The 51,103-nt window shown below is 48.3% G+C and carries 43 protein-coding genes and 1 tRNA gene; 23 read left to right on the forward strand and 21 right to left on the reverse strand.

Annotated elements, in window-relative coordinates:
* The coding region (locus BLP55_RS17180) for a hypothetical protein (protein ID WP_211516833.1) at window positions 1–257 on the forward strand (257 nt) is incomplete at its 5' end.
* A 21-nt stretch (window positions 258–278) separates the two neighbouring features.
* Here the strand turns inward: BLP55_RS17180 and BLP55_RS14065 are convergent.
* The gene (locus tag BLP55_RS14065) at window positions 279–959 is read right to left on the reverse strand and encodes a DUF4294 domain-containing protein (RefSeq protein ID WP_091145811.1); all 681 of its coding nucleotides are present in this window, start codon (window positions 957–959) and stop codon (window positions 279–281) included.
* 84 nt (window positions 960–1,043) lie between these two features.
* Between BLP55_RS14065 and BLP55_RS14070 the strand changes: the two genes are divergently transcribed.
* The gene (locus BLP55_RS14070; RefSeq protein WP_091145815.1) at window positions 1,044–2,132 is read left to right on the forward strand and encodes a M42 family metallopeptidase; all 1,089 of its coding nucleotides are present in this window, start codon (window positions 1,044–1,046) and stop codon (window positions 2,130–2,132) included.
* Between the two features lie 65 nt (window positions 2,133–2,197).
* Here BLP55_RS14070 and BLP55_RS14075 read toward each other — a convergent pair whose 3' ends face one another.
* The 5 genes from BLP55_RS14075 to BLP55_RS14095 form a co-directional block, all read right to left on the reverse strand.
* Window positions 2,198–2,683: a hypothetical protein gene (locus tag BLP55_RS14075; protein WP_091145818.1), complete on the reverse strand. Its 486-nt coding sequence runs from the start codon at window positions 2,681–2,683 to the stop codon at window positions 2,198–2,200.
* Window positions 2,684–2,791: 108 nt separating this feature from the next.
* Window positions 2,792–3,205: an ankyrin repeat domain-containing protein gene (locus tag BLP55_RS14080; RefSeq protein ID WP_091145956.1), complete on the reverse strand. Its 414-nt coding sequence runs from the start codon at window positions 3,203–3,205 to the stop codon at window positions 2,792–2,794.
* A 142-nt stretch (window positions 3,206–3,347) separates the two neighbouring features.
* Window positions 3,348–4,298: a phosphoribosylaminoimidazolesuccinocarboxamide synthase gene (locus tag BLP55_RS14085; RefSeq protein ID WP_091145822.1), complete on the reverse strand. Its 951-nt coding sequence runs from the start codon at window positions 4,296–4,298 to the stop codon at window positions 3,348–3,350.
* A 113-nt stretch (window positions 4,299–4,411) separates the two neighbouring features.
* The gene (locus BLP55_RS14090; RefSeq protein WP_091145826.1) at window positions 4,412–6,070 is read right to left on the reverse strand and encodes a S8 family serine peptidase; all 1,659 of its coding nucleotides are present in this window, start codon (window positions 6,068–6,070) and stop codon (window positions 4,412–4,414) included.
* Between the two features lie 182 nt (window positions 6,071–6,252).
* On the reverse strand, window positions 6,253–7,203 hold the full coding sequence (locus BLP55_RS14095) for a PhoH family protein (protein WP_091145830.1): 951 nt from the start codon (window positions 7,201–7,203) through the stop codon (window positions 6,253–6,255).
* A gap of 104 nt (window positions 7,204–7,307) precedes the next feature.
* Here BLP55_RS14095 and BLP55_RS14100 point away from each other — a divergent pair, with 104 nt between their 5' ends.
* The 5 genes from BLP55_RS14100 (at window position 7,308) to dnaN (ending at window position 12,292) form a co-directional block, all read left to right on the forward strand.
* Window positions 7,308–8,159: an SAM hydrolase/SAM-dependent halogenase family protein gene (locus BLP55_RS14100; RefSeq protein ID WP_091145833.1), complete on the forward strand. Its 852-nt coding sequence runs from the start codon at window positions 7,308–7,310 to the stop codon at window positions 8,157–8,159.
* Window positions 8,160–8,209: 50 nt separating this feature from the next.
* Entirely contained in the window at window positions 8,210–8,506 is a 297-nt protein-coding gene (locus tag BLP55_RS14105; RefSeq protein WP_091145837.1) for a putative quinol monooxygenase, read from the forward strand.
* A 79-nt stretch (window positions 8,507–8,585) separates the two neighbouring features.
* A complete protein-coding gene (gene gldF / locus BLP55_RS14110) occupies window positions 8,586–9,311 on the forward strand; it encodes a gliding motility-associated ABC transporter permease subunit GldF (RefSeq protein ID WP_091145841.1) in 726 nt (241 codons plus the stop codon).
* A complete protein-coding gene (gene gldG / locus BLP55_RS14115) occupies window positions 9,311–11,107 on the forward strand; it encodes a gliding motility-associated ABC transporter substrate-binding protein GldG (RefSeq protein ID WP_091145845.1) in 1,797 nt (598 codons plus the stop codon). The genes gldF and gldG overlap by 1 nt, the downstream gene beginning before the upstream one ends.
* Before the next feature lie 66 nt (window positions 11,108–11,173).
* Window positions 11,174–12,292, forward strand: coding sequence for a DNA polymerase III subunit beta (dnaN, locus tag BLP55_RS14120; protein ID WP_091145849.1), 1,119 nt, complete (start codon window positions 11,174–11,176; stop codon window positions 12,290–12,292).
* Between the two features lie 103 nt (window positions 12,293–12,395).
* Here dnaN and BLP55_RS14125 read toward each other — a convergent pair whose 3' ends face one another.
* Together BLP55_RS14125 and BLP55_RS14130 are read right to left on the reverse strand one after the other, a co-directional pair.
* Complete coding sequence (locus BLP55_RS14125) at window positions 12,396–12,890, reverse strand: SRPBCC family protein (protein WP_091145851.1); 495 nt, start codon at window positions 12,888–12,890, stop codon at window positions 12,396–12,398.
* Window positions 12,891–12,896: 6 nt separating this feature from the next.
* Window positions 12,897–13,205 (reverse strand): ArsR/SmtB family transcription factor, encoded by a 309-nt coding sequence (locus tag BLP55_RS14130; RefSeq protein WP_091145855.1) that lies wholly within the window; start codon window positions 13,203–13,205, stop codon window positions 12,897–12,899.
* 231 nt (window positions 13,206–13,436) lie between these two features.
* Here BLP55_RS14130 and BLP55_RS14135 point away from each other — a divergent pair, with 231 nt between their 5' ends.
* Window positions 13,437–14,135, forward strand: coding sequence for a LipL32 family surface lipoprotein (locus tag BLP55_RS14135; RefSeq protein ID WP_091145859.1), 699 nt, complete (start codon window positions 13,437–13,439; stop codon window positions 14,133–14,135).
* Between the two features lie 346 nt (window positions 14,136–14,481).
* Here BLP55_RS14135 and BLP55_RS14140 read toward each other — a convergent pair whose 3' ends face one another.
* Window positions 14,482–15,858 (reverse strand): NAD-dependent succinate-semialdehyde dehydrogenase, encoded by a 1,377-nt coding sequence (locus BLP55_RS14140; RefSeq protein WP_091145862.1) that lies wholly within the window; start codon window positions 15,856–15,858, stop codon window positions 14,482–14,484.
* A gap of 1 nt (window position 15,859) precedes the next feature.
* On the reverse strand, window positions 15,860–16,693 hold the full coding sequence (locus BLP55_RS14145) for a universal stress protein (protein WP_091145866.1): 834 nt from the start codon (window positions 16,691–16,693) through the stop codon (window positions 15,860–15,862).
* A 142-nt stretch (window positions 16,694–16,835) separates the two neighbouring features.
* Here BLP55_RS14145 and mnmE point away from each other — a divergent pair, with 142 nt between their 5' ends.
* The 6 genes from mnmE (at window position 16,836) to BLP55_RS14175 (ending at window position 22,522) form a co-directional block, all read left to right on the forward strand.
* Window positions 16,836–18,227, forward strand: coding sequence for a tRNA uridine-5-carboxymethylaminomethyl(34) synthesis GTPase MnmE (gene mnmE / locus BLP55_RS14150; protein WP_091145869.1), 1,392 nt, complete (start codon window positions 16,836–16,838; stop codon window positions 18,225–18,227).
* A 671-nt stretch (window positions 18,228–18,898) separates the two neighbouring features.
* On the forward strand, window positions 18,899–19,198 hold the full coding sequence (locus tag BLP55_RS14155) for a helix-turn-helix domain-containing protein (RefSeq protein ID WP_091145873.1): 300 nt from the start codon (window positions 18,899–18,901) through the stop codon (window positions 19,196–19,198).
* 1 nt (window position 19,199) lies between these two features.
* Entirely contained in the window at window positions 19,200–20,147 is a 948-nt protein-coding gene (locus BLP55_RS14160; protein WP_091145876.1) for a BT4734/BF3469 family protein, read from the forward strand.
* Window positions 20,148–21,419, forward strand: a complete 1,272-nt coding sequence (locus BLP55_RS14165; protein ID WP_091145879.1) for a DUF3987 domain-containing protein — start codon at window positions 20,148–20,150, stop codon at window positions 21,417–21,419.
* A 274-nt stretch (window positions 21,420–21,693) separates the two neighbouring features.
* Complete coding sequence (locus BLP55_RS14170) at window positions 21,694–22,167, forward strand: lipocalin-like domain-containing protein (RefSeq protein ID WP_091145885.1); 474 nt, start codon at window positions 21,694–21,696, stop codon at window positions 22,165–22,167.
* A 1-nt stretch (window position 22,168) separates the two neighbouring features.
* Window positions 22,169–22,522 (forward strand): hypothetical protein, encoded by a 354-nt coding sequence (locus tag BLP55_RS14175; RefSeq protein ID WP_091145888.1) that lies wholly within the window; start codon window positions 22,169–22,171, stop codon window positions 22,520–22,522.
* A 407-nt stretch (window positions 22,523–22,929) separates the two neighbouring features.
* Here the strand turns inward: BLP55_RS14175 and BLP55_RS14180 are convergent, their stop codons facing one another.
* The 6 genes from BLP55_RS14180 to BLP55_RS14205 all read right to left on the reverse strand — a co-directional run bounded on the left by BLP55_RS14180 (window position 22,930) and on the right by BLP55_RS14205 (window position 34,905).
* Window positions 22,930–25,071: a glycoside hydrolase family 97 protein gene (locus tag BLP55_RS14180; protein WP_091145891.1), complete on the reverse strand. Its 2,142-nt coding sequence runs from the start codon at window positions 25,069–25,071 to the stop codon at window positions 22,930–22,932.
* 72 nt (window positions 25,072–25,143) lie between these two features.
* The gene (locus tag BLP55_RS14185; RefSeq protein ID WP_091145895.1) at window positions 25,144–26,904 is read right to left on the reverse strand and encodes an endo-dextranase; all 1,761 of its coding nucleotides are present in this window, start codon (window positions 26,902–26,904) and stop codon (window positions 25,144–25,146) included.
* A gap of 1 nt (window position 26,905) precedes the next feature.
* A complete protein-coding gene (locus BLP55_RS14190; protein WP_091145898.1) occupies window positions 26,906–28,378 on the reverse strand; it encodes a SusE domain-containing protein in 1,473 nt (490 codons plus the stop codon).
* Window positions 28,379–28,381: 3 nt separating this feature from the next.
* Window positions 28,382–29,860, reverse strand: a complete 1,479-nt coding sequence (locus tag BLP55_RS14195; protein ID WP_244503470.1) for a RagB/SusD family nutrient uptake outer membrane protein — start codon at window positions 29,858–29,860, stop codon at window positions 28,382–28,384.
* A gap of 12 nt (window positions 29,861–29,872) precedes the next feature.
* Entirely contained in the window at window positions 29,873–32,902 is a 3,030-nt protein-coding gene (locus BLP55_RS14200) for a SusC/RagA family TonB-linked outer membrane protein (protein ID WP_091145904.1), read from the reverse strand.
* A gap of 314 nt (window positions 32,903–33,216) precedes the next feature.
* A complete protein-coding gene (locus tag BLP55_RS14205) occupies window positions 33,217–34,905 on the reverse strand; it encodes a DUF6377 domain-containing protein (RefSeq protein ID WP_091145908.1) in 1,689 nt (562 codons plus the stop codon).
* Between the two features lie 360 nt (window positions 34,906–35,265).
* Here BLP55_RS14205 and BLP55_RS14210 point away from each other — a divergent pair, with 360 nt between their 5' ends.
* A complete protein-coding gene (locus BLP55_RS14210; RefSeq protein ID WP_091145911.1) occupies window positions 35,266–35,763 on the forward strand; it encodes a hypothetical protein in 498 nt (165 codons plus the stop codon).
* 105 nt (window positions 35,764–35,868) lie between these two features.
* On the opposite strand, the gene BLP55_RS14215 is transcribed toward BLP55_RS14210, so the two are convergent.
* Entirely contained in the window at window positions 35,869–36,198 is a 330-nt protein-coding gene (locus BLP55_RS14215; RefSeq protein WP_091145915.1) for a YegP family protein, read from the reverse strand.
* 268 nt (window positions 36,199–36,466) lie between these two features.
* Between BLP55_RS14215 and BLP55_RS14220 the strand changes: the two genes are divergently transcribed.
* Both BLP55_RS14220 and BLP55_RS14225 read left to right on the forward strand, forming a co-directional pair.
* On the forward strand, window positions 36,467–38,923 hold the full coding sequence (locus BLP55_RS14220) for a DUF4982 domain-containing protein (RefSeq protein WP_091145919.1): 2,457 nt from the start codon (window positions 36,467–36,469) through the stop codon (window positions 38,921–38,923).
* 91 nt (window positions 38,924–39,014) lie between these two features.
* Window positions 39,015–39,458, forward strand: a complete 444-nt coding sequence (locus BLP55_RS14225; protein WP_139149681.1) for a hypothetical protein — start codon at window positions 39,015–39,017, stop codon at window positions 39,456–39,458.
* Window positions 39,459–39,464: 6 nt separating this feature from the next.
* Here BLP55_RS14225 and BLP55_RS14230 read toward each other — a convergent pair whose 3' ends face one another.
* From BLP55_RS14230 to BLP55_RS14245, 4 genes are all read right to left on the reverse strand, one after another.
* The gene (locus BLP55_RS14230) at window positions 39,465–40,130 is read right to left on the reverse strand and encodes a hypothetical protein (protein ID WP_091145925.1); all 666 of its coding nucleotides are present in this window, start codon (window positions 40,128–40,130) and stop codon (window positions 39,465–39,467) included.
* Window positions 40,131–40,189: 59 nt separating this feature from the next.
* On the reverse strand, window positions 40,190–40,684 hold the full coding sequence (locus tag BLP55_RS14235; RefSeq protein ID WP_091145928.1) for a TrmH family RNA methyltransferase: 495 nt from the start codon (window positions 40,682–40,684) through the stop codon (window positions 40,190–40,192).
* A gap of 58 nt (window positions 40,685–40,742) precedes the next feature.
* On the reverse strand, window positions 40,743–43,565 hold the full coding sequence (gene galA, locus BLP55_RS14240) for a beta-galactosidase GalA (protein WP_091145932.1): 2,823 nt from the start codon (window positions 43,563–43,565) through the stop codon (window positions 40,743–40,745).
* 166 nt (window positions 43,566–43,731) lie between these two features.
* Window positions 43,732–45,696 (reverse strand): endonuclease, encoded by a 1,965-nt coding sequence (locus BLP55_RS14245; protein ID WP_091145935.1) that lies wholly within the window; start codon window positions 45,694–45,696, stop codon window positions 43,732–43,734.
* 128 nt (window positions 45,697–45,824) lie between these two features.
* Between BLP55_RS14245 and BLP55_RS14250 the strand changes: the two genes are divergently transcribed.
* The 6 genes from BLP55_RS14250 (at window position 45,825) to BLP55_RS14275 (ending at window position 50,410) form a co-directional block, all read left to right on the forward strand.
* Entirely contained in the window at window positions 45,825–46,265 is a 441-nt protein-coding gene (locus BLP55_RS14250; RefSeq protein ID WP_091145939.1) for a KTSC domain-containing protein, read from the forward strand.
* A 132-nt stretch (window positions 46,266–46,397) separates the two neighbouring features.
* Entirely contained in the window at window positions 46,398–46,649 is a 252-nt protein-coding gene (locus BLP55_RS14255; protein WP_139149683.1) for a hypothetical protein, read from the forward strand.
* Window positions 46,650–46,691: 42 nt separating this feature from the next.
* Complete coding sequence (locus tag BLP55_RS14260) at window positions 46,692–47,480, forward strand: sulfite exporter TauE/SafE family protein (protein WP_091145947.1); 789 nt, start codon at window positions 46,692–46,694, stop codon at window positions 47,478–47,480.
* 53 nt (window positions 47,481–47,533) lie between these two features.
* Window positions 47,534–48,946, forward strand: a complete 1,413-nt coding sequence (locus tag BLP55_RS14265) for an MBL fold metallo-hydrolase (protein ID WP_091145950.1) — start codon at window positions 47,534–47,536, stop codon at window positions 48,944–48,946.
* Between the two features lie 81 nt (window positions 48,947–49,027).
* Window positions 49,028–50,188: a TlpA disulfide reductase family protein gene (locus BLP55_RS14270; protein ID WP_091145953.1), complete on the forward strand. Its 1,161-nt coding sequence runs from the start codon at window positions 49,028–49,030 to the stop codon at window positions 50,186–50,188.
* A gap of 141 nt (window positions 50,189–50,329) precedes the next feature.
* Window positions 50,330–50,410, forward strand: a tRNA-Tyr gene (locus tag BLP55_RS14275).
* Window positions 50,411–51,103: the final 693 nt, after the last annotated feature.

Consider the following 51,103-nt stretch of genomic DNA (forward strand, 5'->3'; position numbering starts at 1 on the left):
AAAAAACCTGTGAACGTGCCTTTGTTGCGGGTGCAAAAGTACCACCATTTTTCACCCGTGCAAATTTTTACGGCAAGTTTTTTCGGTTTTTTTTCGAACACCCGCCTAACACGCTGGAAAGCCATGGGTTGCGGGACGAACTTTTTTTCGCAGGGGCGCGTGAGGGATTGGAGCAAGGTGCCGCGCACCGCGGAAAGCCCGACGGCGACCAAATCTTGGAACCGTGCAGGGGGCCGATCGCCGGCACGCCAAAATAAAAAAAACCGCTTGCGCGGCTTTTACTTCTTGGCGGCCAATTCTGCCGCTTTCTTTTCCCAGTATTCGGTGAGTTCATCCAGATCGACCGGATTGGCGGGCGCTTGCCGAACGAGACGTCCGCGGACAAAAGCGCGCTCGAGTATGGTTTCGATCAGGAAATCCTCGTTGTCCTGAAAGGGCTGGTATTTGCGCCTGATGTCGATGTCGAACACTTTACCCGTGTTGTTGTACCAGAACGCCGTCCAACCGCTTTTGAGGTCTTTGATCAAATCGTAGGTGGTTTGGCCGGTTTGACGATGCACGAGCTTGACGAGAATTTGCCCCTGTTTTCGCGAAAGCTTCTTGAGTTGCGCCTCGAACTCGGTCTCCATATAGTTCTCGACGATCTTGAAGTATTTTTTCTTTTCCCGGTTGGTCTTGAGCGCGGCCATGTTTTTGTTGAGCAACACCAACCTTTCGGCAGCGATCTTGGCGTAAGGGTACACGCGATACACGCGGTTTTGCAACAACTGGAACGCCTTTTTTTCTTCGGGCGTCAGGTTCGCTTGCTGGATGATGACCTCGGGGAGCTCTATGGGTTCGGTATCTGAAATCGTGTCGGAGTCCTTGAGGATGTAGCCCATTTCGGTTTCCTCGTCGACCTGCGCATGGGCAGCAAACGACAGGAACAACACGACCAACAACGATAAGATACGTTTCATAGCGCAAATTTTATGATGCCAAAATTATGTATTAAAATCACAACTGTAATGCCAAATTCTTTAATTTGCCAAAAAATACAAATAATGAGTACAAAATCGATATTGAAAAAATCCTCCATTGACTTTTTAACGCGTTATCTGAACAATGCCTCGCCTACGGGATACGAAGCCGACGGGCAAAAGCTTTGGATGGATTACCTCAAGCCTTATGTAGATACTTTTATCACCGATACCTACGGATCGGCGGTTGCCGTGATTAATCCCGAGGCCAAATACAAAGTGGTCATCGAAGGCCATGCCGATGAAATTTCGTGGTATGTGAACTATATTACCGACAACGGGCTGATTTATGTGATTCGCAACGGTGGATCAGACCACCAGATCGCGCCGTCCAAACGCGTCAACATCCACACCAAGAACGGCATCGTCAAAGGGGTGTTTGGCTGGCCTGCGATCCACACCAGAAGCCGAGGCAAGGAAGAAGCGGCAAGAATCGACAACATCTTTATCGACATCGGCTGCAACAACAAAGAAGAAGTCGAGAAATTGGGCGTGCACGTGGGTTGCGTGATTACCTATCCCGACGAGTTCATGATCCTGAACGAAAACAAATTCGTATGCCGCGCGATCGACAACCGCATGGGCGGATTCATGATCGCCGAGGTCGCGCGTTTGTTGCACGAGAACAAGAAGAAGTTGCCGTTTGGCTTGTACATCACCAATTCGGTGCAGGAAGAAGTAGGATTGCGCGGCGCCGAAATGATCACCAAAACAATCCGTCCCAACGTAGCGATCGTCACCGACGTATGCCACGACACCACCACACCCATGATCGACAAAAAAATCGAAGGCGATTTGCAGATGGGCAAAGGCCCGGTTATCGCCTACGCTCCTGCCGTTCAAAACAAGCTGCGCGATTTGATTGTGGATACGGCACAGGAAAAAAAGATCCCTTTCCAGCGGCATGCGTCTTCCCGCGTGACCGGAACCGATACCGATGCGTTCGCCTACAGCAACGGCGGCGTGGCATCGGCCTTGATTTCGTTACCGCTGCGCTACATGCACACCACGGTAGAAATGGTACACAAAGACGATGTAGAAAACGTAATCCGGTTGATTTATGAATCGTTGCTCAAGATCAAAAACGAAGAAACCTTTTCGTATTTCAAATAAAAAAAGCGCCGTGAAGGCGCTTTTTCGTTGTAAATAACTCTAATAAAATTAAATATGAAAAATCTTTAGAATTTGACCTGCGGACAGTTCCACACATCCGGCATGACCGCCTCGATAACGGCGTTGTCTTCCTGGATCATGTCTTCGACGGTACGTTCGAGGTAAAGCGGCCTGATTTCTTCGGACAAGTTGCTCTCGATGATTTGGTTGTCCTTTACGATGGTTTCTTCGGGCGTGATTTCCTGAAAAAACAAGTAGCCTTCGTCCTTGATTTCGCTTTCGGTGATTCGTTTGTCCTCGGCGATTACCTCTTCGACGGTCTTGTTGTAGAGCGCCACCAAAGATTCGGGCATCGCTACGGCCGTGTCGGCAATGGGCGCTAACTTTCCGGGTTCGTTGACCGCAACGGCGATCAGGGCATTTTCGAATTGCTGCGCCCTGTGGGCAGCTACTTCGAGTTCGGTAGAAACAATGCCTTTGACGAGGTTTGTTTCTGCGTTGGCTTGTCCAAAAAAGGACAACGCCAAACTGAGGGTGATTAAGGTTTTCATGATGATTGATTTTTGATGATTGATGATGATTGTAATACTATGCAAATATATATCTTTTGTTAGGTATCTTGTTTTACATAGTACTGAATTTTAACTTTAATTTAACTTTTAAAGATTTCTCAAATACGCCGCGGCATCATCGGCTTTGGACAACTCCGCATGTTTCAAGGCGTTAAAGCCTTTCTCGTCCTTGGTTTTGGCATTGGCGCCGTTGGCCAACAGATACTTAATGATCTCGACATGGTTGTAACGCGCGGCCAACATAAGGGGCGTCATGCCGTTCGACTTCTCATTTACATCGGCACCGTATTCGACGAATTTCTTGACCAGGTCGGTCTCGCCTTTACTGATGGCCACACAAAGCGGTGTGGGTTTTACATCGGTAATCGTGATACTTTCTGTGGCACTTTCTGTCGACGCAAAAGAATACGTCGAAAAGGCAATCAGGCAAGCGCCCAAGAAGATGAGGGTTTTGGCACCTACGAGTGCCGGTTTTTCCAATAAAAATTGATTTGTTTTCATGATTTTTTTGATTTGATGATTTTTGGGAATAGACGTAATCTGAAACGAAAACGTTACGCGAATTTCAAATTTTAACAATTCTTTAATTCCAAGAACAAAAAAACCGCCTCAAATGGGCGGTTCAATACGATATACTTGACGGTTATTTGGCCAGGAAAGCCAGGACGTTTTGCTCGATGCGTTGTGCGATTCCCGAAACCTCGGCCTTGACAAAAGATTCGCCGATGATGTTCTCGTACAATTCAATGTACCGATCAGACACAGTCTTAATGTACTCGTCTGTCATCTCTGGGATGCTTTGGCCTTCCTTTCCCTGGAAACCGTTGGCAATCAACCACTGTCTGACAAACTCCTTCGAAAGTTGTTTTTGCGCTTCGCCCCTGTCCTGACGCTCCTGGTATCCGTCGGCGTAAAAATAGCGCGACGAATCGGGCGTATGGATTTCGTCGATCAACACGATTTGACCGTCCTTGGTTTTCCCGAATTCATATTTGGTGTCTACCAAAATCAACCCGCGGTCGGCCGCAATACTTGTCCCGCGTTGGAACAAGGCATGCGTATAATTTTCGAGCACGCGGTAGTCTTCTTCCGAAACGATGCCCTTGGCGATGATGTCCTCGCGCGAAATATCCTCGTCGTGCGCTCCATTGTCGGCCTTGGTCGAAGGCGTAATAATGGGTGTCGGAAATTTGTCGTTTTCTTTTAGTCCGTCGGGCAACGCCACGCCGCAAAGCACCCTCTTGCCTGCCGCATATTCACGCGCCGCATGGCCCGAAAGGTAGCCGCGGATGACCATCTCGACCTTGAAAGGCTCGCACAAATGCCCTACGGCCACGTTCGGATCGGGTGTCGCGATGAGCCAATTGGGCACGATGTCGTTGGTCAATTCCATGAAACGCGTCGCGATTTGGTTCAGGATTTGCCCTTTATAGGGAATTCCTTTCGGCAAGACCACATCAAAAGCCGAAAGCCTGTCGGTGGCCACCATGACCAGCAATTCGTCGTTGATGTTGTACACTTCGCGTACCTTGCCGCGGTAAACCGATTTTTGTCCAGGAAAATTAAATTGGGTAGATGTGATGGTGTTGTTCATGGGTGTGTTGTTGTGTTGCGCCCGAATTGGCGCTACAAAAATAGCTTCTTTTTGACGAATACAAACAAAAAAACCGCTGCTTTTGGGCAACGGTTTACCAATCCAAAATAATCTTACTGCTTGACTATTTTAAAAACCTTGGTGTAGGCGCCGCTCTTGAGCGCCATCATGTAGCTGCCGCTCGCGAAAGGAAACGGAACAGCGTTTGCCCCGGCGGTAATTTCCTTCTTTTGCGAATGGATCAGTTTGCCGTCCATGGTGTGCAACGTCAAATCGTACACGCCTGTAAACGACCCATTGCAGAATATTTCGAGTTGATCCTGTGTCACTGGGTTGATGATTTTGAAGACTTGCTCCCGATGACCGAAATCGGCCTTGGTCAACTGTTGCGCCGCAAGCACCGCCTGATGCGCATTGGCGCGCCCGTAACCCATATAGGTATCGAATCCTGCCGTGTCTTCGGACGGATTGCCTACCTGGTCCTGCGCCGTATCTTGAATAAGATCCCTTACCTGCGCAGGCGTCAAATCGGGCGCTTCGGCCCAAACCAACGAAGCGACCGACGCCACGTGCGGCGTGGCCATCGAGGTTCCGCTCCAGGAAACGGTAAAAACTGTATCGCTGTAGAAAGCCAAGCTGTAAATGTATATGCCCGGCGCGACCACATTGATATGGTTCCCGAAATTGCTGCCGCTGGTAGGGCTCCAATCAAAAGGAACGGTACGGTAATCGTTGGGCGAAGACGATCCGCAGGCGATCACGTTGTCGTGCGTGAGCGAATAGCCTGCCGGATAGTAGGTCGTGTTGTTGTTAAAGTTCATCATCGCGGCCGTGATCAACACATTGTGCTCTTTGGCATACACGACAAAATCTTCCAAAACCTGCGATGCCGGCGCAAATCCGAGCGACATGTTCAAAATTTTCGCGCCCTTATCGACCGCGTAATACACCGAATTGGCGACCGAGGCGTACGTCGCGTTCAAATCATAATCGATACACTTGAGTTGCATCAGCTTGCTGTTCCAATTCGCGCCCGCATACAAGTTGCCGTTGTTGGCCACCGCGCCGATAATCCCGCTCACGTTGGTGCCGTGCCCGCGTTCGTCGGTCGGGTCGTTGTCGTTGAAAAAATAGTCCCATCCATAAATATCGTCTATCAAACCGTTTCCGTCATCATCGACGCCGTTGGCCGTTTCTGCGCTGTTGGTCCAAAGCCTCGAAGCCAAGTCGGGATGCGTAAGGCGCGCGCCGCCGTCGATAACGGCAATAACCATCTCTGGATCACCGGTTTGGACATCCCAGGCCAATTCCATATCGAGATCGGCGTCGGCAACGGGCGTCAAGGGCCCTACCCCAGCCTGTCCCGGACCAATGTTGTACAAAGCCCACTGCCTGTTGAACCGGGTGTCGTTCGGAAAAACTTCGGATGGTTGCGCGGCCGCACTGCCGATGCGATTCGGAACCGCATAATCCAACACCCCCAAACGCTCGTACCGAACCGCCAGTGTCTCGGCATCTATGGCCTGGGCAAACTCCAGCAAAAAGGTACGGGTCTTGGCGGGTTGCCCTATGGCGCTGACCTCTGCCAGCCCGATTTCGGCGTTGAGCGCATCGAGCGTCGTCAAACCGAATGTCTTGGTGGCTATATCGACACCCGATTGGGCATAGGCACTTTCATTCAATTTAACAATCAAATGGTTGTCGATATGCCGTAGCGTTTGCGCGTTTACAGCAACGCCGATCAATAAAAAGAGCGTAAAAATATTTCTCATATTCAAATAAATTTGGTTACAAACGAATCGAGATTTAGGGAAGATGCCGAGCGGGCTGCCCGATGTCTAAAATTAAGACATCTTGGAAATCTGACGCAATCCATCGGATGAAAATCGTTCGGATAATTGCGCAAAAACGTTCGGATAATTGTTTTAGCCACAAAAAAAGCGCCCTTGGGCGCTTAATCTTGGTTTTCGATTTGTTTGTAAGCGTCGATGACCTTCTTGACCAGTCGGTGACGCACGATGTCTTTGTCGTCGAGATAGATGATGCCGATGCCGTCGATGTCCTTGAGCACCAGCAAGGCTTCTTTCAAACCAGAGATGGTGCGACGCGGCAAATCGACCTGCCCCGGGTCGCCGGTAATCATGAACTTGGCGTTGCGGCCCATACGTGTGAGGAACATCTTCATTTGCGAATGGGTCGTGTTTTGCGCCTCGTCGAGGATGACAAAGGCGTTGTCGAGCGTACGCCCGCGCATGAATGCCAGCGGCGCGATCTGGATGATGCCTTTGAGGATGTAATCTTCGAGTGATTGCGGCGGGATCATGTCGCGCAAAGCATCGTACAACGGTTGCATGTACGGATCGAGTTTTTCCTTCATGTCGCCGGGCAAGAAACCGAGGTTCTCCCCTGCCTCTACCGCGGGCCGCGTCAAGATGATCCTTTTGACTTGCTTTTCTTTCAACGCCTTGACCGCCATGGCCACGCCCGTATAGGTTTTCCCGGTTCCGGCCGGACCAACGGCAAACAACATGTCGTTTTTCTCCATCTTGTCGACGAGCAGTTGCTGGTTGGGCGTCATGGCCTTGATGATCTTACCGCCCACACCGTGCACGAGGATTTTGTCTGAATCGGGCATGCGCTGTTCGTCCTGCGAATTGCTCTGGATGACGCGCTCGATCACGTTGTCGTCTATGCGCTGGTAGCGGTTAAAATGCTGCATCAAACGGTTGAAGCGGTTTTCAAACTCGTCCAGCACCTCTTTTTCCCCGAACGCCTTGATGGTCGTGCCGCGCGCTACGATCTTGAGCTTGGGATAGTACTTTTTAATCGTTTCAAGATGAGCATCTTGCGCGCCCCAAAAATCTTTTGGCGCGATGTCTTCGAGTTCTATGATTCTTTCGTTCAAAAGCAGTTGTTTTTAATTAGAAAATTTAGCTCGTAAATCACTAGCTTTGCAATCAAATGTAAGGATTTTTAAAGACGGCGGTCTTTTTATTTATAAACAATTTTATGTCAATAATTACCCTGACGACCGACTACGGATTGAAGGACCATTTTGTGGGTGCCTTGAAGGGTAAAATCTTATCGGAATACCGCGAGGCCACTATTATAGACATCTCACACGGCATAGGTGCGTTCAACGCCGCCGAAGCCAGCTACATTTTGGGCGCCGCCTACAACAGTTTCCCGAAAGGCACCATACACTTGATTGGCGTAGATGCCGAACGCAACAAAGAAAACCAGCATTTGGCCGTGCAATGGAACGACCATTATTTCATTTGCGCCGACAACGGGATCCTTGGCATGCTGATGCAAAAGATCGTCCCGCAAAAAATGGTCGCGGTCAACATCCACGACCGATTGCACGAAGACGCGACCGATTTGGACGTTTTTGTAACCGTAGCCTGCCACATCGCACGTGGTGGTTTGCTCAACGTGATCGGCAAGGAAATCGAAACGATCAAACAGGTGACCGAATTACAACCAAACGTGCTCGCCGGAAAGTCGGGGATCAAAGGCTATGTAGTTTACATCGATCATTTGGGCAACGTGGTCACGAACATTTCGAAAAAAATGTTCCTCGAGGTCGCCAAAGGCCGTCCTTACGAAATCGTCATCAACCAAAAGACAAAGCAACGCGTAGACCGTTCGACGATCAAGACCATTTGGCCACGGTATTCGGATGTAGTGCCCGATAAATTCTCGATCAAGGAATACGAAGGGCAAAAACTTGCGATTTTCAACGAGGCCGGTTTTCTCGAGATCGCCATCTTCAGACCGAACCCCGCCTACGGAAGCGCATCGTCTTTGCTCGGGCTGCAATACCGCGACCCTGTCACCATCAACTTCCTAACCGAGTAACCAAATCAACGAAAAACGAATAACCAAATAACCAAATCAACAAATCCACCATGTTCGTCCGCATCGTCAAAATGAGTTTCCATGAAGAAAATATTCCAGCATTTCTGGAAAATTTCGAATTGATGAAGCAAAAAATACGAAACAGCCCAGGCAACCGTTTACTGGAATTGTACCAGGACAAATCGATCCCGGGCATCTTTTTCACCTACAGTTATTGGGAAACCGAGCAGGATTTGGAAAACTACCGCCAATCGGAATTGTTTTACGACGTGTGGCAGTTCACCAAAAAATTGTTCAACGACAAACCCGAAGCGTGGAGCGTCGATAAATTAGTCAGTTTAAAATAGTTTGAAGTTTAAGGTTTAAAGTTGCCTAACTTTGGGCGCCAACTTTAAACTTTAAACTTTAAACCTGAAACAAAATAAAATGAAAGCAATCCTCCTACGGGAAATCAAATCGTTCTTCGGCTCGCCCGTAGGCTACTTGGTTGTCGCGATTTTCCTGTTGCTCAACGGCTTGTTCCTTTGGGTTTTTGAAGGCGAATACAACCTGCTCAACAGCGGTTTCGCCGATCTGACGCCGTTTTTCACCATAGCGCCCTGGATCTTGATTTTCCTGATCCCGGCCGTGACCATGCGCAGTTTCTCGGACGAAAAAAAACAAGGAACACTTGAATTGTTGCTCACCAAGCCTTTGACCGTGTGGCAAATAACCTCGGGTAAATTTTTCGGCGCGATGCTGTTGATTGTGATTGCGCTCGTCCCGACACTGGTGTATGTCTTTGTCCTCTCGTCGCTGGGCATGCCCGAAGGCAACATCGATATGGGCAGTACGATGGGATCGTATTTCGGGCTGTTGTTCCTGATCGCGGCCTATACCGCCATCGGCATTTTTACCTCTTCGTTATCGGACAACCAGATCGTCGCGTTCATTTTGAGCGTGTTCGGCTGTTTCTTTTTTTACTTTGCTTTCGAAGCCGTTGCCGGGCTCATCCCGAGCGCATCCAACCTGATTTCGGCATTGGGCATGGACAGCCATTTCCAGAGCATGGCGCGCGGCGTGATCGACACGCGCGATGTTTTGTATTTTGTCAGCGTGACGGTTTTGTCCCTGTCGTTTACCGTGTACAAACTTAAATCGCACCAATCGTAATGAAAAGAAAATCAGATATAAAATCGCTGGTCATTACAATTGTCGCTTTAATTGCAGTCAACCTCATCGGCAATTACTTGTTCAAGCGTTTCGACCTCACGCACGACAAGCGTTACACCCTTTCGCAAACCTCGCTTGGTATCCTCAAGAACACCAACGACGTGTTGTATGTCGATGTTTATCTCGACGGACAATTCCCGGGCGAATTCAAAAAACTACAAACCGAGACGCGCCAGTTGCTCGAGGAGTTCAAAGCCTACAATTCGGATGTGCAGTTCCGGTTCATCAACCCGCTCGACGATTCCGAAGGCAGCAGCGAAGCCAAACGCGAGCTGATCTACAAATTGTACCGATTGGGCAATTTAGTCCCGTCGCCTAAGGAAGAAGCCGAAATCAAGGCCAGCATCAAGAACGTCCCTAACCTGGACGAAGCCATCGTCAACTCGTTCCAAGGCAACGGCATGACGCCCGCGAGCATTACCGTCGAAGACAAAGGCAAGCAGTCGCAGGCGGTCATTTTCCCGTGGGCCATCGCCAGTTACGGGCCGCGCAGCGCCAAGGTGCCGTTGTTGAAGAATTTCATGGGCGCCTCGACGGCCGAAAAGGTCAACGGTTCGGTACAACACCTCGAATATGCGTTCTCGAATGCGTTCAACACCGTCATCAACGCCAAGCAAAAGAAAATCGCGGTCATCAAAGGCAACGGCGAATTGCACGACCAGCTCATGGCCGACTTCATCAAAAGCATCCGCGAAAATTACTACATCGGGACGTTTACGCTCGATTCGGTGGCCCGTAAGCCCAACGAGAGCCTCGACTATCTCAAAAAATACGACCTGGCCGTCATCGCCAAGCCTACCGAGCGGTTTTCGGACGAGGAAAAACAAGTACTCGACCAGTTCATCGTTTCGGGCGGCAAGACGCTCTGGCTGATCGACCAGGTGCAAATGGAAATGGACAGCCTGTACAACGATCTGGGCGCGTCACTCGCGTTCCCGCAGGATTTGAACCTGAACGACATGTTGTTCAAATACGGTGTCCGCATCAACCCCACCATGGTCAAGGATTTGATGGCCACACCGATTGCGCTCGCGACGGGCCAACAAGGCAGCGCGGCGCAGTACACGCAGTATCCGTGGTTTTATTCGCCGCTGGTGTACCCGACGTCGAAGCATCCGATCGTGAGCAACATGGACGGCGTCAAATTTGAGTTCGCAAGCGGCATCGATACGCTCAAGAACGGCATCAAGAAAACGGTGTTGTTGCAATCGTCGCCGTATTCGAAAACCGTGGGCGTGCCGGCCGAAGTCAACCTCGACATGGTGACCGAGCGCCCCGAACAGAGTGAATTCACTGGTAAGGGCAACATTCCGGTAGCCGTTTTGCTCGAAGGAAATTTCCATTCGATGTACGAAAACCGCGTGCTGCCATTCCAGGACAAGTCGTTCTTGCCGCAAGCCAAAAAGAGCAACAAGATGATCGTGATTTCGGACGGCGATGTGATCAAGAACGGACTCGACAAAAACTACCAGCCACTCGAACTCGGCTACGACAAATGGACCAACAAATTGTACGCGAACAAAGAATTCATGCTCAATTGCGTCAATTACCTGCTCGACGATTCGGGACTTATCAACATCCGCAACAAGGAAGTCAGCCTGCCGATCCTGGACAAGGAAAAAGTGTATGCGCAATACACCGCCTCGCAAGTGATAACTGTCGGATTGCCAATTGCCGTCCTGGGCGTTTTTGGCGTGCTTTTCACGTGGTTGCGCCGCCGCAAATACGCGCGTTGAGTGTTAATAAAAAACTTTTTGATATTTGACCGATTCAGATATATTTGTCAAACTAAATAACGACCAATGAAATTCATCGTATCGAGCTCCTATTTACTCAAGCAACTGCAGGTGTTGGGCAGCGTCATCAACAGCAGCAATACCTTGCCCATCCTCGACAATTTCCTTTTTGAACTCGACAATAAAACCCTGACCGTATCGGCATCGGACCTTGAAACCACGATGTCGGCCACGTTAGAGATCGAATCGACCAGCAAAGGAAGCGTTGCCGTACCGGCCAAGTTGTTGCTCGAGATCCTCAAGACGTTCCCCGAGCAACCGCTGACGTTTACCGTAGAGGAAAACAGCACGATCGAGATCAGTTCAAATTCGGGTAAATATGCGCTGGCATATGCCCCGGGAGAGGAATTCCCGAAAGCGGTGAGCCTCGACGACCCATCGACGACTTTGGTCCCTGCCGACATCCTCGCTACGGCGGTTAGCAAGACGATTTTCGCGGCGGGCAACGACGATTTGCGTCCGGTGATGTCGGGCGTGTTCTTCCAGTTTTCGACCGAAGGATTGACGTTTGTGGCCACCGACGCGCACAAATTGGTCAAGTATGCGCGCACCGATGTCAAGGCTTCGCAAGTGGCCGATTTCATCATGCCGAAGAAACCTTTGAACATTTTGAAAAGCATCTTGGGCGCTTCGGACGCCGAGGTCAAGATCGAATACAACGACTCGAATGCGACGTTTTCGTTCGACAATTATGTGCTCATGTGCCGATTGATCGACGGGAAATATCCGAACTACGAGGCGGTTATCCCTAAAGAAAACCCGAACAAGCTCATGATCGACCGTACGCAATTTTTGAATTCGGTGCGTCGTGTGGCGATTTTCTCGAACAAGACCACGCACCAGATCCGTCTCAAGATTGCGGGTGCCGAGCTCAATATTTCTGCCGAAGACATCGATTACAGCAACAAGGCCGAAGAGCGTTTGACCTGCGATTACCAAGGCGACGACATGCAAATCGGGTTCAACTCGCGTTTCTTGACCGAGATGCTGACCAACCTGCAGTCGGACGAAATCATGCTCGAGATGTCGCTCCCCAACCGCGCCGGGATCCTGACGCCGGTAGATGGGCTCGACGAGGGCGAAACCGTGACCATGCTCGTGATGCCGGTCATGCTCAACAACTAATGTGCGGCTTTGGCCAAACAACATAAGTTTATCTAAACCAACCTTTACCGACAAAAAACCGCGACTCTTTTGAATTGCGGTTTTTGCTTTTTTTGGACGACACTTAGTTCGCAGCAAGCCATTCGTCGAGGTTGCCGAGCCCCATGGTAAAGCCTTCCTGGAAGCCCATTTCGAGCGTTTTTTCTAAATCGGTGAGCGACGGATAGGTGATGCTGATCGCGACGGCGGTGTGCGGGCCATCATCGACAAACGTCACCAACCACAACGACTGCGGCCAATCGGTGTTCACGTTGCCGCTTTCGTCGCAGAATCCGTCCTTACCCGAAAAACTGTTCTTGGCATCGATCGATTGGTAATCGGCAAAAGACCAATGCTCTTCGCCCTCGGGACTTACCATCGCATAAAGCCAGCGGCCACCTACCCTAAATTCCTGCGACTTGGTTTGGGCCGTCCACGGTTTGGGCGCCCACCACAAATCGAGGATTTCGCTTTGTGTCCAAGCGGCCCACACCTTGTCACGGCCGGCCGCAAAATTCCTTTTTACGTGTACTTTGTTGTTTTCCCGGTCTACGGAAAAATCCATCATTGCATTTTTCATAGGTTGTTATTTTAGGTTGTTCAATACATCGTCTAGCTGGTCGAAACGCTTGGCCAAAAGGTCCCTGAACTGTTCGAGCCATTGCTCGATTTGTTTCATCTTGTTCGATTCCAGATGATAATAAACTTCGCGGCCCGATTTGCGCTGGACCAGCAACTCACATTCGGCCAACATCTTGAGGTGCTTGGATACGCCCTGTCGGGTCAAATCAAATTCTTTCGCCAGCGCGTTGGGCGTCATCGCTTGTGCCGCGAGCAACAGAATGATGGCGCGTCGCGTGGGGTCGGCCAAGGCCTGGAACACATCTCTCTTCATTATAGTTGGTTTAACGTCACAAATATACGCAACTAATTGGTTGCGTATTGAATTTTAATCCCAATTTAACTTAACGACGTGTATTATGTTGATAAATTAACGCCAGCCAATCCAGATCGATAAACTATATCGATAAATTTGGCACGGCACGTTCGCCCCAAAACGCGCAGATTAACCTGGGAGCAACCGAAAATCCTCAAGAGTAGGACTAACAAAACAAACTAACTTATAATGAAGAAAAATTTATTGGCCGGTGCGGTGTGCATGGCGATTGGCTTGACGGCTTCGGCCCAAAAACTTGACAAATTTGGCGCCGACCTCGGTAAGAAAAGCGTGATGGGCAAAGAAATCCGTGTGCCTTATACCGATATCCAAAGCTATTTTGGCTACATCAAACCGGGCGCTGCCCCAGACGAAGTGGTGGGCGGAAAGAAAATGTACTATGTGTACGTTTGGGTTCCCGTAGCCGCGCCTGAGATTGGCGTGCGTATGATTTCGCCTGCGCCGGACAGCGTCAAACCATCCGACAAAGATTATGTGACGGCCGATTACACCGCCAACGCGACCGAGACTTCGAAATTCTTTGACACTTGGGTACAGCTCGAGCGCGCCGAAGGCATCCTGAAACTCGAAGATGTCGCGTCAAAAGCAAAAACCTCCAAGTGGGTCAAGATCGATTCGAACGACGATTCGTCGGAAATGCCTGCACAGCCTTCTGGAAGCAAATACAATTCGCTCATGCGCATCACTTCGGAAACCTCAAACCCAACCAAATCGCTCGTGATGGGCTTGTACCGAATTGCGTTCACGACTTACAAAAGAGGTGAAGTCGAGGGAAGTTTCCTTGCGCAGATCGCTGCTCCTGTAAAATTGCCAGGGGTTGCCATCTCTGCCGATCCGACGACTTTGGCAGCTTCGGCTAAGAAATAATCTAACTTTATTCGTGAGATAAAGGACGTCTTATTGGGCGTCCTTTTTTTGTTGCCAGGCATCTGGGTAGATGACTGGAAGTTTTATCCCTTGGGCATTGCGTCACCAGCTCGCTTTGCTCGGGTTACCGAACACCTATTTAAAATATTGACCAAATGGAGTAATTGCTATCGCAAGCCCTAAGTCACGACAACGTAAAAGAAAACTTTAACAAAATGTACAGAAAATCTGTATCCAAGTGATTTTTATATTCCGTAGGGGATACCTTCATAGCCCCCTTCCCTACAGTAAAAATAAAGATTTAAAATATACTTTCAGTACAGAAAAACTGTAATCTTTCAGCCTTTTATGGTTCGATTTGCGGCACATAAATCAACTTCCTGTTCATAAATTCCTCCATGCCCAGCGCCGACAATTCTCTACCGTACCCGGAATACTTGGTCCCGCCAAAAGGCAAATCGGGTTGCGACGCCACATTTTTGTTGATGAACACCATGCCTGTATCGATTTGATTGGCTACGCGAACGGCCCTTTCGACATCCTTACTGAACACCGATCCGCCGAGCCCGAAACGCGTGGCGTTGGCCAATTCAATCGCCTGTTGTTCGGTCTTGACCCTGTAAAACGAGGCGACCGGGCCAAAGATCTCTTCGTCGTAGGCAACCATTCCGGGCTTGATACCGGTCAAGATCGTGAATTCCATAAAAGCGCCTTGCCGATCGATGCGCTTTCCTCCTACCAAAATCTTCGCACCCTGTTTGACCGATTCGGTAACTTGTTGCACTACTTTCTTGGCGGCCTCCTCGCTGCTGAGCGGCCCTATTTGCGCGGCGCGGTCCATGGGATCCCCTACCTTGAGGTTTTCGATTTTTGATTTGAACTTTTGCAGGAACGTGTTGGCCACCGCTTCCATTACTATTAAACGTTTCGACGACGTACATGCCTGCCCCATGTTGTTGAATCTGCCTGCTATGGCCTTCTCGACGGCCAAGTCAATATCGGCATCGTCGAGTACGATAAACGCATCGCTCCCACCCAATTCCAACACCGATTTTTTAATGTTCCTGCCCGCAGCTTCCGCAAAACTGGCACCTGCTGCTTCGCTCCCCGTAAGCGACATCCCTGTGATCCTTTGGTCTTCGGCAAGCTTCGCGACGCGTTTGGCGGCGATACGCAGATTGGTAAAAACACCATCAGGTGCGCCCGCCTGCTTGAACAATTTCTCGATCATGGCAGCGCATTGCGGCACGTTTGAGGCGTGTTTGAGCACCACGACATTCCCACCGACAATGTTGGGCGCGGCCAATCGGGCGACTTGGTTGAACGGATAATTCCACGGTTCGACCGCAAGGACGATCCCGGTTGATGTCAGCCGTACAAACGCTTTCCCCGAATCGACTTTCATGGGTCGGTCTTTCAGGAATTCGGCGGCGTTTTTTGCGTAGTAGTCATACACCGACGCGCACATCTCGATTTCGGCCTCGCTTTGCGCAATGAGTTTGCCCATCTCGAGTGTGATCAAACGAGACAACTCGGCTTTCTTTTCGCGCATCAATTCGGCTACTTTTTGCAGCAATCGCGCGCGGGCTTCCAGCGGTGTATTCCTCCAGGACTGATAGGTTTTGTGGGCCTTGGCGATCTTTCTTTCGAGTTGGTCGTCGGTCAATTCTTCAAAAGTCTTGACCACTTTGTTGGTGTAGGGGTTTACGGTTTGTATCGGCATATCAATTCTCGTGCAGCGCCAAAATCGGGATTTGGATGTGGTGCGCGATTTTTTTGGTTAAACTATGGTGGAACAACTCCTCGAGAAAATTGCGTTTGTAGTGCAGCATCGCGAGCAGATCTATTTTCTCGTTGTCGGTAAAGCCAAGAATGGTGTCCTTGACGTTTTCGTTTTCGATGACATGGAACTGTACATCGTACTCTCCGAATACATATTCCCAATCGCGCATCGTGACTTCCTTGACATCCGAATGTGACGTACGCACGTACAAACAATGCACCTGCGCATTGAACCCCTTGGCGATCTTGACCACCTGGTGCAACGCCTTGCGGTCTTTGTCCTTGAACCGTGACGTAAACGCGATGTTGGTGATGGCGTGGTACCGACAGTGTTCGGGGATGGCCAGTACAAAGGCGTCGGTTTCGGCAATCACGGTACCGGCGGTCGAACCCAGAAACGTTTCTTTTAATCCCGACGCGCCCTTGGTTCCCATCACCACATATTCGATATGGTCGCGTTTGCACAACATCTTGATGTTGGCCACCAGATCGCCCATGAGCAGTTCGTGCGAAAGTTTGATGTGCTCCAGCCCGTGCTTTTGCGCGATGTCCCGCAAGATCGGCACCTGCCCTTTGTAGTTTTCAAACTGGCCCACCTCGAGCACGTCGTACATCTCTAGCAAGTAATTGGGGAAGCCCTCGTTGTCGATGATGGGCAAATCGTATACATGCAACGTGATGATTTCGGCCTTGAGGGTTTCGGCCAATTTGAGCGCATAGGCAAACGCGTTGTTGGATACTTCCGAAAAATCGGTTGGGAATAAAATCTTTTTCATGGGTGCGGCTGTTGGTTACCCTAAATTTACGAAATCCAAAACCAACACACGGCAAAGTTTATCATTTTGTTAGGGTTTTGACGGCTGGGCGATTTGGCGTAATTTTGCACCAAGGCCAAAACTCGGCAAAATTATTTTAGAGATGAACGAAGAAACCATCGTGGCGTTGGCGACGCCATCGGGCGCAGGCGCCATCGCGGTCGTAAGGCTTTCGGGCCAGCAAGCCATTGGTATCGGCAACCAAGTGTTCCGATCTATCAAAGGCAAAGACCTCACGCGGCAAAAGTCGCACACGTTGCACTTGGGGCACATCGTAGACGGCGAATTCACGATAGACGAAGCGCTCGTATCGGTGTTCAAAGGGCCCAACTCCTACACCGGCGAAGACACCATCGAGATTTCCTGCCACGGATCGACGTTTATCCAGCAGCAAATCATCCAACTGTTGTTGCGCAAAGGCGCGCGCATGGCCCAACCTGGCGAGTTCACGTTACGCGCATTCTTGAACGGCAAGATCGATTTGTCGCAGGCCGAGGCCGTCGCCGATTTGATCGCGTCGGACAACGAAGCGTCGCACCAGATCGCGATGAAACAAATGCGCGGCGGTTTCTCTAACGAAATCGCACAGTTGCGTCAGGAGCTTTTGAATTTTGCCTCACTCATCGAACTCGAGCTCGATTTTGCCGAAGAAGATGTCGAATTCGCCGACCGTACTCAATTCAAGGAGTTGCTGGGCCGCATCGAATTTGTCCTCAAACGCCTGATCGATTCGTTCGCCGTGGGCAACGTGATCAAGAACGGGATTCCCGTGGCCATCGTGGGCGAACCCAACGTGGGCAAATCGACGTTGCTCAATGCGCTTTTGAACGAAGAACGCGCCATCGTGTCGGACATTGCCGGTACGACGCGCGATACTATTGAAGACGAATTGGTGATCAACGGCATCGGATTCCGTTTCATCGACACGGCCGGCATCCGCGAAACCAAGGACGTCGTGGAAAGCATCGGCATCAAAAAAACGTTCGAAAAGATGGAACAGGCGCAGGTGGTCGTTTATTTAATTAATAGTGACCAATTGATAATTAATGATGGATTGCACGCGGTGAAAGTCGAAATCGAGAAGATCAAAAACCAATTTCCGCTCAAACCGCTGGTCATCATTGGCAACAAAGCCGATAAACTCTCGCAAGACCAAACCGCATCGATCCAATCTGAAATTCCTGAAATTTTGATGATTTCGGCCAAACAGGGTCTTGGCATCGACGAGCTCAAAAACCGTTTGATTTCGTTTGTCGACACGGGCGCGCTGCGCAACAACGAAACCATCGTGACCAACACGCGCCACTATGATTCGCTGCTCAAGGCGCTCGCCGAAATCCAAAAAGTGCAGTACGGTTTGCAGACCAACCTCTCTTCAGACCTGATGGCCATTGACATCCGCGAAGCGTTGTACCATTTTGGCATGATCACGGGCGAGGTGACCAACGATGAGTTGTTGGGGAACATTTTTGCGAATTTTTGCATCGGAAAGTAATTTTGTTTCTTTTATTTGTCAAATCCTTGATATTGTTGACAAATTGACGATGTTGTTTTCTTTTTTTTGTTGCCCAATTGCCACTTATTGCAAATTTTTGTTGCCTAATTGATGTCATAACACCACCTTAGTTATATCAATGAAAAATTCGAAGACATCTTACAATTTTGGGGAGACGGGAATTGGGAACAAGGTGCAGTCGGATTTGCGCGATCTTTCGACGAATATCCGTTTAAAAACGAATTTAAATTCAAGCTGGCGAAATCTTATTACCGTTTTCTCACCGAGAAAGGTTTGTTCGTCGTTACTAATGACAAGCCAACACCAAACGAATTGATATTATGCATTGTCAGACTCCTTGAAATGTCGTTGGTGACAATTTCCCCGACAGAAGAATCGGACGAAGCTAAAATTAAAGTAGTCAGAAACTGGATACTTCGTTAATCATCGCCTTCTCGATGCGAGATTACTTTTAGTTACTATCATAGAATATTTTATTCATAAAAGCCTGATTTTCAATAGTAACAAAATCCTTTGAAATCAGGCTTTTTCTGTTCCTGTCACCACTTTGCTTTTGCTTTTACTTTGCTGCACAGTCATGAAGAACTCTTTGCGCCTTGGGTTTGGATTGATTGAAAGGCGGCACAGAAACAGTTTAAAAAAGCAAAATCATGTTAGAAAACGTAATCATTCAAAAACTCGACGAACTCGGAAAGATGATCGAAAGCCAGTCGCTACTTTCCAAGGATGTCCTCAATCTCAATGAAGCGGCATCGTACCTCGACGTCTCACAAAATCACCTTTACAAGTTGACCTCGACGAAACGAATCCCGCATTTTTGTCCCAACGGCAAAAAATTGTATTTCAAACGCACAGAGCTTGACGAATGGCTGCTCAGCAACCGACAAACAACCTCGGACGAAATTGAGAAGATGGCCACGAATTACATTCTGAAAAACAAACGACCGTAAAATGGAGGCTAAAAAAAATTACGGCGCTGTGAGCGTCTATCAAAACTTCCGCTGCTTCGGTGTCGAAGATTTAACCAATCTACTATTGGCCATCCGAAGCGACAAACACCAATCGAAAATCAACTCAATCAGATACGCGTTGCACAAGGGCGATGAGGAATCTGCCGAAACCTTAAAAAAAGAGCTGGATGCGTTTACCGCGTCCGGCATTTTTGAAGGTGGGCGGTCGCAGGCAAACCTCAAATCCCACTCGGGTTTCGTCTGCTTGGATTTTGATGACATTCCGCGCGAAGAACTCGACAACGTCAAGTCGAAAGTTTGTTCAAGTCCTTTTACGTTTGGCGCATTCATCAGCCCAACCTGCACCGGAATAAAGGTATTGGTGAAAGTGGAGCCGGACAATTCTAACCACCTTGAAACCTACGTAGCAGTATCAAAATTCTATGAGGCACTCGTGGGTCATGAATGTGATCCAAAATGCAAAGACATCACCAGACTTTGTTTTGTTTCTCACGATGAAGATTGCCACATCAACCCGGACGCAACAACCTTCATTCCTACACCGAAAAATGATTCGAAATTGGCCAACAACGACCAATTACCGGAAGAGGCTTTGGAAAAATGCCTGAAGTTTACCGAAAGGCAAAACGAGTACCGAAAAGGCAATCGCAATAACTTTATCTTTCAATTCGCGAGTAACGCAAACCGATGGGGAATTAGTGTAGAACACACAAGGGATTTCTGCGTTTCGACATTCGATTTGGGTGAAAAGGAAATTACTGACACCGTCAAAAGCGTCTACCACAATCACTTTGCAGAGTTTGCAAAGTTTGCAAACTCTGTAAATTTTGATGATGGGATGTCAGACTCGGGTACAGAGTTTACAGTCGAACAGTGTACATGCTCTACCCCACTCATTCCTGAATGGATATATTCGACGCTTCCTTAATTGATTAAAAATGGTACTGATGTATTTGATGACGCGCGTCAAAAAGACCTATTTCTTACTGCTTCGCTGACAGTGTTGTCTGGCTGTTTGCCGAACATCAAAGGTCTGTATTTCCAAAAGATTGTGTTTGCCAATTTATATTCTTTTGTAGTTGCACCTCCCGCGTCGAACAAAGGCGCATTGACCTTTGCAAAAGATTTGGCAAAATTCTATCATCAGGAAACCGTCAAAACTTCGAAAGCAGAGCGAGAGAAATATGAACAGGAACTAAAATGGTACAAAGCAGAAAAACGCGGCCGCGAGAGCGACACCGCATTAGAGCGCCCGATTGAGCCACCTTTGAAAGTTGTGCTTATTCCTGGCAATGCAAGTACCGCAGCAATTTACATGCACCTTCAGATGAATGGCGGCTCCGGTATCATCTGCGAGACCGAAGCAGATGCGATGGCTCAAGCTTTCAAACAAGAGTGGGGCTCTTACTCTTACATTATGCGACAGGCATTTCATCATGAGTCAATTTCGTCTACGAGAAAGGCAAGTCAAGAATATGTAGAAATTGACGAACCGAAGTTGTCCATTGCATTGACCGGCACGCCGAATCAGGTCAAGGGCATTATTCCTTCGGCTGAAGACGGATTGTTTAGCCGATTCATTTTCTATTCGTTCGAGTCCACTTCGGTTTGGAACGACCCATCACCCGAGGCAGGCTCCATGAATTTAACCGAGCACTTTAGGTCGCTGTCGGTGAAAACGAATGAACTCGTCAAATTTTACAAAAACACGAATGTGTATTTCGAACTAACCAAATCACAATGGGAAAAACTGAATCGGGCTTTTGACAAGTACCTCAGCGAAGTAGGTTTGTTTGTCGAAGGAAACGCAGACAGCATTGTGAAAAGACATGGATTGATTCTTTACCGGATTTGCATGATTTTATCTGCGATACGCCACTTTGAAAACTCAAGGGAGAGCACGAAGATTCTTTGTTTAGACGAAGATTTTGACACCGCTCTTACATTGATTGACGTTTACATTCAACATAGTATCGTTGTTTTTGGGAATCTTCCGAAACAAACTGAAGACATTATGTTTGAAATTGGAAGCAAAAAGAGAACGTTCTTTGAAGCATTGCCTTCAACATTTAGCAGAAAGGAAGCGGTAAATTTGGGTAAATCATTTGGCATCCGTGAACGAACAACCGATAGCATCTTGAAAAAAGCCAGAGGCAAATTGCTTGAGCATTCGGATTACGGATTATACAAAAAGATGTAAACCGTCCCAAAAGCACATTGCGCTTCAGCTTTTAGAATTTTTCACCTCGGGTTGACCAATCACGCTTAGTTTACTATATAATAATCGTGCTGTTAGCATTATTGTCAGTCGCCGAACTACCACTTCAAAATGACAAGGACAGATAGTGTTACAACGCGCCCGTCTGGGCGTGGCTGTATCCGTTGTTCTTGTAGGCCGTGGTAGGCCTGGCGGCGCGCGGAGAAGGCTGCGCTCTTTTATTTTCAAAGAATACGAACCGCTTAACTACCACATCATGAAAAAAATCCTTTTGATGGCGCTATTTGCGTCAACGTTCGCCTGTTCAAGCAGCGACGACATTTCTCAACCAACAGTACCGAACACTCCGCCGGAAACGCAACATTTATCAGGTCGTTGGAACCTCAGTCACAAATCCGTTAATGGTCAAATCCAAGCCATTAGTGATTGCGAGGATCAATACAACTATTATCAATTTTCCGCTGACGGCGGCGCGATTGTCGGAAAGTTTCGCATGTACCAAGTTGGGATGACGAACTACTGTGAACAGTCCACGACTGAAGGTGATTACACCATCGAAGATGGCGTTTTGACTTACACGAAATCATCGGGTTATGTCTCGAAGTACAATGTGATTAGCGCCAACGATTTGACCATCAAACTCGAAATGTTTTACTACACGACCAATCTTGGAGAAATTAACGTTCCTCAAAATGAAAGAATAATCGAAATCTGTAATAAAGCCGAATAAAATGGGACCAATAGCACATAACGACTTCGGTGTGGTAATAGACGGGAAATTCCACAAAATCGATTGGATGCCGGAACTGGTAGATTCACTTTCAAAAAAAGTGATTAACAATATTATCGATCAAATCGAGGATCATCTTAGTAGAAATCCCGCCAAGCAAGTCTCAGGCGAAAGAAATTATAAGGTTCGACAAGTGGCCACGATGACCCAAAAGTCAGTCGCGACAATCACACATCATTGTCGCATCGGCCTATTGAAAGCCAGTAAAGTTGGCAAATCCTGGCTCATTACAGAAGAGAATTATCTGAGTTACAAGAACAATATTTATGACCCAAATCAAGTCATTAGGAATTAGGCCATAAAACTAAAACTGATCGCCAGAGTTAAAAATTTTTGAGCCACTACTATCCGCTTATCCTATATCAAGTTCCATTTTTAAAGAACACCGAACAAAAGCCAAAAAGTTTTGTCGGTGTTCTTTATTTTTGACCCCATACCCAATATTTTTTTGGTTTTCGTTCAAGGCAACTTACTTGATTATAGGGGGTACCCTCTTGAAAAGTGTCGCATAAAAAATGCAATTTAAATTTTAGAGTGTATGTTATTAAAAATCAAGTTGTTAAACAAAAAAGGCACTACATTCGTATGTACTTGCGTTTGCGCGCGCGCAGCTTCTCATCTTTTCACCCCCGACTTTCGTCACATGAATACATCTTGATTTTGTTGGATCTTCCGAATATCAATGCTATTGGCTTCTATCTCCTAAATTTTCTTTAGCCCTTTTGCCTCACTTTTCGTCGATTCCATGACGCTAATAGCGTAACCACCTCCCGGCGCTACGAATTGCGACAATTTTGAATTGTTGTTCACGACAACTTTTGTAATCTGATAGGCCTGCGGGTTTGTTTTGTAATCTGCGTCCTTGGCATCAGCATATATCGTAGCGATGTAGGTTTTACCCGATTCCAAAAAGTCAAAAGAGATTGTCGATGTACGGGACTGTATTCCACCAACGCTACCCACAAACCAGTTGTTGGTCCCTTTTGCCTTTCTTGCAACGGTAACATATTTAGCTGGTTCGGCTTCAAGATATTCACTGTCATCCCAGTCTACCGCAACGTCTTTGATGAATTGAAAAGCATCTGGAAATTGGTCGTAGTGTTCCGGTAGATCTGCTGCCATTTGAAGCGGACTGTAGAGCGTGACATACAATCCCAGTTGATTGGCTATCGTAGCATTTACGTGGGAATTGTTGTTTGGACTAAATTTCTTTAAATCCATTTCAAAAATACCGGGTGTGTAATCCATCGGGCCGCCGATCAACCTTGTAAATGGGAGTATTGCGGCGTGATTTGGCTTGGAACCGCCAAAAGCTTGATATTCGGTTCCTCTGGCAGCTTCATTCCCGATGAGATTCGGGTAGGTACGCGCAATTCCGGTCGGTCGTACCGCTTCGTGGGCATTCACCATGATTTTGTATTGCGCCGCTTTTTCAATCGCATATTGGTAATGATTGACAATCCATTGGCTGTAATGATTTTCTCCGCGTGGGAGTATTGGACCTACATAGCCGCTCTTTACGGCATCATATCCGTTGTCTTTCATGAATTTATAGGCGGCATCCATATGGCGTTCATAGTTGCGCACAGAACCCGATGTCTCGTGGTGCATGATCATCTTAATGCCTTTTGATTTTGCATATTCATGTATAGCTTTGACATCAAAATCAGGATAAGGCGTCACAAAATCGAATACATAGTCTTTGGAGTTGCCAAACCAATCTTCCCAGCCTTCGTTCCAGCCTTCAACCAAAACGCTGTCAAATCCGTGTTTTGCGGCAAAGTCGATGTATTTTTTTACGTTTGCGGTAGTCGCGCCATGTGTGCCGTTTGGCTTGGCTTTGCTGTAATCGGTAACGCCCAATTGTACGGATGGAAATTCATTGGTGTAAGACCAAGAAGTTTTGCCGGTGATCATTTCCCACCAAACACCAACGTATTTTACGGGTTTTATCCATGAAGTATCATCAATTTTGCAAGGCTCGTTAAGATTATAGGTCATTTTCGATGCCAACACATCCCGCGCATCGTCACTCACCATAATTGTTCTCCAGGGTGATTGACAAGGGGATTGCATGTAGCCTTTGTCCCCTTTTACATCAGGGGTCAGCCACGATTCAAAAATCAGATTCTTGTCGTCAAGATTCAAGTGCATACAGGCATAATTGATCAGCGCCGCTTCATGCAGGTTGATGTAGATATTGTCTTTGGTTTTGAGCATTAGAGACGTTTGTACGCCGGTTGGAGAAAACGACGTCTGCGCCAGATTGCTGGTGATTGATTTTTCCATCAGCCCTCTTATTTCAGAAAGTTTGGATTCGGTATAATCGTATTCCTGCGTATCATAGTCGCCTGGAATCCAGAATGCGGTGTGGTCGCCCGTCATCGCAAATTGGGTGCGCTCTTCCTTGATTACAAAATAGTTGAGGTTCTTTTGCTGCGGAAATTCATACCGAAAGCCCAAGCCCTCGTTAAAAAGCCGGAAGCGGATAATCATCTGACGGTTCGTTTCGCGCTGGTTCAGCGTGACGGCCATTTCATTGTAATGGTTGCGGATGGAAGCGACTTCGCCCCAAACGGGTTTCCAAGTTTCATCAAATGAAGTTGTTTTGGTATCGGACACCGTAAAATCATTCAACAGCGACTTTTGGTCGTTTTTCAACGTCAATCCCAATTTGCTGGTTTTAATCACTTCTTTTCCCTTGTAGGTCAGCTTGTAGGATGGCGTACCATCTGGCTGGATGTCAAATTTCATGACCAGATTCCCGGCAGGCGATTTCAATTCTTGTGCGTTTACTAAAACCATCGCGGCGCAAAGGCACGCTACTAAAAAAAACTTCTTCATTGTGGTGTATTTCCGGTTTAAAAAAATGACCCCCGAAGATTTACCGGGGGCTAAAAAATATAATCAACTAACTCATTCGATGACAATCATTCCCCAATATTTCAGGAATGGTATTTTTAAATTGATGCTGTTTCCGTTCTGCGTGTAGGTCAATGCAACCGCCGCTCCTCCGTTGGTGTCGGGTGAAGCATACCAGACTTTGTTGACGGTGCCATTTACTTTGATGTTTACGACAGCCTGTTTGATGTCTGTCGGCGTGTTTTGATTGCCGTCTGTGTCACGCCAGTTGAGCGAATTGGCATTGGTGAAGTTAAGCAGATGCACAACTTGTTTGGCACCGACTTGTTTGCCCACAACCGAAACTTTTCCCATACTTGGCGGCCAACTCCCGACATTGATTTTTCCATCGCCCGTACTGACAACCGGCTCATTAAAAGCACCGCCGTCGCGCAACAAATTCTGGTAAGCCACCAAGAAATCGTAATATTCTGCAAGCGATGACTTTAATTCTGCGGTCATGCTCAGGTTTTTGTTCGGAAAATATTCCTTGGCCAGCATGTGTTCGCCCAATTCAAGGTGCGATCCACCGAACGCAAAAATAACCGCGTCGGCCAGCAAAACCCCAGGGGTATTGAACACGCCTTGCCCGTTGGCTTTGTTGTAGTTCATGTAAGCGGCAAGAACCGTGTTTTTGGTATTGTTGCTGTAAGTTGCATTGTCCGACAAAATTTTGGTTAAGTCTTTAAAACCTTCATTTGGCGACCAAACTTCACTGTACAAAAAGTCGAGCGATTCATTGGCCATCTGCTGCTGACCAAATTGATTGACGGCGTTGAAAAGTAAGTGTTTGTTGGGATGTGCGGTTTTCATCGCAGCAATGAATGGCGCGAATGTGTTTTTGAGGTCTACTCCTGTACCGCCATAATTGTAAACATTACCCCTATCGCCGAGTTGGTCAATGTGATATCCGTCAAAGTCGAAAACCTGGTAGACATCGTTATTTTGTTGCGCCAAATAATTCTGCCAATCGGTATTTGCGGGATTGGTGAGGTAAATGTTGCTGATGAAAGGTGCGGCAAGCGGATGGAAATCGATTGTGTTGTGATTGGCATCTTTGTAGATGAACATTTGCGGCGTAATCAGGCTATGGTTGTAATCATCGAGTACACCGTAAGCAAGGTTGTAAAACATCGCCTTCATGTTTTTTTCGTGCGCTTTGGCAATGTAACTTTCGACGGTGGTTTTGTAATTGTCGCGATTAATGATATCGTTCCACACCGGCATCGGATTGCTGACCGAACCGGCAAGCGGCTGGTGTTGCCTGTACATCCAATCGTAGAATTGCAGGCCATTGATGTGGAATTTGGTGAGGTTGTCGATAATAGCAGTCCTTTCCGATTCGGTATTGTTACCATATTCAGAAAGGAATCCATAACGCGGAAATTTGGCCCAATCGGACGATACATCAACTGCGGTGGTTCCCAAAACGGTGTTTGTTCCATCGCTGTTAGGGACATAAACTTCTACCATATATCCTTTAAAGTCGTCCGATGGTGGTGTCCACGTCCATGAAGTGGCGGTAAAGGGCTCTTCGCTGATCGTGGTACCCAGATGACTGTACCGGATCATGGCGTTGCTATACATTTTATCTGCTTTCATCTGAACCGCCTCACCCGGCATATAAGCCCCTTTGTTTGTAGAAAGTTCTACTTTTTGCGTGACCGGATCAGGTGCATAATAGATGGCGCCTGCATCGTCGTCATTGTTGCAGGCCAACGCTATGGCAAAACTGAAGCAAAATATAAATCTCGAAATATTCAATCTGTTTTTCATCTTAGTTGATTGTTAGCGAATTGGTATTGAGGTTCAATGTAATGGTATGCGTGCCTGCTTGAGCCGCCGTCACTACCCATTTGTAATCGTTCCCGGAACAGTTTTCATTGAACCCAAAAGCGGTGTTGCTGATACTTTGGCTTGGGGAAGCTGCCACAATTTCTGTTCCGTCGCACCAATTGGTGTTGAATTTAGTGAATTTAAATTCGCCTGCGTTTAGATTACCCGTCCAGGTGTAGACGCCACCGCTTTTGCTCATTGGCGTAAAAGACCCCATATTCCAGCCGTTTGGCGTGGCATCGCCGATAAGGTACACTTCTACCGGCGTGATGTTGATGACGTTGGTTAGAGTATTCAATGTGATTTTATACCTTCCCGCTGTCGCACTGGTTACTTGCCATTTGTTGTCTACGTCACATCCTGAATTTTGCGCTACTGTTGTTTCTGTCAAAACTTGGTTGTCGACCAAAGGCCTGTACCACTGCCCGCACCAATTGCCCGTCGCACCGGCAAGAATTTTAAAGTTGCCCGGCGTCAATGTGGCCTCATAAGTAAAAATATACGGGTCGGCTGTGACTGTAAAAGGTTGCGGGGTATCGATGTTCCAACCACTCGGGGTCGCATCGCCTACCATCCAAAGCTGCGTGAACGGCGGAGTGCCGACAGATTGTATGTTAATGGTCAGATCGAGAACATTTACTGTAATCGTGTAATTGCCCGCATCGGTAATATTCCATTGAAGATCGTCACCGCTTCCATTCTGGTTGTAGACCATTTTGTTGGAATCTGTAGGGTCTTTGGTATAAAAATCCTGGCAAAAACAACCGTCTTGGTTTACGGCAAACTTGAAAGTACCGTTGCTTAGCTGTCCGTTGTAGACAAATTCCGCCGGATTCGTGGACGAAACGGTCAGTTGTGCCGAATTTCCAATATCCCAACCATTTGGGGTAGCGCTTCCTACTATAAACAATGTTGTTGTCAACGGCTGGTACGGCGTAAATGTCAAATCGACCGTTGAGGTTTGAACAGGTACGCTCTGATCGGCGAATGTCGCTGTGATTCGCGCCTGCAATGCGATGGGTGTTCCCGCTTGTGCATTGAAAGTCGTCAACAGTATTTGGTTCAGTGTCGCTACGTTCAAATCGAACGCATATTTGTTGGTACCAAAATCGTATTCAATTGGATTCGAAAAATTATTCTCGGTTTTATCGATTTCCAATTTATACGATATCGAAGAGCCCGTGTTTTGGTTGGTTCCGGTGGTCCAAGTAAAAGTAAAGTTGTTGAGGTACATGCTCGGGTCCAGCACGAGTTCGGTAGTTGACACGGATAGTTTTAAAGGTCCCGCCTGGCCAATATTGTCATTCAATTCGTCATCGTTCGTACAGCTAAACAATACCAATAAAAGCGAAGGCAGCATTAATGCCCATTTAGCCCATCTTGTATTCTGATTTCTATTCTTCATAATAACCATTTTTTAGTAGCCTGGATTTTGAGATAAGTTAGGGTTTCTGTCACGCTCGATTTGCGGTATCGGGAGCAACAGAAAGTGTTGGTCTGCATTGGTCTTGCCAATGGAATGCAGGAAATTCAATCCGTATTGACCGTTGTCCACGCGTACAAGGTCGAACCAACGATGGCCTTCAAATGCCAATTCGATTCTTCTTTCCTTGAGCACTGCATAGCGAAAATCGAGTTGCGACATTCCGGTTGCAATAGCTCCGAGTCCGGCGCGGCTGCGTACCTGGTTCAACGGCGCTTCGGCTTGCGCGGTCTGTCCCAATTCGTTCAACGCTTCGGCCTTCATCAGCAAGACGTCTGCGTAGCGCAACACCGGAAAATTGAGCGGGCTGCTGTCAAACGATGGACTGATACTTTGCGGAACCAAAAACTTGCGCACGTTGTATCCCGTATTCGACCATGACGGGCTGTAACTGGTGCCTTCGAAAGTTGGTCCGCCGTCATACAACACCGTGACGTCTTTGCGCAAGTCGCCCGACTCATAATTGCTTACGAACTCGGCGGTAGGTTGGTTCCAGCCATAGGCTCCCGCCACGAGGTTGGAACTTCTCGGCCCCATGAAAGCGCTTGTCCAAGAGGCTTGGTTCTCGTTGCTCCAAAAGTCATAGCCCGCGTTGGCTACATATTGCACTTCAAAAAGCGATTCGTCCGAGTTTTCGGTTTGTGCGCGGAAATTATCGGCATAGTTGGTGTTAAGGCTGTAGCCCATGCTTTCCAATTCTGTGGTGAGGGTTACGACCTGTTGCCATTGTTGTAAAGTCAGGTAGACTTTTGCAAGCATTCCCATAGCACTCCCTTTAGACGCCCGGCCTTTGTCGGCATCTGCGTATTGTTGCTTGGTGGGCAGCAATTGGATGGCGTTTTCAAGATCGCTTACGATTTGGGAATACACGGTGCTGGCGGAAGTGCGTGCCGGATACAAATCGCTGTCTGAATTTTGTGGCTCGGTAATGAGCGGCACATCGCCGAAAAACCGAACCAAAATAAAGTAATATTGTGCCCTTAAAAAATAGGCTTCACCAAGACTGCGGTTTTTGATCGCTTCATCGATAGCCATGGCCGGCGCTTCTTTGATGACGATATTGGCACGCAAGATTCCTGGCCACGGTCCGCGCCAAAGATCGAGTACACCTTCATTGGAGCTGTTGGTGACGAAATTCGCAAGGTTGGTCGTCTCTATTCCGTCTTCTCCTCCACCGGCACCCACGATACTGTTGCCTGCGAAAATATCGGTAGTCCACATTCTGAGGTTGTAGAGTTTTGCCCATTGAAGCGGCTGGTAGGCGCCATTGACTACGGTAACCAATTCTTCGGCAGTCGTCGGGTAATTTTCGGTGTTGATGGTGTCTGGTTGGGTTTTATCCAAGAAATCGTCACTGCATTGCACCAATGAAAGCGACAATAAAAACATCAGGCAAATTTTAGCATATTTCATTTTCATCGTTTATTAAAATATAACATTAAATCCTACAGAGAATATCCTTGTCACCGGATACACATTGTTATCGATACCACTTACCGAAACTTCTGGGTCAAATCCACTGTAGTCCGTAATGGTAAATAAGTTTTGGGCGGAGAAATAAATCCGAGCTTCAGAGAAAACCGATTCGAAAGCATCCTTTGGCAAAGTAAAGCTCAGGTTGATGTTTTTGAGTTTGAGGTACGAGCCGTCCTCGATGAACCGGTCGGATACGCGCGCGTTGCCATTCGGATCACCATAGACAGCCCTTGGCATGGTGTTGGTGCTGCCCGGTCCGTTCCATCTGCCCAAAACAGCGGTGCTTTGGTTATTGATGACAGACATCGATTCGGTGTACATCCGATTGGCATTGTAGATGTCGTTTCCGTAAACACCTTGGAAATAAATACTCAAATCGAAATTCTTATAGGAAAAACTATTGTTCAAAGAATAACTGAACTTTGGGTTGGGATTGCCTAAAAATGTACGGTCTTTGTCGTTGATGATTCCGTCGCTGTTCAAATCTTTAAATCGGATATCGCCCGCAGCGGTGCTTGTAGCCGGATTGTTCCCGGCTGTTTGCACGGCGTGGTTGTTGACATCGGTTTGCGTCTGGAAAATGCCTTCGGTCACATAGCCGTAAAAGACGTTGACGGGATAACCTGCCTGAATAAGCGAAATGCTGCTGTTCAAACCGGTACTGCCCGTGATGATCGGTGTGTTCCCGTTGATGCTTTCCACTTTGTTTTTGTTGTAGGAGAACACCGCATCGGTACTCCATTGAAAGGCACCGGTCAAATTCTTGGACGAAAGTGAAAATTCTACGCCTTTGTTGACAATTCGACCTGCATTTATAGAAGGAACGTAAATGTCGGAATAACCTGAAGTCACCGGCACCGACATCGGCACGAGCATGTCATTGGTATTTTTCACATAGCCGTCGACGGTAAAACTCAATCTGTTTTTGAGGAAAGCCGCATCCAATCCGATGTTGTATTGCTCCTGGCCTTCCCATTTTACGTTTGAATTGGGAAGCACCGTAGGAACTACCGCACCAACATTGGTATTATTGAAATTGTAAAGTACCGTATTGTAAGAAGACGAAAACGCATAATTCCCGATTTCCTGATTCCCAGTAACACCATAACCAAACCTTAATTTAAGATCGCTGACCGCACGCACATTCTCCATAAAGCGCTCTTTGGAGATACGCCATGCGAAAGCCGCCGACGGGAACCAGCCCCATTTGTTGCCTTCTCCGAAACGGGACGAACCGTCGCGACGAATTGTACCGGTAAGGTAATATCTGCCGTCATAATCATAATTGACGCGCCCCAGATAAGAGAGAATCGCCCATTCCGACGCGTTGCCGCCAACTGTTGGCAAGAGTGTTCCGCTGTCGATTTGCTGAGTATTGTCACTTGCAAATTTTTGGATCGATCCATTCAAAAAATCAAATTTGTTTTCCTGGGAACTGGTTCCCGCCACCACATTGAGATGGTGTTTTCCAAAGTTGGCATCATACGTAACCGCATTGTCCCACAAAAGCGTAATGCTTCTGTTTGTGCCTTGGTACAGATAAGAGTTGGCTTGTACATTCGGGCCCCATGAATATTTGGGCGACCAGGTGCGGTCGAACCAAAAATTGGCTTCCAATCCGCCCAATGACTTAAAGGTAAAATTCTTCAAAAACTTAATCTCCGCAAAAATGTTCCCCTGAAGATTATATCCTTTGGTCGTTGATTCGACACGGTTTGCCTGTCCGATCGGATTGAGCACATCGCCTGAATACAGCGGATTTCCTTCCGGGCCTGTATAATTTCCTGTTTCGTCTTTGATGGGTTGGGTCGGGTTGGCAAGCAAAGTATTCCTGATGTTATAATCGCCGCGGCTTTTGATGTCGTTGGCCAATTTCAGGCTGTTGCCGATCTTGATCGCGTTCTTGACTTTGGTGTCGCTATTGATCTGAACCAAAAAACGTTGGTAATCGGTTCCCAGGACAATTCCTTTTTGCTTGAAATAATTGCCCGAGAAATACAGATTTGATTTTTCGCTCTTACTGCCGTAAGACAAGGTATAGCTTGACATCAATTCAGGGTTGAAAAGTGCGCCAACCCAGTCGGTACCGGTACCCAATGTCGTAGGATCTGTCCATTCAGGATTTGGCGTGAGTCCGCCATTGGTCAGCATCTCATTATTGAGCGCCGCGAATTGCGAGGCATTAAGCACATCGACTTGATTGGCGGCACTTTGTATTCCTGTAAAAGTGTCGAAACTCAACGTGCTGCCGTCTTTCTTGGCGCCTCTTTTGGTGGTAACGATGATGACGCCATTGGCTCCCCTTGCTCCGTAAATCGCGGTAGACGACGCATCCTTTAAAACACTTATAGACTCTATGTCGTTTGTATTCAATTGATTGAGACCGCCGTTCAAAGGCATTCCATCAACTACAATCAACGGATTATTGTTGGCTATTGTTCCTGTTCCCCGAATCCTGAACGTCACATTACCACCCGGTTCACCAGCGGCAACAACCTGGACACCAGCGGCACGTCCTTGCATGGCTTGACCGATGTCTGCAACCGGTTGGTTTTTGGTTTTGCTTAAATCGATTGTCGAAACCGACCCGGTCAGGTCTTTGGCTTTCGTTTTTCCGTATCCAATCACTACTACGTCTTCGAGTGTGACCGCGTCTGGCTTCATGAAGACCTCCACATTGCCACCGGTTACTTTTACGGTCGTTTCAGTATAACCGACAAAAGAAACCACCAGCGTAGGACTTGCGTTTGAAAGGCGCAATGTAAACCGTCCGTCTGCATCGGTAGCAGTATTGTTCGAAGTACCTTGCTCCTTGATTGTTACCCCTGGAAGTGGCTGGCGCTGCTCGTCATATACGACACCGGTCACTTGGCTTTGCGCAAACGCATTGGCCGATAAAAATAATGCGAACAGAAAGAACAACAAAAATGACCGCTTTCTGTAAGTCTCTAAAAAATCAATTGGTAAAAAGAGTTTCATCACGTTTTTAGTTTTTGATTTGTTGCTACCGCACTAAATGTTGGTGATAGCGAAACAAAGGAACAAAAATTAGGGTGTGTTAAACCAAACCCAAAATACCGTATAGAAATATCAAGAAGATTTTAGCTGTTACAGAATTACAAAAACCTGAATTACAATTATTTAAATAAACTATAACGATATAAACCGTATAGATATTTTTAAGGGAAATTGAAAATAAATTGATGTAAATTTTAAGATTTGATAATTTTAATACTACAAAATTCAATAATTACCAATCGACTTTTACCAAAATCTGCCTCAACTGTGAATGATTATGCCTTTAATGTCGTATTAGCCAGCAACACCTTATCAAAACCTTCATTCTCGATGACTGACTTGTTTCGCACCCTGGTTTTGTACGTATAAATGGAGTTGACAGAGTAGCCGAGTATCTGCGCTATCTTTTCATTGTGTGTGACGCCCAATCTGATCAAGGCAAAAATTCGGAGTTCTTTATTCAATATCTGGTCAGCCTTGAGGATGGTCTGCTCGCCTTCTTTCATCAGCGCATTGAACTCTTTAATGAAATTGGGGAACAAGCTGATAAACGCAGTGTCAAAATTGTGCAGCAACTTTTCTTTTTCGCGTTTGAGGTCGTATTTGGTCAGCCTGTACTTTGCATTTGCCGTGTTCCCTGAATCAATGTCCTTTCCAATGTTGATTTTTAGCTCGTTGAACTTTTCGAAAATGTCGTCGTATTCGCTAAAAAAGAAGCCGATGTACTCTTCCTTAATTTTGTTGGATTCAGACAACCTGTCGTTAATAATTGCAATTTCGGCACTTCTTGCATTGACCTTTTCATTTACCTTGACCAATTCTAAATTTATTTTTTCGAGCGCATTGTGCGCCTCGGCAATGGTCTTCCTTGCCTTTTTGATTCTCCTGTACTGAATAAAAATCAACGCGCAGAAAAATATCATGGTAACCGATACGATTGTGGCCACGACATACTGCAAATACAACCGTTTTCTTTCGCGCTCTGCGTTGTCTAAAATCTCTTGCTCAATTAACGGAAGAATGGCACCCACCTGTAACTTTCTTTGCTGTGCGCCATAAAATAACGCATCGTCATAAGCCTTTCGGATCAGTCCTGACGCCACTTGCAAATTCCTTTTCCTGAATTGAATCTCAGAAAGTTTGATCAACGCCAAGGACTCCTTTGTAGAAACCTCTACGTCGGTAATCGCCGACGCCGCATAATAAGGAATCGCCTTGTCGTCATGATTGGCACCGTGGTAGAGTTCGCCAAGCATATAATTGACTAAGGCCTGATCGCGTTTTCCGGTTGCCGTTTTGAGTAAAGTCAAAAAGTCAGCCTCGGCCTGGGCAATATCGCCATCCTGATACAGATTAAATGCTTTCAGGAAACTATTGAAAAAAGTACCTTGTTCCGTGAGCTGAAGTGCTTTGACCCTACTTTCCTTTGCAAGCGCGGAGTACTTTTTATTGAAATACGGAATGCTGCTGTATTCTGCCATATCGCCATAACATCTTCCAAGCAAGCCATAGTACAATGAACCGTTTGCCGCGGTAATTTGACTAACATCCACAGAAAACAGGTAATCCAGACCTTCCTTATACATCCCTGCCGAAACGCATATGTTGGCCAAATTAACTTTTGCCTTTACCAAATAAAACTTATCATTAATTTTCTCGGCGACAAGTAGCGTTTGTTGGGCATATGCAAAAGCAGAGTCCCGTTTAAAAACACTGTAATGATCAAATAGCTGCTGGTTCAGATCGAACTGTTTAATTAAGTCACTGTCATCTACAAGCTTTAGTGATTTCCTCAAACTGTCGATTGTCGCGATTTTACGATTGTCATATAATTTGGAAGAATCGATGGCCCTGTTCAGCCGGTTCAGTATCTTATTTTCTTGTCCATGTAGCAAACTGCCTGACATCATGCACAACAAAACTGACAACAATGCCTTGCGCCTTATTTGATTTATCTTAATCATCCTTTAAAAGAGTTTGACTCCCCGTTACTCAGAGTTTTTCGCATTAATTTGAAATTATTTCAAATATACGAACGATTTGAATAACTATTGGTTTTGCGATAAACGATGGAAAAATGACAAATTTTGGATGGGAAATTTCAATTTTCCAGGAGTGTCTGCCATAGTGACAGCAACGTAGACAGTCATAGTCAGAATATTCTCAAAATGACATTTTTTTGTTTACTACTAATTACTTGGGCATATTATTGGCATTTAGCCAAACCGCAGAATGATTAACTGGAATACTTTTTTTCAGTTTCTTATTTGGAAAGTAACCGCCGCAAAACCCTAAAATAGACTTGGCTTCCCTATCTTTGAAAAATGGAATGGAGCAAATTACCTATCGATGACGATCAATTACATCAAATATCGGCCTCGATACAAAATTATAAACGTGTCGGGATAGAAATTAAATTGGTCGAAATTGATACCAATTTTGCAACCGTTGTCATCAAACAGTCAGAATTACACAATGGTATCATTTTATCCAATAAAGAACTGTACGACCGTTGCAAGGCAGTGGTTGTCGGAATCGACTTTGACATTAAAATTAAGCCAGCCGTTTTCTCTTTTCAATCTGACACCGTAACAGCAAATTGGATACTTGAAAAAACTAAGGAGTTCGGTTTAAGCCGCAACGATTTAGAAAAGCAGTTGGCAATTCCAAAATCCTATCTAAGTCAAATATTCTCGGAAGGAAATAGCGCCCAGCAAATCAAGATACCAAATCAGACAAAGGCATTATTTTTCTATTCCTTTCTGAATTTCGCGAACACAAAGCAACTTAGGGCAGAAATAAGCGAAAAACAGAAGCAATAGAACTGTTTTGTATCTTATTTTTACCTCATAACAGAAAAATTCTCACAATAATTCTGCACGAAAAATAACCGCCGCACAAAAAAACCATCCGAAGATGGTTTGTAACTAAGATTGATCGTCTACCGTGGCCGATGGCGCGTTGGTCTTGACCGACTCGATGCCGTTGTCGCGTCCCGATGCGCTTTCATACATTTGGCTGCTGCCGATGACCTGCCCGTTGCTGGCCTTGAGGTTGAAGTAATACTTGCCGTTCGAGGAGTCCTTTCTTTCGAATCTGGCATCGTCCTGCGAATTGGTGCGTACCGATTCGACGCCGTTCAAACAGCTCGGTTTTGCCGAATATCCCTCGCTTGACAGAATATTCTGGCCGTTTCCTGCAACCAGGTTGAATTGGAATTCACCGTTGGCCCTTTTCGAAATTACAAACTTTCCCATGATTATTGATTTAGGTGTGAATACGTATACGGTTGGCCTCACTCATCTTGGAACGAAGGCGACATTCATAAATTTACTGAAAATTATCAAAATCGCAGCACGAAGTTCATTTTTTAACGATTTCGCAACAGTGGCTTCAATATATTGTACAGATCGCAATTTGAGAACCACATGCCATCGAAAACCAGTAGGCATGACGGCACAATCTGGTGGGGTGACCGCCTTTGATGGGAATGATAGTCGTAACTTGCCGAATAAACAAAATACTATGTCTTTGATTGCTGTTTCTCGTTTTTCATTGTTTTTGCTTTTGATGGGATATTTGGCCGGATGCTCGGGCGCCAAGGATACGACGCGTTCCCATACGCTTTTGTCCGACGGCTGGAAATTCTCGCGATCAACCGATGACACGGCGTCGGCTACAAACTTCGACGATTCGGGCTGGGAAAAAGTATCCATCCCGCACGATTGGGCCATCACCGGGCCTTTCGACAAGGAATGGGACCGACAGGTAGTGGCCATAGAGCAGAACAACGAAAAAATACCGACAGAGAAAACCGGGCGCACCGGCGCGTTGCCACACATCGGCACAGGCTGGTACCGAAAGACCTTTACCCTACCCGATTTCAAGCCCGGTAAACAAGCGCTGCTCGTTTTTGACGGCGCGATGAGCCAGCCCGTGGTGTACCTTAACGGCAAGCAGGTCGGGCAATGGGCTTATGGATATGCCTATTTTTACATCGACATCAGCAAGGATTTGTTGCCCAACCAAACCAATACGTTGGCGGTCAAACTGACGAACCTGCCGTTCTCGTCGCGTTGGTACCCCGGTGCGGGATTGTACCGCAAAGTGAGCCTTATTGTCAAGAACCCCGAGAATTTTGAGCAATGGGGCACGTTCATCACCACGCCAAAAATCGACGCGAATTCCGCAACCGTCAACATAAAAGCCAAAACCGCCGGACAAAACCTGACGATGTCCACAAGGATCGAAGACGCCAACGGAACTACCGTCGCCACGTTCCAAAATGAACAAACCGCAAAAGATACCTTCGAGCAAAACCTGACCGTAAAAGCACCACATTTGTGGAGTCCCGAAACGCCTTATCTGTATACGGCGGTCACCGAGTTGTACGCCAACGGCACGCTCAAGGATGTACAATCGATCAAATTCGGCATCCGATCGGTCGAATACAGCGCCGCAAAAGGATTTGTCCTCAACGGCAAGGCCACCAAATTCAAGGGCGTTTGCCTGCACCACGACCTTGGGCCGCTGGGTGCCGCAATCAACAAATCGGCGTTGCGCAGACAGTTGACGATTTTAAAGGACTTGGGCTGCAATGCCATCCGTTCGTCGCACAACATGCCTTCTATCGAACAGCTCGAACTGGCCGACGAAATGGGCTTTTTGTTCCTGGCCGAAAGCTTCGACGAATGGGGCAAACCCAAGGTCGAAAACGGCTACAACCTGTTCTTCGAGCAGTATGCCGAAAAAGACGTCGCCAACCTCGTACGCGCCACGCGCAACCACCCGAGCATCGTGATGTGGAGCGCCGGTAACGAGGTGCCCGACCAATACGGCGCCGAAGGCTTGGTACGCGCCAAATTCCTGCAAGACGTGTTCCATCGCGAAGATCCGACGCGCCCCGTTACCGTGGGGATGGACCAGGTCAAGCAAACCATGGAATCGGGTTTTGGCGCGCTGCTCGATATCCCCGGGCTCAACTACCGCACGCATTTGTATGAAGACGCGCACAAGGCGTTTCCGCAAGGGTTTATCCTGGGTTCTGAAACCGCGTCGACCATCAGTTCGCGTGGCGTCTACAAGTTTCCTGTCGAACCCGCCAAGGACAAAAACTATCCGGACCACCAGTGTTCTTCCTACGATTTGGAGTCCTGCGTATGGTCGAATTTGCCCGAAGACGATTTTATCTTGCAGGACGACAAGCCTTGGGTCATCGGTGAATTTGTATGGACCGGATTCGACTATTTGGGCGAACCGTGGCCGTACGACGAGCACTGGCCGTCGCGCAGCTCTTATTTCGGTATCTCGGATTTGGCCGGATTGCCCAAGGACAGGTATTATCTGTACCGAAGCCGATGGAACACCCAGGACGAAACGCTGCACATGCTCCCGCACTGGAACTGGGAAGGGCGCGAAGGCCAAACCACACCGGTTTTTGTCTATACGAATTACGACAGCGCCGAATTGTTCGTCAACGGCAAAAGCATGGGCATCCAACAAAAAACAAAGGACAAAACGCCGCAACACCGCTACCGCCTGATGTGGATGGATGTCAAGTACGAGCCCGGCACGGTCAAGGTGGTCGCTTTTGACAAGGACGGAAAACCCGTTGCGCAAAAAGAAATGAAAACCGCCGGAAAACCGCACCGCATTGTACTCGATCCAGATGTGAAGACCCTCAAGGCCGACGGCCAAGACCTTTCTTTTGTGACGGTTTCGGTGGTCGACAAAAACGGCATCCCGTGCCCAACGGCCACCAACCAGATGCATTTCAAGGTCTCTGGACAAGGAACCTACAAGGCGGCGTGCAATGGCGATGCGACGTCGCTCGAAGTGTTCCATTTGCCAACGATGAAACTCTTTAGCGGCAAATTGGTCGTGCTCGTGCAATCGACCCAAGCGGCAGGCGACATCACGCTCGAGGTTTCGGCCGACGGCTTACAAACGGGAAGCGTGGGGCTTAAGTCGGTAAAACCCTAAGTTCATTTTCTGCACCTGTTTTGTTGTTGCCGAATATTTTACTTATTTTTCGGGCGGTTCGGCGAACCCAAAGCAACAAAACCATAGCACCGTGTTCAAATTTGTCCCGATCATACTGCTCGCATGCCAATTGATGCAAGCCCAAAGCGATGCCATCCCGCGTTACAAGGGCGCCATCACGTTGATCACGAACGAGGCCATCAAATTCGACAACGAATTGTTGCTCGTATACCATACCGATCCTAAGCTGTTGCCAATCCTCGAACTGGGATTGGTGTACCCCGATTTGCTTCGCGCCACCGCGGCCGTCGTAGACCCAAAAGCCGAAATCGTACACAAAATCACCATTACGGAATTCAAGATACTGTCGTCCGCCTCGCCCAAAATCAAGGAGTTTCAGTTCGTGGCGTTGTACAACGATGGCTCCAAACCCAAGTTGTTCCACCTTGAACTCACCAACGAAACAGGCCATTGGAAGATGGACATCTTGACCTTTATCCAAGGCAGTCGTGTTTTGACCTTGCGAAAAATTTAGAAGCGCCTACCCGACCGCCAGTTTGGGCTTTTGTTCGGTCAAATAAACAAATTGCAGCATCGAAAAAGCCGCCACCGCGCCAAAAACATGCCATAGGAAGTGGGTACCCATCGGGAGCAGCTCCCATTTGTCGGCCACGCGAAAGAACAAGGCGAGCACAAAGGCAAACAGCGCCAACCCTACCCAAAACGCGTGCTTGAAACGCGTCGCGATCAAAAAGCCCAAGACGGGCAAAAGCACGATCGCGCCCAGCAATGCATAATTCGTATTGATGAACCGTTGGATATCGTCTGCAAAATGCATCCGCAAGAACTGCTGCAACGCAAAATAGCCCAAAACAATCAGCACGGCAAAATACCAGCGGGTAAGTTTGGCCAAAAACCACAGCCCTGCCGAAAGACACAGCAACATAATGGGCAGCCAATCCATGATCAAAAACACCGGCCAAATGCGCAGACCGTGGTAGAGGCTTCCGCCGATCCCGCCCACATATAGCAACGCCAACGCATAAGTCAAAAACGGAAATTCGCGCCAGCGCCCCTTGATTTGCAACGTCCACCAAATGGCCACGCCCAAGAAAAAGAGCGAGGTCACGGCATTAAACGGTTCGGGAAACAGGTTTTCCAGATTGGTCTCGGCATACACGCCGCCGTGGTCTTTGGGAATTTGCATGGCGCTTGGTTTGATCCCTTAAAGATAAAAAATTGCCGATACACGCCCAACACCAACCGCTATTTTAGCTGACGTTGCACGACGGCGGTATGCAATACAATGCCCGTGGTGGTGGCCAGGTTCAGGCTTTCGACCGCGCCGCGCATGGCGATGGTTACGCAAAACGCGCATGCGTCCAACACCAGCTGGGTCAAGCCATTGGCTTCGTCGCCAAACCAGATCGCGAGTTTGGGCGCATCGAATCGGGCCTCGTGGAGCAAAAAATTCCGGTCTCCGCCGTGCGGCGATGTCCCTATTGAAAGAAAGTCATTTTGGGAAAGATAGTCAAGGCATTGCTGCGCGGTATCGAACCGACGGATACGCGTAAATTGCACCGCCCCCGAGGAGTGTTTGAGCAGCGTCTTTCTTTTGCGGAGTACTTCCAAATCGTCTTCGAGCCTATGGAGCCCGTCCACTACAAACAACTGGTCTATACCCAACGCATTGACGTTGCGGATCACATGCCCGATGTTGATGATGTAGTTGGGATTTTCGAGTACGGCTATGAGTTCCATGTCACCCGATAAAATTATGGGTTTGTCTTTAAACCTGCAAACAAAGGACGCCCGTCGGCTATTTTTTCTTGATCTTGAGCGATGCCGATCGCAAACCTTCGCCTGTCGCCGATAAAATCATGTCCTCGGCGCCATCGTCTTGCTGCAGGATGATTTGCGCACAGCCGTTAAAGAGCTTTCGCTTCCACGGGCCGGACGGCACCACCACCTGGATCACGCCGGAATTGGTGTTCGCCACATCCCAATCGTTTTTCTTACGTATGGGCGTCGCGACGATGCCCACGGTATTCTCACCGGAACGCAGCACACCCTGTGGAATCAGATATTGGTGCGGATCTTCTTTGGAACCCTGCAATAAATTCCCGTTGACAAACACAGCCGATTGCACGCCGATGGGCTGGTAAAAGAAAGTCAATTGGGCTTTGGAATTGCCGTCGTAAACAAATTTCCCTTGGTACGCATAAGCCGCTTTGGGATTTTTGTAATCGCGGTCTTTAAAGGCAGGCTGCCATTGGCCTCCGGTGAACTTCGGAAAATTTTGCGGTAGGTCGGCACTGCGCAACGGCTGTTCCTGTAAATCTGTGATCGGCACCAAGGTAAGCGCATCGATAAACTTGTCTTTTTCCAATGATGTCGGATTGCCGTTTCCTACACCAATGATCGAGCCGCCCTTGACTTCAAAGGAAATCTCGTGATTGGCCGTCGGGATGTGCCGCCCGTGCTTGTCGGCAACCGATACCGCTACGATGGTGGTGCCGTTCGATTTTTGGTTGACGGCATTCTGCACGCTAAGCTTGATGTCTTGCGGGCTACCAGTGGTTTGGTGCTTTTCGGAAAGCACTTTCTTCCCATTTTGGTACCCCACCGCTTCGAGTGTACCGGGTTGGTAGATGACTTTCCATTCGAGATGCCCGAGCGGTTCCATCTTTTTCCGGCCTAGGCTTTTTCCGTTGTGTGTCAATTCGACCTCGTCACAATTCGAATACACCCAGACATCGATCTCCTGCCCTTCTTTGCCTTGCCAGTTCCAGTGCGGAAACAAATGCAGCATTGGTTCATTGGTCCACCAGGACTTGAGGTAATAAAAGCTGTCTTTGGGGAAACCGCATCCGTCCATCATCCCAAAATAGGACGTTACCGATGGCCAGCCATAAGGCGTCGGCTCACCGCGGTAATCGAATCCGGTCCATACAAACATGCCTGCCAGATAGGGTCGCGTGGCATAGAACTTCCACCCTTCCTCTATGCTGTAAAAACTGGGACGCGGTTTGCGGTCGTAGGCGCTTTTGTAGTGTTGGGCATCGTCGGTAAAATAGATGCCGCGCGTGGCAAAGGTGGAGCCTTCTTCGGTACCCATTCCGGGTTGGTGTTTGAAGTCGTTGCGGTGCGCATCGATGTCGCCATTACCCAGGTAATTGTAGCCCATGACGTCTATCATCGATGAAATCCCGGCCTTGAAACCGCTACTGATGCCCACCGTCACCGGGCGCGTCGGATCCAGCCGCTTGGTGAACGCCTGCATGGTCGCGGTAACGCGTTCGCCGATGATGTTCCCTTCGATCTTCCATTCCTCATTACCCACCGACCAGCAAAAAACACTCGGATGGTTCCGGTCGCGACGTATCATGCGCCCCAGCTCGCCAAGATGGTAGTCGTTGGTACCCATGAGCCGCGTTTCATCGATCACCAATATCCCCAAACGGTCGCAAGCGTCCAGTAACTCGGGCGTGGGCGGATGGTGCGAACAACGGTAAGCATTGCTCCCCATTTCCTTGAGTTTGCGTATCCTGAAATCCTGCAGTGCGTCGGGCAGCGCGGTGCCAAGCCCTGCGTGGTCCTGGTGGTTGTTGGTGCCCTTTAGTTTCAGCGGTTTGTCGTTCAGGAAAAAACCCTGTTCGGGATCAAAGCGCACCGTTCGTATCCCAAAGGTGGTTTCGTAAACATCTACGATTTTGCTTTGCTGCCGAATCTTGGTCACCAACCGGTACAGGTTGGGATTGTCGATGTCCCACAATTGCGGGCCTGTGATGGTAAACACCGAAGTCGCGTCTGTCGTTAGCATAAATCCCGGCGCCGAAGATTGCTGAGTGTCGGAGGCAACCTTGTTCCCAACAGGATCATAGATTTCGTTTGCAATTTCGACAGTTCCATGGTAGTCGCCCCGGTTCTCGATCGTGACTTGCGCCGTAATTTTTGCCGTTTGCCCTTGAACGACGCTGGTCACATAGGTGCCGTTTTGGGCGATGTGAAGCGGATGCGTCTTGAGCAAATACACATGCCTGTAAATGCCCGCGCCTTCATAGAACCAGCCTTCTTCCATCGAGGCATCGGCGCGAACGACAATCGTATTCTCGCCGCCATAGTTGACATAATCCGTTACATCATGGCTAAAGCCGGTGTATCCGCTTTCGAAAGTTCCTAAAAAATACCCGTTGAACCACACCTTGGCATTGCGAAAAACGCCGTCGAACTGGAGCTTGAGGTTGCGCCCCAAATCGGTTTGCGGGATTGCGATTTTCTTGCGGTACCAGCCAATGCTCCTGTCGGGAAACCCTTTGCCCGATTGCTTGAAACCATGGCTAAAACTGCCTTTTTCGCTAAACGGTTGTTCCACCGCCCAATCGTGCGGCAGGTCTAGTCGGCGCCAGGCACGGTCGTCAAAGGCAGGATCGGCAGGGCCGTCACCGAATCCCGTCTTGGACAAATAAGAAAAATAGGCCGTGGCATGACCATGGTCTTTTTCGGTATCGTACGTATGCCCGAACCCAAAACGCCAATCTTTGTCGAGCAATAGTTTTTCGCGGCCAGGCTGCGCACCCACGCACCAAACCATAAAAAAGACAAAACCCGCGCACAGCAACCTTTGGAAATACGACGCCATAATAAGTCATTGGTAAGAACCAAAAATAACTTATTTACCGGTGTGGCGGTAATAGTATTTTGTCAAATTCTTGAGCGTAGGGATAGGCGACACGGTTCGACGCTGTGGCGATGTCTTGGCGTCGGTAGAATTGAAGAAGTTCAGGAATCCGAAAAAAATCAAACGTTTATTCGATGATGATCTTTTTGGTAACCGATTGGCCTTCCGAAACGATACGTGCAAAATACACGCCTGCGGCAAGGTTTACGTGTACGTTTTCGTCCATCGTAAATTCCGATTGCATCAACCGCATACCCGACACATCGAAAATCTCGATACGGCCACGGTTCACGCCAGCGATCGTAAAGTGGTCTTTGGCGGGGTTGGGATAAATCCGTACCTGCAAGGCCTCAAATTCCCTTTGCCCGAGCGTCGGAAACCACGGATTGCCCACCTGCGCACCCCAAATATAATCGGCCAGTTCTGGATGGTCGACAAACGGGTTGCGGTTCATCTGCCAGTTGTAGATCACATTGTTGTGGTGCATCTCGAAATCGTCCGAAGGATCGGTGCCGTTCCAAACGAGCAACGTTGCTAAATCACCCATTTGCCCCGGCGTGCTGTCGGGTAAATTCCCGTTGACGACGCTCAGTGTGTTGTACCTGCAGGCCATGTAAAACAACGCGCGGGCCACGTCGCCGTGCCAGCTGCCCTGGTTGCCCGATGGGCCGTTGTAATCGTTCAGCCCGTAGTCGCGGTTGCCACGCGAAGAATTTTCGGGGCCGTCCTCGGCGCGAATGTGGTGCCCATCTGAATGGCCGGCGTTGATGTCGGCTGCACTCGTCGGTGCCCAAATATCGATACCGTCGGGCGTAGAGCTCGTGCCATCGGCAAAGCCACCGCGTGATTGCGGGAAAATGTGTTCGCGGTTCCAAGAACCCGTGCTGCTGGCCGTTTGCTGGTAGCGGTATTTGGCCCTGCCCTGCTCGACATACATCAACCATACTTCGTTGCTGTTGAGTGGGTTCTGGTCGGCTTGTTTAAGCATCAGTTCCACGTCGCCATAGGTGTGCGCACGCACCACCGCAGGGTTGGCAATCACGTCCTGAATGGCTTGTTGGAGCACCGCGCCTGTCTTGCCTTCGAGGCTGTCGTAGTAACCCGCAGAAATCGTAGGCGCGACCAAACCATAGGTCGGATTGAGCGGCGTACCCCAGGCGCTGGTTGTCCAGTCGTTGTCGATTACGCGGATTTCGATGTTGTCGTTGAGTCTTTTGTAGCCGGTGGGCAGCGGGCCGAATTTGATTTTCGCGAGTTCATCGCCTTCGTCCAAAGCATCGTCGATCAAGGTGATGTGGGTCGTGACCGAGGTTTGTCCATCGGGAATCGAAAGGTTTGTACTTCCCGAATAATCGGCCGAATCGAAAGTCCCGTTGGCAAGCGCAAAAGAAAACGAAAGCGTGCCCACAACGGGTGTTTGCGTAGAAAACGTAATGTCGAAACCATCGCCTTCGTTGTACAAATTGGCCGGCGCCGAAATGGTCACGCCGTTAAAGACGATGCCGCTGCCGTCGTTGTTCGCGCCTGGTGTGGGCGTCTTCACCTCGTAGGTCCCGTCGAGTTTGCGTTGGATCGATTGTGTGGTACCCAACGCATTGGCATTTTCGTTCGTATGGTAGACGATGTTGAGCAACGTCATCAACTCGGTGGGCGGCGTGGCGTTGGTGCCGTAGGCGAGCGCATCGACCAAGTTGGTAGCCGTTGCAGGCGTCAGGTACGGGAAATTCGACGCGCTGCCCAAATAAAGTGCCACGGCATCGGGGCCGTTCTGGAGCGTACTGTTCGAAGTGATCAATTCGGGAACGGGCGAAACCAGCTGGTTGCCGAGCACAAAAATACCGTTCGCATCGGTCGAAAATCCGTCGAGATCGAGCGCAACATAACTTTTGAGACCTGTACTCGAAACAGGATCACCGTTGTAAAAAACAATCACGTAGGCATCGAGCGCAAAGTTGGCCGTCGCCGATTTGAGTTCGATGAATTCCTTGTCGTCGGTGCCCGCGGTGTCGGTGTCGAGTTCGTTGATGACCACTTGCGCGTGGGCCATCGCTCCCCAAAAAAACAACACGGCAATCCAAGTATTTTTGATCATTTCGCAAAAGTTTAGCCCACAAATGTAACTGAATATTCGTCAGGATATGGACAGAAACAAAATTTAACGCAATCGCAACGTGGTGCAACGGGTTCTTTGGCCTACTTTTGCAAAAAATTTCGAAACCGATGAAAAAAATCGTGGCGTACCGCCAACTGCTTAACGTAGACCGATCTGTGACGCTCAAGGAACTCAAAACCATTTACCGCAATGCGATGAAGGAGTACCATCCGGACAAATTCCACGACGATACCGAGGGGTTGGCCGTGGCCGAAGCCAAGAGCAAGGACATCATCGAAGCCTACCACCACTTGGTGAGCATCAATCCGGAAACCATCGAACAAGGGCGCGAGGCCTACACCACCACGATCACGAGCGCGACCATTGTCGACTACTATTATGAGAATGTGCGGCTGCACGTGGCTTTTTCGGACGGCAGCGCGTATGAGTACATCAGCGTACCCAAAGCCACTTACGTAAAAATGGTCAACGCCGATTCGCCGGGACGTTTTGCCAAGCGGCACATTTTTGGCGCGTTTCCTTACCGGAAAGTCAGCAACGAAGAGTAATCGTACGAGGCATTTCTTTACGGCCTTCTCACCAAATTTAGTGAGCCGCAAAATATCACCAAAACTGGGTATTGTAAGAAAAAACGGCTGCTTGTAACTTAGCCTTTGACTAAAAACCTCAAATCCAATGCCATGGAAAATGTTTGTCAAAGGTACCAACTCGAGTTGCAAAAGGCCAAGGAAACGGCCGGCCGACTCGAATCGGAGCTCCACGAAATAAGGCTCAAGTTACGCAACCAACCTACCCATTCGGGCTATCTCAAGGAATTGAAGAAAATCACGCTCGACATGACCATCACGCTCAACGAGCTCGAGCATTGCCAGTTCAGGCTCGACGAATGTCGTGCCGAAACGCAAAAGGTCGAGGAACGCTACAACGACTAGCTTGCGACATTTTCACTACATTTGACCTCCAAACAAACATAAATGGAGTTTTTGGGGTATTTGGGTGCCTTGGGCATCGGACTGATTCTGGGCCTTACCGGGGCCGGAGGCGCCATCTTGACCGTGCCGATATTGGTCTACTTAATGGGGATCGACCCCGTGATCGCGACCGGCTATTCGCTGTTTGTCGTGGGCACGACCTCGGCATTCGGCGCGCTACAGCAATTCAGGCAAGGGCTTGTCGACATCAAGACGGCGCTGCTTTTTGCGATCCCTTCGTTTACGGCCGTCTTTTTGACGCGTAAATTCCTGGTACCCGCCATTCCAACCCAACTCGGCAACGCCGCTTTTTCGATCCCAAAAGACCGGTTCCTGATGTTGCTGTTTGCACTGGTGATGTTGCTGGTGGCATTTTCGATGCTGCGCAAAAAAAAGCAATCCGATGGTCCTGCGCAGTCCGTTGCAGTATTTCCGGCGGTTGTCCGTATGTTTTTTGTCGGTGTCTTGATTGGAACCGTAGGCGCCGGCGGCGGATTCTTGTTCATCCCCGTGCTTTTGTACGTCGCCAAACTGCCCATGCGCAACGCCGTGGCGACCTCGTTGCTGATCATCGCGCTCAACTCGCTGATCGGATTTTTGGGCGATGTCGCCAACCACACAATCGATTGGTCGTTTCTTTTGGGTTTTACCGGTTTGTCGGTGGCGGGCATTTTCATCGGGATGCATTATGCCAAGGCAATCAACGAGCCGCAGCTCAAAAAAGTATTTGGCTGGTTCGTGGCCGCCATGGCCGTACTGGTGCTCCTGAGAGAGTGCATCATTGTGATTTAATTAACGGTAAGCAACAACTTTCTTTTTATTTTTGTTATTCAAAACAAACAACCATGAAAATCGAACAAATTTATACCGGATGTATTGCGCAGGCCGCGTATTATCTGGAAAGCGATGGCGAAGCGGCCATCTTTGACCCGTTGCGCGAAGTGCAGCCCTACATCGACAAGGCGGCAAAGGACGGCGCGTCGATCAAATATATTTTCGAAACGCATTTTCACGCCGACTTCGTGTCGGGACATCTTGACCTGGCGCAAAAAACAGGCGGACAAATCGTCTATGGCCCAACGGCAAACCCCGCTTTCGATGCGCTGATCGCCACCGACAACCAGGAATTCAAAGTCGGGCGTTGCACGGTAAAAGCCATCCACACGCCGGGGCATACGCTCGAAAGCACCTGTTATCTTTTGATCGATGAAAACGGGACGCAGCACGGGATCATCACGGGCGATACGCTTTTTATAGGCGATGTGGGAAGGCCCGATCTGGCGCAGGCGCTCGTAGGCGATTTGACGCAGGAAAAACTTGCGGGTTATCTGTTCGATTCGCTTCGGAACAAAATCATGCCGCTGGCAGACGAACTTACAGTGTACCCAAGCCACGGCGCCGGAAGTGCGTGCGGCAAAAACATGAGCAAGGAAACCACCGACACGCTCGGGAACCAGAAAAAAACCAACTACGCGTTGCGCGCCGACATGACCAAGCAGGAGTTTATCGATGAATTGCTCGACGGATTGGGCGCTCCCCCGGCCTATTTCCCGCAAAACGTAATGATGAACATACAAGGATACGAAAGTCTTGACACTATTTTGTCCAAATCTTGTCGCGGTTTGAACGCGCGCGAATTCGAGGCCGTCGCGAACCAATCCGAGGCGATTGTGCTTGACGTTCGGCACGAGAGCGAGTTCGTCAAAAAACACATTCCGGGTTCTATTTTTATCGGAATCCAAGGCAATTTTGCGCCATGGGTGGGCGCGCTCATCATGGACGTCAAGCAACCGTTGTTGCTCGTGATTCCTGAGGGCCGCGAGCAAGAAACCATTACGCGTTTGTCGCGCGTGGGCTTCGACCATGCCTTGGGTTATCTCGAAGGCGGACTCGCGGCATGGGAAGCGGCCGGATTCGATACCGATTCGATGGCGTCGATCACCCCCGAGCAATTTGCAAACGAATACAACGAAAAATCGATTGTGGTCGATGCGCGCAAACCCGGCGAGTACAAGGCCGAACGCATCGGTACGGCGCTTAATATACCGCTCGACAACGTCAATGAGCAATTGGCCGAAGTCCCGAAAGACGAACCTTTTTACCTGCATTGCGCGGGTGGCTACCGATCGGTAATCATGGGCTCGATCCTTAAATCGCGCGGCTACCACAACATGGTCAACGTCGAAAAAGGCATTGCGGGCATCAGGCAAACCAGCGTCGGGTTGACACATTTTGTTTGTCCATCGACACTACAATAACAATAACAAAAAATTAAGCCGTAAAAAATACCGCGGCTTTGTTTTTTGGATATTTTTGCACCACTAAAACAAAAACTCATTATGAAGAAAGTGCTCATGCTTGTATCGGCCGTTGCGGTAATGGTATCATGCAATAAAGCCGGCGACAACGAATACCTTGTCACCGGAACCGTCAAGGACATCAAGGACGGAACCAACGTTTTTATCGAAAAACAGGATTCAATCGGTCGTATCGTGGCCATCGATACGGTGAAAATCGAGAAAGGAAAATTCACTTTCAAGGGATCGGCCACCGAGCCTGCCATCCACATGGTACAAGTAGAAAGCCTGATGGGCAAAGTGCCTTTCATCCTTGAAAACGGCGAAATCGAGATTGCGATCGACAAAGACAGCATCCAAAAAAGCGTCGTATCGGGCACGTACAACAACGACGAACTCACAAACTTCAAGGCCGAAGGCATGAAGATCCAAAAGACGATGATGAAGTTCCAGCAAGACAACATGATGAAGATGCAGCAGGCGCAACAAGCCCAGGACACGGCTACGATGAACGGCTTGCGCAAGGAGTTCAACAAATTGCAGGAAGGCTTCATGAAACAGTCGGAGGACTATGTCGGATCGCACCCGAAAGCGTTCATCTCTGCACTTATCGTAGACGGCATGTTCAACCAAATGGCGCCGGATCTTGAGAAAATCAAGAAGCACTTCGCGCAACTCGACAAATCGTTGCAGGAAGGCACCGTGGGCAAAGGCATCGCCAAGAAGATCAAGGCGATCGAAAACCCGACACCACCGGCTTCACAAAGCGGATCGGCCCCTGCCGTAGGTAGCGTCGCCCCTGATTTTTCGGCCAAGAACCCTGACGGAAAACCGGTATCACTCAAAGAATCTTTGGGCAAAGTCACCATCATCGATTTTTGGGCATCTTGGTGCAAGCCATGCCGCGCCGAGAACCCGAACGTAGTGGCGTTGTACAACGAATTGCACGGCAAGGGATTGAACATCATCGGTGTATCGCTTGACAAAGAAGCGGGTGCCTGGAAAGACGCCATCGCCAAGGACAAACTTACTTGGAACCAAATTTCAAACCTGCAATACTGGGACGAGCCTATCGCCAAGACCTATGGCGTAGAGTCGATCCCCGCGACATTCATCTTGGATGCCAGCGGAAAAATTGTCGCCAAGGACTTGCGCGGCGATGCACTCAAAGCCAAGGTAAACGAATTGTTAGCGGCGAAATAGTACGTTTGTGACCTTATATTTAAAAATCTCCCGTGCGGAGATTTTTTTATTTTACTCTGGGTCAAACGGTTGTGAAAACACGCAAAAGAATGTGAAGGATTCGTTTGCAAAGCCCGAAAGTGTTGTTATATTTGCACGCCCGGGAAGATACTCAAGCGGCCAACGAGGACGGACTGTAAATCCGTTGGGAAACCTTCGCAGGTTCGAATCCTGCTCTTCCCACAAGCATCTAAAAAAGAAAAAACCACAAGCTCGCTTGATGGTTTTTTTTGTTTTAGATGCTTGCGTTAGGGTTCACCCTAACGGATCACAAAGTAATCCTGCTCTTCCCACAAAAAAATAAAAGCCCAAAACAACAAGCTCGCTTGATTGTTTTGGGCGTTATTTTTTTGCGCAAGGTTTCCCTCCGAGGATCACGAAGTAATCCTGTAACTTCAACAGAAACCTTGCCTACCATACAAGCTCGCTTGATGGTTTTTTGTTTTAGATGCTTGCGTTAGGGTTCACCCTAACGGATCACAAAGTAATCCTGCAACTTCCAAAGAAACCTTGCATAACATAAGCTCGCTTGATTGTTTTGGGCGTTATTTTTTTGTGCAAGGTTTCCTTCCAAGGATCACGTAAATGCGCTGTTATGCTTGCGCCCATGATGTTGTTTAGAACCCCAAAAAAATAGTTACTGCTTGCGCTTTGTCGAACTATTTGGAAGTTTTCCAGGCGGGGAAATATTTGAATGATTTTATTGAAAAAAGAAAATTCCTATAAATCTGTTGTGAAAAATCTGTTGTGATTTTTTCACAACAGATTTTTCACAACAGAAATGAACTGCCCCCCAAAAGTTGGACACTATTTGAGGGTATTTATGGAAAGAAAAGTCAAGCACAGTTATGATTTCAAACTTCGCTGTGTAGAGGA

Source organism: Flavobacterium caeni (assembly GCF_900101895.1).
Classification (GTDB): Bacteria; Bacteroidota; Bacteroidia; order Flavobacteriales; family Flavobacteriaceae; genus Flavobacterium; species Flavobacterium caeni.

Excerpts from the sequence above, each read along its gene's own strand:
- BLP55_RS14065 (WP_091145811.1), bottom strand. The coding sequence starts at position 959 with ATGAAACGTATCTTATCGTTGTTGGTCGTGTTGTTCCTGTCGTTTGCT.
- BLP55_RS14070 (WP_091145815.1), top strand. The coding sequence starts at position 1,044 with ATGAGTACAAAATCGATATTGAAAAAATCCTCCATTGACTTTTTAACG.
- BLP55_RS14075 (WP_091145818.1), bottom strand. The coding sequence starts at position 2,683 with ATGAAAACCTTAATCACCCTCAGTTTGGCGTTGTCCTTTTTTGGACAA.
- BLP55_RS14080 (WP_091145956.1), bottom strand. The coding sequence starts at position 3,205 with ATGAAAACAAATCAATTTTTATTGGAAAAACCGGCACTCGTAGGTGCC.
- BLP55_RS14085 (WP_091145822.1), bottom strand. The coding sequence starts at position 4,298 with ATGAACAACACCATCACATCTACCCAATTTAATTTTCCTGGACAAAAA.
- BLP55_RS14090 (WP_091145826.1), bottom strand. The coding sequence starts at position 6,070 with ATGAGAAATATTTTTACGCTCTTTTTATTGATCGGCGTTGCTGTAAAC.
- BLP55_RS14100 (WP_091145833.1), top strand. The coding sequence starts at position 7,308 with ATGTCAATAATTACCCTGACGACCGACTACGGATTGAAGGACCATTTT.
- BLP55_RS14105 (WP_091145837.1), top strand. The coding sequence starts at position 8,210 with ATGTTCGTCCGCATCGTCAAAATGAGTTTCCATGAAGAAAATATTCCA.
- gldF (WP_091145841.1), top strand. The coding sequence starts at position 8,586 with ATGAAAGCAATCCTCCTACGGGAAATCAAATCGTTCTTCGGCTCGCCC.
- gldG (WP_091145845.1), top strand. The coding sequence starts at position 9,311 with ATGAAAAGAAAATCAGATATAAAATCGCTGGTCATTACAATTGTCGCT.
- dnaN (WP_091145849.1), top strand. The coding sequence starts at position 11,174 with ATGAAATTCATCGTATCGAGCTCCTATTTACTCAAGCAACTGCAGGTG.
- BLP55_RS14125 (WP_091145851.1), bottom strand. The coding sequence starts at position 12,890 with ATGAAAAATGCAATGATGGATTTTTCCGTAGACCGGGAAAACAACAAA.
- BLP55_RS14130 (WP_091145855.1), bottom strand. The coding sequence starts at position 13,205 with ATGAAGAGAGATGTGTTCCAGGCCTTGGCCGACCCCACGCGACGCGCC.
- BLP55_RS14135 (WP_091145859.1), top strand. The coding sequence starts at position 13,437 with ATGAAGAAAAATTTATTGGCCGGTGCGGTGTGCATGGCGATTGGCTTG.
- BLP55_RS14140 (WP_091145862.1), bottom strand. The coding sequence starts at position 15,858 with ATGCCGATACAAACCGTAAACCCCTACACCAACAAAGTGGTCAAGACT.
- BLP55_RS14145 (WP_091145866.1), bottom strand. The coding sequence starts at position 16,693 with ATGAAAAAGATTTTATTCCCAACCGATTTTTCGGAAGTATCCAACAAC.
- mnmE (WP_091145869.1), top strand. The coding sequence starts at position 16,836 with ATGAACGAAGAAACCATCGTGGCGTTGGCGACGCCATCGGGCGCAGGC.
- BLP55_RS14155 (WP_091145873.1), top strand. The coding sequence starts at position 18,899 with ATGTTAGAAAACGTAATCATTCAAAAACTCGACGAACTCGGAAAGATG.
- BLP55_RS14160 (WP_091145876.1), top strand. The coding sequence starts at position 19,200 with ATGGAGGCTAAAAAAAATTACGGCGCTGTGAGCGTCTATCAAAACTTC.
- BLP55_RS14170 (WP_091145885.1), top strand. The coding sequence starts at position 21,694 with ATGAAAAAAATCCTTTTGATGGCGCTATTTGCGTCAACGTTCGCCTGT.
- BLP55_RS14175 (WP_091145888.1), top strand. The coding sequence starts at position 22,169 with ATGGGACCAATAGCACATAACGACTTCGGTGTGGTAATAGACGGGAAA.
- BLP55_RS14180 (WP_091145891.1), bottom strand. The coding sequence starts at position 25,071 with ATGAAGAAGTTTTTTTTAGTAGCGTGCCTTTGCGCCGCGATGGTTTTA.
- BLP55_RS14185 (WP_091145895.1), bottom strand. The coding sequence starts at position 26,904 with ATGAAAAACAGATTGAATATTTCGAGATTTATATTTTGCTTCAGTTTT.
- BLP55_RS14190 (WP_091145898.1), bottom strand. The coding sequence starts at position 28,378 with ATGGTTATTATGAAGAATAGAAATCAGAATACAAGATGGGCTAAATGG.
- BLP55_RS14195 (WP_244503470.1), bottom strand. The coding sequence starts at position 29,860 with ATGAAATATGCTAAAATTTGCCTGATGTTTTTATTGTCGCTTTCATTG.
- BLP55_RS14200 (WP_091145904.1), bottom strand. The coding sequence starts at position 32,902 with ATGAAACTCTTTTTACCAATTGATTTTTTAGAGACTTACAGAAAGCGG.
- BLP55_RS14205 (WP_091145908.1), bottom strand. The coding sequence starts at position 34,905 with ATGATTAAGATAAATCAAATAAGGCGCAAGGCATTGTTGTCAGTTTTG.
- BLP55_RS14210 (WP_091145911.1), top strand. The coding sequence starts at position 35,266 with ATGGAATGGAGCAAATTACCTATCGATGACGATCAATTACATCAAATA.
- BLP55_RS14215 (WP_091145915.1), bottom strand. The coding sequence starts at position 36,198 with ATGGGAAAGTTTGTAATTTCGAAAAGGGCCAACGGTGAATTCCAATTC.
- BLP55_RS14220 (WP_091145919.1), top strand. The coding sequence starts at position 36,467 with ATGTCTTTGATTGCTGTTTCTCGTTTTTCATTGTTTTTGCTTTTGATG.
- BLP55_RS14230 (WP_091145925.1), bottom strand. The coding sequence starts at position 40,130 with ATGCAAATTCCCAAAGACCACGGCGGCGTGTATGCCGAGACCAATCTG.
- BLP55_RS14235 (WP_091145928.1), bottom strand. The coding sequence starts at position 40,684 with ATGGAACTCATAGCCGTACTCGAAAATCCCAACTACATCATCAACATC.
- galA (WP_091145932.1), bottom strand. The coding sequence starts at position 43,565 with ATGGCGTCGTATTTCCAAAGGTTGCTGTGCGCGGGTTTTGTCTTTTTT.
- BLP55_RS14245 (WP_091145935.1), bottom strand. The coding sequence starts at position 45,696 with ATGATCAAAAATACTTGGATTGCCGTGTTGTTTTTTTGGGGAGCGATG.
- BLP55_RS14250 (WP_091145939.1), top strand. The coding sequence starts at position 45,825 with ATGAAAAAAATCGTGGCGTACCGCCAACTGCTTAACGTAGACCGATCT.
- BLP55_RS14255 (WP_139149683.1), top strand. The coding sequence starts at position 46,398 with ATGGAAAATGTTTGTCAAAGGTACCAACTCGAGTTGCAAAAGGCCAAG.
- BLP55_RS14260 (WP_091145947.1), top strand. The coding sequence starts at position 46,692 with ATGGAGTTTTTGGGGTATTTGGGTGCCTTGGGCATCGGACTGATTCTG.
- BLP55_RS14265 (WP_091145950.1), top strand. The coding sequence starts at position 47,534 with ATGAAAATCGAACAAATTTATACCGGATGTATTGCGCAGGCCGCGTAT.
- BLP55_RS14270 (WP_091145953.1), top strand. The coding sequence starts at position 49,028 with ATGAAGAAAGTGCTCATGCTTGTATCGGCCGTTGCGGTAATGGTATCA.